The following is a 57,671-nucleotide window of genomic DNA, read 5'->3' on the forward strand; positions in this document are numbered from 1 at the left end:
CTTAGGCCGTCCTCTTTTATCTCCTTCTTGTTTACCTAAACTTTGATTAAAATCAGCTTTTTCAAGATATTTTATTACTGTTCTGTAATTATGCCCAGTAACTTTAACAATTTCATTTACTTTTTTCCCTTTACTATAGTACAGCTTTTTGATATTCTTAACTTGAGTCATTGTTAACATTCCTTTCTACCCCCTTTAGCCTCATCAACTAAAGGGTAGTTTATTTTGAGGATGTTGGCAATGACTTTTTTCCATTTTTTTATTTGTATTTTATTTCTGCAACTCTTTGTATTTATATTTTACACTAAACATTTATATAGACCAAAACGGAAATATAACAAGCAGGATTATTCCTCCAGAGGATTCATACCCTGTATTTGATGAAATGGGTAATATGATAGCATTTATTGAATTTTATATTGTTGATGGTATATCTTATTATATTTTGTATACTGATAATGAAGTTATACAATATACAGATGATAGCGGAGAATTACACATTACAGGAAAATATAAGAACATATCGGGATTACCAATTCAATATAAAACTATAAATGAAACGGATTCTTGTAGAGGTAAAAGCAGTTTAGAAGATTATATGAGTATTTTAGATTCCTTAGAAGATTTAATAAGTAAATACCATGATGGACTTTATAAATATATAGCAGGAATACCCGTACTAAAAGGAACAGGACTAACAACTAAAGATAATAAAGGTACAATAGACCCAAATGCAGTAGGATTTATGTTACAGATAGATGATACAGCAGATTTTAGTATTATCCAGAATAAAATGGATTCAGCAAGTTTTAAAGCATTATATGATATTCTAATGACACAATTATTAAATATATCTCAAACACCTGCAATAGCCATGAACTCAGTAGAAATATCTAACCTATCAGAAACATCTATAAGAATGATGTATTCCTTAGCAAGTGTAAAAGCAAGATTAAATGAAGATAGTTTACTTGATGGATTTATACAAAGATGGGACAAGATAAGAAGATTACTACAACTAAAGGGAATACAAACAACAGGTAATATTAGTTGTACCTTTGAATATGACATACCACAAAACGCAGCAGAGACAATCAGCAACATTACTACACTAAAGCAAAATGGACTTATATCACTTGAAACAGCACTATCAAGAACACCATATGTTTATGATGTTTCAACAGAGATGCAGAAAATACAAAATGATACTACATATAGTAGAAATGAAAATTAATAATACAACATATTGTGTTAATTGGATATTCTATATTTATTAGTATTATTTGTTTGTAGTATTTTTGAGTAGGTAAAAGGGGATTGAGAGGAACATGGAAGTATTGAAAATAGTGGATTGGAGAGGAGAGGGAAATGTTCACTCATTCCCGCCTTGTTATTATGTGTATAATTATACAATAAAATGTATAATTATAAATATATACAATGGTGATTTTTCTTTATCTAAAACCTTTGCCAACATAGTATTATCAAGGGTTACACAATCATAAAACATTATGAGAAATTCGCATTTAGCATAATGTTTTTTGTGTATAAATAATACAAATGTAGCAGTATCAAGGGATTTAGTGTACTTATATATAAGCAAATATGATATTAAATAAAACAAAAATTTTATTAAATGTAAATAAACAATTTTTGAAATGTAGTATTATCAAGGGTTTTAAGGTATTCACTATATAATAACAATTATGTAGGAAGTTGATACCCCCTTTTTGAATTTTGCGTCCTTAGCTAACCACTTTCTCACCGTTTAAAAAAATATAAAATAGTCCACCCCACCCCACCCCTTAAAATGCTTATCCTATTGTATCACAAAAAACATTGATATAACTTGTTTAGAGCATATCAATTAAAGGCAATTATTGAATAAAGGTATACCTCATTTTATACCTTAGGGTATAATGCAAGGTTTACTATTGATATATTTAATATTTATTATAAAAATAAAATAAAATAAAATATTCTTCCTCTTATTTACGAAAATCTTTTAGAAACATAGTATTTTCAATGGTTGTAGAAGTCGTTTAGCGAACTATACTTCGCTAAACTTCTGGGAAGCCACTATTTTCAAGGGCTCTCGGAAAAAATTAATACAGGTATGCATTTGAAGGCATTTTTAAATAATCCTTAAAATCAATTACAGGAGGTTTTATTATGACTTATTTAGAAAGAATTAAACTTGAATTACAAGACATTTCCTTTAGTGATACCGAATTAACCGTACTTGCACAGGAAAACGGTATAACTAATCCTACTTTGGATTATAACCCTACAAGTAACACAGCCAAAAGAGCAATATATTCTACTGTTTTAAGTGTACTTGAAGCAATTGCAAATAATCCAAACCTTATGAAGAATTATAAGAATGAGGATATATCAATAATGGACTTTGCTGATAGTATACAAAATAGAATATCCCAGTTAGAAAGAAAAATAAGGTTACTTCCAGCAGATGAAACAGCAGATAATATTGCAGATGGTGCAAATTGGACTTATATATTTAGAGAATAGGGTATTCACATTGTGAGTATCCTTTTATTTATGATTTAGAAACAAATAAGGAGGAAACAGTATGCAAAACGAAAATAAAATTGATATGATTCTTGAAGCAGTTACTAATATGAAAAAATCTATCGACATTCTATCAACAAAAGTTGATAGGTTGGAAAAATATATAATACCTAAAAGAAATTGGCAAATAGCAACAATAAGTATTATTGCTGGTTTAGTGGCTATGTTGGTAACATATTTATTATAAACGATATATTCATAAATTAATTTGTGAATAAAAGGGGTAGTAAAGTTAACTACCCCTTAAAAGATGATGTCGACAATGTCGATGTCATAGAGTATTTCCAATTTGGGAACACCTTTTTTATTTCCTTTTAGGAACTAATAACACAGGAGGAAACAATATGCAGATTACAACAGATATAAAACAGGCAAATAAAATAAAGGAATTGATTAAAAAAGAATGTGCTAATTATGATAATGGACAATGTATTCTTTTAGAAATAGATTGTCCGCAAATGAATTGTATGTATAGTGTACTTTGCAAATACTTTATAAATTCAATTTTACCTTTAGATAAAGAATTATATAAACAATTACTTCCAGATGCAGAGGAAACAAAGGAACTTTATAATAAAGTATGTCAATCATGCAATAAACAATTTACAACAGATAAAAAGAATGGGCAGTATTGCCCTAAATGTAAAGATAAAATTAAAAAAGAAAAGACAAGATTAAGAGTACAAAAACATAGGGATAAATGTAACGCTTTTTAAATTGTAGAATGTAGTATTTTCAAGGGTTGTAGGGCTTATGATATAGGGGGGTAATACAATTGTACTACTACCCCCTTTTATTAAGTTTTAGAAAATGCCTTCCAACATAGATATATCAAGCATTTCAACCATTTTATGTTACGCTTTTTACTTTGTCCAAACTATCCGACAAAAAAGTCGGACAGCATATTAAAAAGGGTATAAATTAAGTTTACATTCTAATAAAATGAAATGGAGTTGATAAAGTGAATATATTTGATTTTCCACAAAATGATTATTTTTATGCACTTATTATGGCAGGAGATAATATTTATATAAATAATGACACAACATCAACAAAAGCATTGATAAGTAATCTTCCAGTTAATAGACAAGCAGATATTAGGATTGTATCCACAACAGCAGAGATTAAAAGAGGGGATTTAATCAATTGGCTAAATGAGAAATGGCTTATTATTAGTGATATAGGGCATAAAAGGTATAGTTACTATAAAGGTATAATCCAGAAATGTAACTATAATATAAAGTTTAACTTTCAAGGCATTGTAAAACAATTCCCTTGTATAATTGATTCAAAGGTTTTTGATATAGAAACAAACCAATATTTAAGTATTCCAGCAGGTAAAATTGTTGTAACTATGCAGGATAATGCAGATAGTACAAACATCATTATAGGACAAAGATTTATAAAAATGAAGCAAGCATGGAAGGTTACGGGAATAGATAGAACTAAAAACGGTTTATTAATACTTTATTGTGATTTAGATAGTATTATATCAAGTGATGATTTAATAAATGAAATTGCCAATGCAGGAGATTATATTTATACTTTAGAAATAACAAACGGAGAAACAGCAAGTATACAAGCAGAAAGCACTTTACAGTTAAATACACAGGTTAAATTAAACGGAAATGTTGTAACTGATAAAACAGTTACCTTTAGTTGTGATAATACTTCTATTGCAACAGTTGATTCAAACGGACTTATTACAGCCATAGAAGCAGGAGAATGTATTATTACCGCTTACTTAACGGATAATCCGAATGTATATGACACAATATCTATTTTAGTTACTGCTTTACCACAGCATAATTACAGTGTTTCTATTAGTGGCAATACTTCAATAGTCAAAGATAAAACAGCAACATATACTGCAACATTTACCGATAATGGACAGCCAATTACTGAAACATCAGAATTTTACCTTACTGGTGATGATGGGGTTAATCCTACTACACTTGCAACAATACAGAGTCAAGATGCTAATGCTAACACTTGTATAGTAAAAGCAAATAGTACAAATATAGGTTATGTGAAATTATGGGTTAAAAATACAGCAGGTACTATTATATCTGAACCGTTTAGAATACAGATAAAGAATATTTTCTAAAGGTGTGTTAAATTTGACGCACTTTTTATTAGGTACAACTTCTATGTTGTACCTTTTTTATTTAATAAACATATTCAAAGGAGTGATTATTATTTATCAGTTAGTTAAAATTGAAAATAATAATAATATTTATAAAGAAACTTTTAATAATTTAGATAATAAAAGTAGAATAAGGACTATAACTTATACATATAAAGGGAATGAAGATAATTTAAACGATTTCCTTTATAAGATAATATTTGATTATGCAAAAGAAAATAAAATAATTGATTGAGTTTGTTTAATAGTGTATAATGTTCACAGAATAGACATTGTAATAAAATATTCTGTGAATTTTTTATACATAGGAGGGGAAACATGAATAAGGAACGTGTTTATGGATATGTAAGATTATCCAGAGATGAAGATGATGAGAAAAACTCACTCACAAACCAAAAACAAATTTTGTATGATTATGCTAAATCTAAAAACTACAAAATAATTGAAATATTTGAAGATGATAATATTTCAGGAATGACATTTGACAGAGAAGGGTTAAATAAATTAAAAGAAGTAGTTGAATTAAAAAAAGCAGATATTATACTTGTAAAAGATTTAAGCAGAATAGGGCGACATAAGGCATATTCGGCTTTATTTTTAGAATATTTAAGAGAAAACAATGTAAAACTTATTTCCGTAACTGAAAATATTGATAGCTTAAATGAAAATGACGATATTCTAATAGGATTTAAACAAATTCTTAATGAACAATATGCTAAAGATATAAGCCGTAAAATAAGAGCAGGATTTAAACAAAAACAAAAAGATGGGTTTGTTATTATTCCACCTTTTGGTTATATAAAAAATACAACTACAAAACAAATCGAAATATTTGAAGAATGTGCAGACATAGTAAGATTAATTTATAAATTATATATTGATGGATATGGCAGTAAAAAAATAGCACAATATTTGAATGAACGTCAATATCATACCCCTGCATGGTATCATAAGAAATTATATAATAAAATATATCACCCCGGAAAAGAATGGATTGGTGGAGAAGTATGGAGCGACAGGACAATACAAAGAATAATAAGTAATGATGCTTATATAGGGGTACTACGTTGTGGTGTTTCAACACGTTCTGTAATATATAAATTTAAAAAAGATTTACCAGAAGAAGAACATATTATCCATGAAAATTTTTATCCTCCTATAATAAATAAGGAAACATGGGTGTTAGCACAAAAAATAAGAGAAAACAGGACGAATAATAACGTTAGAGCATCGTGTAATAGTAAAATCCATAGATATGCAGGTTTATTAAAATGTAAAAATTGTGGAGCAAGTTTTGTTGCAAAAAAAAGAGATGGTTATGTTGAATATGTTTGTAATGGGTATCATAGATTCGGTAAAAATGTATGTTCTTCTCATAGAATAAATGAAATAGAATTAGATGATATGATTTATCAATATTTAATTAGATTAAAAGAAGTTGCTGAGGATAATCTTAGTAAAATAGATGTTTTTATTAAAGAATGGAATTACAAAAAAAGAGATTATTCAAGAAAAATTGAAGAATTAAAACTTAATATTATAGAATTAAAAAATGAAGCAAAAGAATATGCAAAGCAATTAGCAAAAAAAATAATCAATGAAGAGTTGTTTATGGAATTAATTAAAGATAATGAAAAAGAGATTGAATTACTGAATGAACAAATTAAAACTCTGCAAGAAATGAAACAAATAAATGATAATGCAAAGTTAGGTATACAGCATAGTATAGATATGCTAAACAACATAATAAATGATAAAAAACTTTCAAATGCACACCTGCAAATGTTGATAAGTAAAATCTTAATAGCAGAAGATGAAAATGGTATGTTAGATATAGAAATTATATTAAATATGCCATTTAAGCACCATTTGTTGTTAAATAATACTTTCACACAAGAGTCAGACACTTGAGGGGCGTGTGCTTATGGCGTACGGGTTCAAGTCCCGTCTCTCGCACCAAAAAAGCCTTGAGAAATCAAGGCTTTTATTTTTTTACCTTGAATACAAAAAGATATTATACTTTTGAAATAAATCTTTTTAAGAAAAAGAAATAAAAAAGGAATTTAAAATATTATATAGAATAAAACATATAGGAATATTTAAATTTTGATTTCCTAAAAAGAGCGTTAGGAGCTGAGAAATATTGATTCCGATTAAGATAATTAAAAATGATTACGTAATCAGAAATATAAAATTGGAGGAACTGAATGAAGCCCTTAATTGTATCAATCGTTCGGAAGAAAGTTATAAGACCCTTGGGAGAGATAATTATCTTACTTTTGATGACATAATGCAAAGATATCTTGAAACACTAACTAATTCTTTAGAATTTTTTTGCGGAGTATATATTGAAGAAAAACTTATTGGGATAATTAAAGGTAGAATTGAAAACAATATTCAAAAAGAACTTTGGCTAATGTCGATAATAGTATTAGAAAAATATAGAATGAAAGGATTTGGAACGAGCATAATAAAAGATATAGAAGAATTTTTTATTAAAAACTATTCAGTAAAAGTTTTCTGCGCTCTTGTAGTGGATGATAATATATCTGGAAAATATTTTTGGAATAAAAATGATTATAAGATGGTTAGAACTATTAAAGGCATGATATCAAATGATAAGAATATGACAATATATAAAAAACAAATTGAATAACAATAATTTCCTTTTAGAATTATCAATAATAGAGATTGAAAAAAATTTATTTTTGATTTATGATATATATGAATAATTTAATGCCGAATCTCTAATTGAGTACGGAGGAACCAAGGTAGGGGTGAATCTGGCTTTAGCCGGTAGGGAATCCTTCTCCCAAACCCGTCAGCTAACTTCGGAGGCAGGAAGGAGAATATTGATGAAAAAGAGTAGTTTTTTACTAATTCTAACTTTAGTTTTATTTTTAATTATTCCAATAACTGATTTAAAAGTTTCAGCAAAAGCATCAACCTCTTCTAAATCTAATCAGAAAAAGACATCAGTTAAAACCTCAAACAGTAATAAAACTTCTAAAAAAACAACAAAAAGTTCTTCAAAGAAGAAAACAACAAAACGAACTACTTCAAAAAGAGGGGCAGCTTATTCTAGAGGCTCTGGAGCTGTACTAGGAGAAGGAGATGTTCAAAGAATCGTAAATTATGCTAAAAAATATGAAAATGTTAAGTATGTTTATGGTTCTTCTTCACCTAAAGCATTTGACTGTTCAGGATTTACTATGTATGTTTACAAAGCTGCAGGGATTAATCTTCCACACTCAGCATCAGAACAATCCAAAATTGGACTTGCAGTTTCTAAAGACAATTTAAAAATGGGAGATCTTGTGTTCTTTGAAACCGGCGGAGCAGGTATATCCCATGTTGGTATCTATATTGGAAATAACGTGTTTATTCATGCTTCCTCTGGAGCAGGCCGTGTTGTTACAACAAGCTTATCTGATAATTATTATGCCTCAAGATATAGAGGTGCAACCCGAATTGTTAATTAAAAAAGATACCTTTGAACTGGTATCTTTTTTAATAAAATTAACAAAATGAACAAAATGAACTTTTTTTAAATAAAAAAACTTTCAATATATTTAATATTCTGTTATAATTAATGTGGGCTTTAAGAGTATTAGGGCGGTGTTGTTATGAATTTAATGTATAGGCAAATTTTAAGTAAAGTTAAGAGCTCTAAAAAAATTAAAGCAATTTTAATGTTTACTGTTGTATTACCAATAGCTGCAATTGTTTTTGGAAGTATTCTTGCGAAATGTTTTATTATTCCAATTACAAAAAAAGAACCTAAACAAGAAAAAGAAACAGTTGTTTCTGCAAATACAAATAACCATATCTATAATATATATTATTTTCAATCTGGAGTATTTACAAGCAAAGCTAATGCAGAAATGCTAAAAAAAGTTTTAAAAGAAGTTAATGTAGATTGTGCAGTTGTTAAGGATAAGGACATTTATAGAGTTATTGCAGGTATATCAGATAACAATGATTTTGAAGATTTAAAGAATAAATTTAAAAATTTGAAGTACGATTATGTAGTAAAAGAAATTCCTTTAAATTTAGCAGAAAATAGTGATGATGCAGAATTAATAGAATATATTAAAAGCGTAAAAAGTATTATTGAATGCCAAATAAAATTAAGTTACATAAATAATTATAATTCAGATACAGATAATTTATTAGCAGAGATTAATAAAGAAAATGAGATTTTGAAAGAGCTGTCTATTAAGATTATGAATTCTGATTTAGATAAAAAAACTATAGATTATTTTAAAGCAACTAATGATATAATAATTCAGAATATAGATAAATATTTAATTTTTATGAAAAAAAATCAAAAGGAATCCGTGCTTGAAAATCTGGCTAATGAAATATTTTCAATAAAATCCCTATATGATTTTATTGGCCAGAATAACATATAATATTTTTTGCATAAAATTGTTTATTAATTAACAAACGAAAGGAGAGGTATTCATGCCAAATGAGCAAAAATGCTGCTGCAATTGTGGATGCAATGAAAAAGATGACAGATTAGAAAAGGCTTTAGAAATAATAAACAGCTACAAGGACGTTAAGGGTGGCTTAATGCCTGTTCTGCAACAAATACAGAACATTTATGGTTATCTTCCAGAGGATGTACTTAAAAAAGTTTCTGATGAGCTTAATATTCCTATGTCTGAGATTTATGGTGTTGCAACATTCTACTCATTTTTCTCTTTAAAACCAAAGGGAGAACATATAATAAGAGTTTGCCTTGGTACAGCATGTTATGTAAAGGGAGCACAGCAGATTATTGATAAAATATCTGAAGAGCTTAATGTTGAAGTTAATGATACAACAAAAGATGGAAAATTCACCCTCGAAGCTACAAGATGTCTTGGTGCATGTGGACTCGCACCTGTTATGATGATTGACAGCAAAGTTTATGGAAGGTTAACTCCAGATGATGTTCCAGGTATATTAAAAGAATACGAGCAGGAATAAATATGAGAGAATTATCTCTTCACATTATGGATATAATTGAAAACTCTATTAGTGCGAAGGCAACTCTAATATGCCTCGAAATTATAGAAGATAAAAATAGTGATATATTAAAAATAATTATAAAGGATAATGGATGCGGCATTGATGAGAAAGATATAGAAAAAGTAAAGGATCCATTTGTGACTTCACGTAAAACAAGAAAAGTTGGTCTTGGAATTCCGCTGTTTGAAGCAGCTTGTTTAAGATGTGAAGGCAGGTTAGATATAAAATCTGCAAAGGATAAAGGTACAGAAATTGAAGCTGTAATGAAATATAGTCATATAGACAGAGCTCCATTAGGAAGAATTGAGGATACTATTATGAGCGTATTGCTTTATCCTCAGGTGGATATTTTATATAAACATATTGTAAATGAAAAGGAATTTAATTTTGACAGCAGAGAGATAAAAAAGGTGATAGGTGAGGATTTGACATTACCAGACATACTTCAATGGATTAAACAATATATAAAAGAAGGTATTGATGAAATCGGTGGAGGTGTATATTAATGAAGACAATAAAGGAACTTGAAGAAATAAGAAAAAAGACCCTCGATGTTGTAAATCAAAGAAAAGATAGGACTACAACAAGAATAGTAGTTGGAATGGCAACTTGTGGAATAGCAGCTGGTGCAAGACCTGTACTTTTAGCTATTATGGATGAAGTAAGCAAACTCGGATTATCGGATGTTATAGTTGCACAGACTGGATGTATTGGACTTTGCAGACTCGAGCCTATTGTTGAAGTTATAAGACCAGGTGAAGAAAAGGTAACATATATAAAGATGACTCCTGACAAAGCAAGAAGAATCGTAAAAGAACATGTAGTTGAAGGTAAAGTTGTTGATGAATATGTTATGCATGTTGTTGATGGAAAAGTACTGAACGATTATTCAGTACAAAACGATTGATGGGAGGGTAAGATATGGCGTTTTATCGTTCACAGGTATTAGTATGTGGTGGTACAGGATGTACATCATCTGAATCAATGGTTATTTTACAGAACTTAAAAAATGAAATAAAAAAACATGGTATTGAAAATGAAATTGAAGTTGTTAGAACTGGTTGTTTTGGACTTTGTGAATTAGGTCCTATAGTTATTGTGTATCCTGAAGGAGCATTTTACAGCAAGGTAAAGCCGGAAGACGTTCCTGAACTTGTAGAAGAACACCTTGTAAAAGGTAGAATATTGAAAAGACTTGTTTACCATGAAGCTATGGAAGATGATAGAATAAAATCATTGAACAATTTTGGATTCTATAAGAAACAATTCAGAATAGCACTTAGAAACTGCGGTGTTATTGACCCTGAAAATATAGACGAATATATTGCATTTGATGGATACAAGGCCCTCGAAAAGGTTTTAACTGAAATGACTCCTGAACAAGTTGTAAAAGTTGTAAAAGAATCAGGATTAAGAGGTAGAGGAGGCGGAGGCTTCCCAACAGGAATAAAGTGGGAATTAACTGCAAAGGAAAAAGCAGATCAAAAATATATAATATGCAATGCAGATGAAGGCGACCCAGGAGCATTTATGGATCGTTCTGTTCTTGAAGGAGATCCGCATTCTGTACTTGAAGCTATGGCAATAGGCGGATATGCCATAGGAGCAAGCAAGGGATTTATATATGTTAGAGCAGAATATCCTATAGCAGTTCAAAGGCTTGAAGTTGCAATAAAGCAGGCAAGGGAATATGGACTTTTAGGTGACGATATACTTGGGACAGGCTTTAGCTTTGATATTGAATTAAGGTTAGGTTCTGGAGCGTTTGTATGCGGAGAAGAAACAGCTCTAATGCAGTCAATTGAAGGAAGACGTGGTATGCCTGTACCAAAACCGCCTTTCCCAGCACAATCAGGATTGTGGAAAAAGCCAACTGTAATAAATAACGTAGAAACTTACGCTAATATACCAGCTATTATATTAAATGGAGCACAATGGTTTAGAAGTATTGGTACTGAAAAGAGCCCAGGAACAAAGGTATTTGCACTTGGAGGAAAAATTACAAATACAGGACTTGTTGAGATACCAATGGGAACTACATTAAGGGAAATAATATTTGAAATTGGAGGAGGAATTCCAAAGGGTAAAAAGTTTAAGGCTGTCCAAACAGGAGGACCATCTGGAGGATGTATAACTTCTGAGCACCTTGATACACCTATTGAATATGATACGCTTACAGCCCTTGGCTCAATGATGGGTTCTGGCGGAATGATAGTTATGGATGAAGACAACTGTATGGTAGACGTTGCGAGATTCTTCCTCGACTTTACAAGGGACGAGTCCTGCGGAAAATGTACACCTTGCAGAATAGGAACTAAGAGAATGCTTGAAATACTTGAAAAAATAACTCAGGGTAAGGGAACATTAGAAGATATTGATAAACTTGAAGAGTTAGCAAAAGAAATCAAAGCATCTGCATTGTGCGGCCTTGGACAGACAGCACCAAACCCTGTGCTTTCAACATTAAAATATTTCAGAGATGAATATATAGCTCATGTTGTTGATAAGAAGTGTCCTGCTGGAGTTTGTAAAGCTCTTATGAAATACACAATAGTAGATGATATATGCAAAAAGTGCGGTATTTGTGCTAAGGCCTGCCCTGTTGGAGCTATAACAGGAAAAGTTAAAGAGCATTTTGAGATTAATCAGGACAAGTGCGTAAAATGCGGAGCTTGTATGGAAAAATGTCCTTTCAAAGCAATAGTTAAGAAATAATGAAGCAAATGAGAGGTGAATGTTATGGAAATGGTTAAGTTTAAAATAGATGGTATAGAACTTGAAGTCCCAAAGGGCACAACCGTACTTGAGGCTGCAAGGAAAATAGGTATTGAAATACCAACTCTCTGCTACCTTAAGGATGTTAATAATCCTGCTTCCTGCCGTGCCTGCCTCGTTGAAGTAGGACCAAGACTTATAGCATCCTGTGCACTTGTTGCTGAAAACAATATGGATGTTAAGACTAACACTCAAAAAGTAAGAGATGCAAGAAAAACAGTTGTTGAACTTTTACTTTCAAATCATAAAAGAGAGTGTACAACATGCATTAGAAGTGAAAACTGTGAACTTCAAAAGTTAGCAAAGGAATTAAATATTAGAGACATAAAGTATGAGGGAGAGAGAACAAAAGGTATTATAGATGATTCTTCAACATCAGTTGTAAGGGATCAGGAAAAATGTATACTCTGTGGAAGATGTATAAGTACCTGCGGAAACGTTCAAACAGTTCATGCTATTGGATGGGCAAGAAGAGGTTTTGCCACAAATGTTACTCCCGCATATGACAGAGCATTATCAGAAACTGTTTGTGTAAATTGCGGACAATGTATAATAGCATGTCCAGTTGGAGCACTGCATGAAAAGGAAAACATAAAAGATGTGTGGAAAGCCCTAAATGACAAGGAAAAATATGTTGTTGTACAAACAGCTCCAGCAGTCAGAGTAGCAATTGGTGAAGAGTTTGGACTTCCAATGGGAACAAGAGTAACTGGTAAGATGGCAGCGGCACTTAGAAAGCTTGGCTTTGACAAGGTATTCGATACTGACTTTGCGGCAGATTTAACTATAATGGAAGAAGGTACAGAGCTTTTAAAGAGATTAAATACAGGCAAAAACCTTCCTCTTATGACTTCCTGCTGTCCTGGATGGGTAAAATTCGTAGAACACCAATATCCTGATATGACCGATAATCTTTCAACATGTAAGTCTCCTCATCAGATGGAAGGAGCACTAATAAAGAGCTATTTTGCACAAAAGATGGGTATAGATGCTAAGAATATAGTTGTTGTATCAATAATGCCTTGTGTTGCAAAGAAGTTTGAAGAAAATAGGGAAGAATTATCCTGCGATGGTCTTGCTGATGTAGATTACGTTTTAACAACAAGAGAACTTGCACAGATGATAAAAGAAGCTGGAATTGATTTTATAAATCTATCCGATGAAGAATTTGACAATCCATTTGGAGAATCAACCGGAGCTGGCGTTATATTTGGTGCAACTGGAGGCGTTGCAGAAGCAGCTTTAAGAACAATATTTGAACTTCTATCAGGCAAAGAGCTTGAAACAGTTGATTATACAGCTGTTCGTGGTGTTGAAGATATTAAGGAAGCAGTTATTGAACTTCCAGATGGAAGAAAAATCAATGCAGCTGTTGCCCATGGACTTTCTAACGCAAGAAAAGTTCTTGAAATGGTTAGAAGCGGTGAAAAGCATTTTGACTTCATTGAAGTTATGGCGTGTCCAGGCGGTTGTGTAAATGGAGGAGGACAGCCTATAGTAAATGCTAAAGTAAAAGAAAAAGTAGATGTAAGGTTAGAGAGAGCAAAGGGAATATATAGCGAGGATAAAGACCTTCCATTAAGAAAATCTCACAAGAATCCATATATTAAGAAGTTATATGATGAATTCTTAAAAGAACCTAACAGCGAAGTAAGCCATAAGTATCTCCATACTCATTATGTAAAGAGAGATAGATTTTAACTAATCAGAGACAGAAGCCGATAACATTTATAAGTAGACAGCTTGCAAAATCTGCCAGGGAAGTAATTTCCCTGGCTTTGTTTATTTTTTAATAATATATTAAACTTTATACATTAACTTTTAAACGACTTGTGCTTGCTTGTGTAAAATGTTAAACTAATATAAGTAGAAAAATAAAAAATCTGTTTAAAAATGCTTTATTTAATCAATAATTATAAGAGAGGATTGTCAATGAGTGGCAAAATGGTTAGGGGATATAGGTATCTTATACTTATAGTTTTGTTGTGTGGACTTGCAGGAGGTGCATTAGGTGAGGCAATAGGTCAAAATTTTAAAAATCTTGCTTTTTTAAAGCATTATACTGCTATTGGGATGAATAACCCAGTAACGTTAAATTTAAAATTGATATCCTTAACTTTTGGCATCAATTTTAATATAAATATCTTATCGATTTTTGGCATGATTTTTGGATATTTTATTTATAAAAAAATGTAGGTGGTATTGTGAAAAGAGTTATACTAGCATCTAATTCTCCAAGAAGAATTGAAATATTAAATACCTTCAATATTAAATTTGATGTAATTCCATCGGAGTATAATGAAAAGATGCTGAATTTTTTATCACCCTACGAACTTGTATGTGAACTTTCAGAAAGAAAGGCTTCTAATGTAGCTCAAAAAGTAGGAGAAGATTGCATAATAATAGGAGCAGATACTGTTGTTTATAAAGACGGGGATATACTTGGAAAGCCTTCAGATGAAAAGGATGCATTTAATATGCTTTCAAAGCTTAGTGGGGATTGTCATAAAGTTATTACTGGAATTTGTATAATTGATAAGAAAGAGAAGAATATATATAAAAGTTATGAAGAAACTCTCGTATATTTTAAAAATTTAACTGAAAATGAAATTATGGATTATATAAAAACGAAGGAGCCCTTCGATAAAGCTGGTGCCTATGGCATACAAGGTTTTGGAGGTCTTTTCGTTGAAAAAATTGAGGGGTGTTACTTTAATGTAGTAGGTTTTCCAGTTAACAAATTATATACTGCTTTAGGGAATATGGGGGTAAATCTTTTGACAGGAGAAATTTGATATGGAGAAAAGAGAATTAACAATAAAAGATATACCTGTACAAGATAGACCAAGAGAAAGGCTTATTAAATTCGGACCTGAAGCATTGTCTAATTCTGAACTTTTAGCTATCATTATAAGAACAGGCACAAAATCTGAAAATGCACTTAGCATATCTAATAGGCTGATAGCACAAAATAAAGGATTAGAGTTTTTATCAAGCTGTACTATACAGGAATTAAGTCAGATTAAGGGCATTGGAAATGCAAAGGCTGCACAGCTTAAAGCAGCGATTGAACTTGGGAAAAGACTTAGAAATTACCGTAATGATAAAATAATAAGCATCAATAGTCCAAAAGATGCAGCAGAGATTGTTATGGAAGATATGAGATACTTTAAGAAGGAACATTTTAGAGTTATATTTTTAAATACTAAAAATATAGTAATAGATGTTAAAGATTTATCTATTGGAAATCTTAATTCATCTATAGTTCATCCAAGAGAAGTATACAGCGAAGCAATAAAAAAGAGCAGTGCTTCAATAATTGTACTTCATAATCATCCTTCTGGTGATCCAACGCCAAGCCAGGAAGATGTTAATATTACAAGAAGGCTTATTGAAGCAGGAAAGATTATAGGAATAGATTTGCTCGACCATATAATTATTGGTGATGGAAGCTTTATAAGTTTGAAAGAAAAAGGTATAATATAAATATTTATGATAGATTCAATATGATTAATCTTAGAATGAAGGGAGAAATAAGATGGCTTTATTTGGATTTTCAAAGGATATGGGAATAGATTTAGGTACAGCTAATACTTTAGTATATGTTAAGGGAAAGGGTATAATACTTAGAGAACCTTCAGTTGTTGCAATAAAAAATGATAATACAAAGGCAGTTCTTGCAGTTGGAAATGAAGCAAAGGAAATGATAGGAAGAACCCCTGGGAATATAGTTGCTATTCGTCCTTTAAAGGATGGTGTAATAGCTGATTTTGATATAACCCAGACGATGCTGAAGATGTTTATTAAAAAGGTTACAAATAACAGTTCCTTCGTAAGGCCAAGGATTGTTGTATGTTTTCCATCAGGTGTTACTGAGGTAGAAAAAAGAGCTATTGAAGAGGCTACGAAGCAGGCTGGGGCCAGCGAAGTGTACCTTATGGAGGAGCCTATGGCAGCTGCTATAGGTGCGGGACTTCCAGTAAGCGAACCAACAGGAAGCATGGTTGTTGACATAGGCGGAGGTACCACTGAGGTTGCGGTTATATCCCTTGGAGGTATAGTTACGAGCAAGTCATTAAGAATTGCTGGAGACGAACTTGATCAGTCGGTAGTAACATATATTAAAAAAGAATACAATCTTATGATAGGTGAGAGAACTGCTGAGCAGATTAAGATAACAATTGGTTCTGCGTTTCCAAGGGAAGAAGAAAAGACAATGGAAATAAAGGGAAGAGATTTGATAACAGGACTTCCAAAGATAATTACTATAACTTCACAAGAGATAAGGGAAGCGATTAAAGAACCTGTTTCTGCAATAATTGACTCGATAAAATCAACCCTCGAGAAAACACCTCCAGAGCTTGCTGCAGATATTATGGATAAGGGTATAATGATAACTGGCGGTGGAGCGCTTCTCCAAGGTCTTGATGAGCTTATAAACAAAGAGACTCATATGCCTGTTCGTATTGCTGACAGTCCTCTCGATTGCGTTGCTCTCGGAGCAGGAAAGTCTCTTGAACATATAGATAAATTTGGAAGAGCCTATGCATCGTCACGAAAATCGAGGTAGAAAGAGGGATATAGATGGACTTTTTAAAGAACAAGTTACTTACTATAGTACTTGTTCTTTGCCTTGCTTTTACTATTTTTGTTGGAATAACTGCAAATAAAAAAGATAATACGGGTATAATTCAGGGTGCAATAACTTCTACAATTACTCCTGTTCAAAAATATATTTATATTGCAGGGCAAAGGATAAATAATATGGTTTATTATATATCATCTATTACTTCTTTAAGAAAGGAAAATCTTCGCCTTAACTTAGAAATACAAAGTTTAAACAAAAAACTTATTGAATATGAAAGATATAAAAGGGAAAACGAAGAATTAATGAGCCTTTTAAATCTTAAAAACACCCATCAAAATACTAAATTCACATCTGCTAATGTGATAGGAAAAGTTGGGGAAAACTGGTTTGATATTATAATTATAGATGTAGGAGAAGACGATGGCATAAAAAAAGGTCAATATGTATTGGCGAGTCAGGGACTTGTTGGACAAGTAATTGAGGTTAATAAGAATACATCAAAGGTGCTTACGATACTTGATGAAAAGTCCAATATTCCAGGAAAAGTTTCTTCTACTGGAGAAGATGGTATGGTTGTAGGAGAAGGTAATTCACTTAAGGAAAAAATGTGTAAAATAGATTATCTTCCTCTTGAAACTAAGGCAAAGCCTGGAGATTTAATCGTGACTTCAAATATAATTAACAATGAAGATATACTTATACCTTCAGACATTCAAATAGGTACAATAATAAAAATAGAAGAAGAGTCAAATCTCATGAATACTGCTTATATAAAACCTTCTGTAGATTTTTCAAAGCTTCAAAAGGTTATGGTTGTAATTAAATGAGGAGATTTTTATGAAAAAATATACTTATATTATATTTATATCTTTATTAATAATCGCTTTACAGCAGGCACTGATTTCGCAAATAAATTTTTTTGGAGCTGCAGTGGATATAGTTTTTGTGTTTATTATTTCTTTTGCTCTATTACGAAATGAAATAGAAAGTGTATTTTTTGCATTATTTTGCGGTGTTATTAGAGACTGTTTTTTCCCATTTTTGTTTGGAATTAATTCAATTGTCTATGTTGTTTCTGCATACATTTTAAGTCAAGTACAGAAGCGAATATTTAAAGATTCTCTAATAATACCTGCTTTTTTTACCTTTATATTTACTATTTTAAAAATAGTTTTTTACTTTTCATATTTTTATATTGCATCTATAAAATTTGAATTTAGGCATCATGTTTTTCAGCTTCTTATCTTAGAGCCACTTTATAATTCAATAGTAAGTTTATTTTTATACGGATTTACAAAGAATATATGCTTAAAAGATATAATGAGTGATGAATGGAAATTTTAGGAATGGTGATATGATGAAAAAAAAACCTGATAGAGTTACTGCATATATGATAATTGTTGCAGTAATATTTACACTGCTGATATCAAGACTAATATATCTTCAGATTATTAAAGGAGATTATTATAGAAGTGTAGCAGAGAATATGGGTGGAAAGGAAATAAATGAACTTGCGTCAAGGGGAGAGCTATTAGACAGGAATGGTTTAAAGCTTGCTACAAATAAACAGAGTTTTAATATTACCTATGCTAATATAAACCCAAAACAGAAAAATGAAGAAATTAATAGCACTCTTATAAAGGTTATTAGGATAATAATTAAAAATGGCGATGCAGATAAGATTAACACCCAAAATTTACCTATAAAAATAGAGGAAAATAATTATAGTTTTCAATTCAATACAACTAGTGAAAAATTAAAAATTACATTAGAAAAGAATTTTAAGAAAAAATACAAAATAGACGAAAATTTAGATGCTAAAAGTACCTTTTTAACCCTATCAGATAATTTTGGACTAACAGAAAAGGATGACAATGGGAATATCGTTTTAAAAAACGATTTAAATATGGACGAAATACAAAAATTAATTTCTTTAAGATTAACAATTAAAGAAGTTGGTTATTCTCAATACAAAACTGTTTATATAGCTAAAAATGTAAGTAAAAAAACAGCTTTTTCAATTCAAAGTAAAAGTGAAGAACTTCCAAGTATCATTTGTAAAGTCGATCCTATGAGATATTACCCTAATAATGAAGTGGGTTCTGCATTTCTTGGATATCTTGGAAAAATCGACGAGAGCGAGTCAGAGCTTTATAAAAGTCTTGGTTATGATATAAGCAGAGAATTGGTTGGCAAGCTTGGACTGGAAAAAACTCTCGAGAACAATAAAGATTTAAACATTGCATTAAGAGGAGAGCCTGGAGTAAGATATGTTCAGGTTGATAAATATGGAAGAATCATAAAGGAAATAGCATCTCTTGATCCTATTCCTGGAGATACTGTAAAAACGACAATTGATTTAAAACTTCAAAAGGTTGCAGAACAAGCTCTTCAGGATACTATGAGAAAAATTTCTACAGGGGAGATTAAAACTGATGAACCATATCCTAATGCTAACAGAGGTGCGGCAGTTGTAGTAGATGTAAATACAGGGGAAATACTTGCCCTTGCAAGTACGACACTAAAAAGCAGTCCTGATGATCCTTCATATGATCCTAATTTATTTGTTGAAACCGGTTCTATTAAAGATCCTGTTATTGTAAAAAAGTTATTTGGTGATCCAAATGTTAAAGATATATATGATTTAAACCCTAAACCTATGTTTAACTATGCTACTATGGGTTCAGGTCCTCCAGGTTCAACGTTTAAACCTTTAACAGCTCTTGCCGCTCTTGAAGAGAATGTAATAAATTCTTCAACGATTATTGATTGTAAGGGGAAATATGACCAGTATAGAGCCTGCTGGATATGGAATGAACAGCATAGAGGCCATGGACCTGTGGATGTATCAAAAGCTCTTCAGGTATCATGCAACTATTTCTTTTTTGAAACTGCGAGCAGATTAGGATATGAAAGATTTGCAAACTGGGCTTGGAAATTTGGACTTTCTTCAAACCCCCAAACTGGTGAAGCTCCTTATACTGGAATTGAAATAGATGAAAAACCTGGAGATGTCAGCAATCCTTTCAAGTATAAAATTAAATATATAAACAGCGCTATGAATGAAATAGTAAAAACGTTATCAGAAACGAAATATGGTTCAATAGCGATAACAAAGGGTACTCAGGAATATAAAATAATTGAACAAATGCTTCTTAATGGAGAGTTTGATGAAAAGCAGCTTCAAAAACTTCAAATTGACAGCAATACTTCTCAGGGGAAAAAAGCAGTTGACTATATTAAAAGAAAAATTAATTCCTTTGAATCTCAAGCTAACAGCAGGGGAGAACTTTTAAATGCAGCTATAGGTCAGGGTTCAACGCTTTTGACTCCTCTTCAAATGGCAAGCTATATTTCAACTCTTGCAAATGGAGGTACTAGATATAAACTTCATCTTATAAAACAGGTTCTAAATTCTGACGGTTCTGTAAAGATGGATATACAGCCTGAAGTTATAAATAAGATAGATATTGATCCTCAAAATCTATCATTAATAAAATCTGGAATGGCAAAAGTTACTGAAGAAGGAGGTACTGCTGCATCAGCATTTCAAAATTATTCATTGCCAACTGCAGGAAAAACAGGAAGTGCGTCTGTAAGTGAAGGCCAAAAAAATCATGGAAGGGCTGCTTATGGATGGTATGTAGGTTTTGCACCTGTTGATAATCCTAAAATAGCTGTAGCAGTTGTTATTTATGATGCAGGGCACGGAGGATATGTTGCAGGTATAGCAAGATCAATATATGATGCATATTTCGGACTGAATGAAAACTCAGCTCAAAAACCAAATAAATAAAATATAATATCATTGTATAAAATAGAGCCTGTATTACTATATAATTATTATTGTAGTAATATGGGCTTTTTTTACAGCAAAATATTTAAATTTACCTATTTTGTCGAATAATAATGATTATTATATTTTTTTATAAAGATTTGTATGATAAAATAGTAGACATAAAGAATACAAAAAAGAAGGAAAAAAAAATATTTTGAAGAATATAAAAATATATAGCCTCTGGAGGTTTGCAATGGACAATATTACGATAAAAGGCAATAAAAATGGAATTATAGCCTATATTAATTCAGGTACCTTTGATGAAGTTAAAAAAGAACTGCAAAATAAAATTGAAAATGCAAAAGACTTTTTTAGCGGATGTGATATGTACATAGTAGATAAGAGTATGAATATAAAAGATGAAGATTATATTAAGCTCAAAAATGAATTTAAAAATATTTTTAATATAAACATTTTAGGATATAATTCCGATAAAATAATTGAAGGAAATGAAAAAATTTTTACTGGAATATATGAAGGAAGAACTAAATTTTATAGGTCAACAATTAGATCAGGACAAAATGTAAATTACAATGGAAATATTGTAATTATAGGTGATGTAAATTCAGGCGCAGAAGTTACAGCATCTGGTAATATTATAGTTCTTGGAGTGCTTAGAGGAATTGCTCATGCAGGATTAAATGGCAACAAAAGAGCAATTGTTGCTGCATATAAGTTATTGCCATCACAGCTTAGAATAGCGGATTTAATAGCAAGATCTCCAGATAGTTACGATGAGAAACCAAAAATACCTGAAATAGCAAGAATAAAGGATGGCGCTATAATTATTGAACCATATTTGCCTAATAAACACATTTGGTAATGGAGGGATTTAAATGGGAATATCAATTGTTGTTACGTCCGGAAAGGGCGGAGTTGGGAAAACTACAACAACTGCAAATATCAGCACAGGGCTTGCAATGCTTGGAAAAAAGGTAGTTGCAATCGATGCTGATACAGGGCTTAGAAATTTGGATTTGCATCTTGGACTTGAAAATAGAATAGTTTATAATCTTGTGGACGTTGTTGAGGGAGTATGCAGATTAAAGCAGGCTTTAATTAAAGATAAACGCTATGAAAATCTTTATCTTCTTCCAACAGCACAGACAAGAGATAAAACAGCTGTAAAACCTGAACAGATGGAAAAATTAGTTAATGAACTTAAAGAAGAATTTGACTATATAGTTATTGATTGTCCTGCTGGAATTGAGCATGGGTTTGAAAATGCTGTAGCAGGAGCAGACATGGCTGTTGTAGTTACGACTCCTGAAGTATCAGCTGTTAGAGATGCAGACAGAATAATTGGGAAATTAGAGGCAAAGGGGCTTGACAATCATCAGCTAATAATAAATAGAATTAAATATGAGATGACAAAAAAAGGAGAAATGCTAAATATCGATGATATGACGGACATACTTGCTATTAAGCTTCTTGGAATTGTACCTGAGGACGAGAAAATAGTAATCTCTACTAATAGAGGGGAGCCGGTTATAACTGATGAAGGAGCTAAAGCAGGACAAGCATATAAAAATATTGTAAGAAGAATAACAGGTGAGGAAGTTCCTTTTATAGATTTTGAGGATGAAAATACAGGATTTTTTTCAGCGCTTAAAAAATTCTTTTTTAAGAAGTAAGGAGGGGTAATTATGGATTTGTTAAAAATGTTTGGTAAAGAACCTCCGTCAAAGGACATTGCAAAGGAAAGGCTTAAGCTTATTCTGATACATGACAGGGCAAATGTTTCTCCTCAGTTTCTTGAACTTGTAAAGGGAGATATTATTAAGATTATATCGGATTATGCTGAAATCGATGAGAAGGGGCTTGAAATTAAATTTACAAAATCGGGAGAAAAAGGCTGTGAAGTACCAGCTCTTGTTGCTAATATTCCAATAAAGAAGATGAAAGAAATAAGCAAATACTGATTGTAAGTATTTTACAGATAAGAATAAAAATATTCTTATCTTTTTTTAATACTCTGTTAAATTTTTATTTGTTTTAAAAAAATAAAAATTATGCTATAATCAATCTGACTATTATTAAGAGGAGTATTTCATATGATAATCAATAAAAAGTTATTTAAAAATATAGATTATAGTATAATTTTCAGCATGATATGTATAACGGTTTTAGGCATTATTACTATTGGTAGCGCTACTCTTGCTATCACATCTGATGGCATAAGCATGAGCGTTTTAAAAACTACAGTTTTTCAAATAGTATATTTTATCGTTTCTCTTATTATTGGTTTTTTTATATTAATGGTGGATTATAATACAATTGGAAGTTATTACAAAATTCTATACGCCGGAAGTATATTTTTGCTTATAGTTGTATTGGCAGTTGGTTCCGTAAGAAACAATGCAAAGTCTTGGCTTGGAATTGGTCCCTTTGGAATACAGCCTTCAGAGTTTGCAAAGATTACAACTATAATAACCCTATCTAAGCTTATGGAGGATATGGATAATATTAATAAGCCTAAAAATTTGATAAAACTTATCATTGTATCAATAATTCCTATGGGCCTTATACAGCTGCAGCCTGATACAGGAACAAATCTTATATTTTTTGTTACGATTATAGGAATGCTTTTTATGGCAGGCCTCGATTTAAAATTTATATATGGAGGAGCAATTGCAGCAATAATATCTGTTGTAGGAATATGGAAACTTAATATTTTAAAACCTTATCAAAAGGATAGAATCCTTGTATTCTTCAGGCCGGAAATGGATAAACTTGGAAAAGGATATAATGCATTGCTTGCAAAAACTGCTATTGCATCGGGAAAATTTTTTGGAACAGGCTGGGCTGGGGGATTAACTAATGGTAAATTCATCCCTGAATCCCATACAGATTTTATATTTTGTGTTTTTGCAGAAAAATGGGGATTTCTTGGAGCAATGCTTTTGTTTGCTCTCTATTTAAATATAATCTACAAGAGTATACGAATTGCTAATACTTCAAAGGATAAATTTGGTTTTTACATGATAATGGGAATAATAACGATGTTTTTATTTCAAATACTACAAAACATTGGAATGGATATAGGGCTTATGCCTATAACAGGAATAACCCTTCCTCTTGTAAGCTATGGTGGAAGTTCATTATTAACAAGCATAATATCAATAGCACTTATTTTAAATGTTGGTATGAGAAGACAAAAAATAAACTTTTAAGGGGGAATTTAATTGAAAATAGCACTTATTGCTCATGATAAAAAGAAAAATGAAATGGTTGAATTTGCAAAGGAGTTTAAGGATGTTTTAATAAAGCATGAACTTTATGCAACTGGTACAACTGGAAAAATAATAAATGAAGAAACTGGTCTTGAAGTAAATAGATTTTTATCCGGGCCATTAGGAGGAGATCAGCAAATAGGTGCTATGGTTGCCTGCGGAGAAATGAATCTTGTTATTTTTTTAAGGGATCCATTAACAGCACAGCCTCATGAACCAGATATAACAGCTCTTCTTAGAATTTGTGATGTTCATAATGTACCTCTTGCTACAAATCTTGGAACCGCAAAAATGCTAATTAATACTATTTAAAAGGATTTAAATTGTGCTATAAAATAAAAAAATATTGAGTAAAGCCCATAATAAGAAGCCAAAATGAAAGATTGGCTGTTCACTATTATGGGCTTTAATTATGTTATAAATTTAAAATAAGTTTTAGTTTCTTTTTTGTAATTTAATTTTACTCATATAAATATATATTAAATGAATAAAGAACTTTAGTATAAATTGGGAGGTAAAAATATGAATTATCAAGGACCCTACTATAAAAATAGAAACGATAATACATACATGAAAAAACTTTCAACTCAGCTCTTAGCTGTATTGATAATAATGCTTTTACTTTTAATATTGAAATTTGTCAATAATGATATTACTTCTAAATTAAGCAGTAAAGTTAAGGAGAGTTTTTATAAAGATTATACTAAGGAAACAGTTGAAATATTTAATAATTTTGCTCCAAATACTAAAGAAGTCTTTAATAAACTGATTTCTAAAAAAAGTGAATTTATGATTGACAGTATGCCAGTTTATGGCAGTATAATTAACTCTACAGATAAAGATAATAGTTATTCAATTAAAATAAAAACGACAGAAAAAGCAGAAGTCAAAGCTGTCTATGATGGGAGAGTTGAAAGAGTTGAGAATGATGAGGAAACAGGGATATCAATTATAATAAATCATGGGAATGGCTTTGAATCGAGATATGGATTTTTATCGGATATAAAAGTAAGTGAAGGTGAAGATGTTACCAAAGGAAGTATTATAGGACTTTCGGGTAAAGATAAAAATTCAGAGAATTGTATCATATTTGCATTATTAAAAAACGGCGAGCCTGTAAATGTAGAAGAATATTTAAAGAAATAACAAACAAATTTGAATGCTATAGTTTTTGGATGTATAATAAGACTATAAATTGAGAAAAAATATATAGCAGCTTTATAGTGATATTGAAGTTTTTATAATATAAACTACAGGAGGAATTCAGATGATATACATAGGAGATGAAATACTTAGCAGAGTAACAAAACCTGCAAGGTATACAGGAGGAGAATTTAATCAGGTAAAAAAGGATTTAAAAGATGTTAAAGTAAGATTTGCGATGTGCTTTCCAGATGTTTATGAAGTTGGTATGTCACATCTTGGAATTAAAATACTATATCATAAAATAAATGAAAGAGAAGACTGCTATTGCGAAAGAGCTTTTGCACCTTGGACTGACATGGAAGAATTGATGAGAAAAAATAATATTCCTTTATTTTCTCTTGAGACTAAAACTCCATTAAAGGAGTTTAATTTTGTTGGCTTTACTCTTCAATATGAAATGAGCTATACAAATATTATTAATATGCTCGATTTAAGCAACATACCATTTCTAACAAAGGATAGGAAGAGGGAAGATCCTTTTGTAATCTTTGGCGGGTCATGTGCTTATAATCCTGAACCCCTGTCGGATATTGCTGATTTTTTTGTATTAGGGGAAGCAGAAGAAGTGATAGATGAAGTATTAGACATATATATTAAGTGGAAGCAGTCTAAAAAAAATAGAGAGGAATTTTTATTAGAGGCAGCATCCATTGAAGGGGTATATGTGCCTTCTTTTTATGATATTGAATATAACGATGATGGTACTATAAAAAGAAGGATAGCCTTAAAGGAAAATATTCCAGATGTAATAAGAAAAAGATATATAAAGGATTTAAATGAATCATATTTTCCAGAAAAAATCATCGTTCCTTTAACAGAAATAGTTCATGATAGAATAATGCTTGAAACCTTTAGAGGATGTACAAGAGGGTGCAGATTTTGTCAGGCAGGAATGATATATAGACCTGTTAGAGAGAAGAAAACAGATAAGCTTATGGAACTTGCTGAAAAATTATTAAAAAGCACAGGTTATGAGGAAATTTCTTTGACATCACTTAGTATATGCGATTATTCAGATATTAAAAATCTTGTTCATAGTCTTGTTGAAAAATATGAGAAAGATAGAGTTTCATTGTCTTTGCCATCTTTAAGAATAGATTCTTTTTCTGTAGATCTTATAAATGAAATACAGAAGGTAAGAAAAACGGGGCTTACCTTTGCACCGGAAGCAGGAACTCAAAGGATGAGGGATATCATAAATAAAGGAGTTACTGAAGAAGATTTGATAAAGTCTGTTAAAAGCGCTTTTGAATCAGGATGGAGCACTATTAAGCTTTATTTTATGATTGGACTCCCCTTTGAAACATTAGAAGATGTTGAAGGAATTGCAGCTTTAGGTCAAAAGGTTGTTGATACCTATTTTTCAATACCAAAGGATAAAAGAAATAAAGGTCTTAATGTTACACTTAGTACATCTTCCTTTGTTCCAAAGCCTTTTACTCCTTTTCAGTGGGAAAGTCAGGATACAATGAAGAGCCTATCGGAAAAACAAAAATATTTAAAAGAAAAAATAAAAAGCAGATATATAACATATAATTGGCACGAGACACCTATAAGTTTTCTTGAGGCAGTTTTTTCAAGGGGGGACAGGAAACTTACAAAGGTTTTAATTAAAGCATGGGAAAAAGGTTGTAAATTCGATGGATGGCAGGAATTATTTAAATTTGAATCATGGATGGAAGCATTTTCTGAGTGCAATGTCGACCCCTACTTTTATGCATTAAGAAAAAGAGAACTTGATGAAATACTTCCTTGGGATTTTATAGATATAGGTGTTAGTAAGGAATACCTGAAAAAAGAATTAAAAAAGGCTAAAGAGGGGCAGCTTACTAAAGACTGCAGGATTGCATGTACTGGCTGCGGCATAACTCAATTTTCAAAGGAGGGAAATTGCTTTAATGGAGCGTTATTTAATAAAATTCAGTAAGAAGGATTCAGCAAAATATATATCTCATCTGGATACTATGCGCACTCTACATAGGGCAGTTAGAAGGGCGCATCTTCCGATAGCTTATTCAAAGGGGTTTAATCCCCATGCAAGCATATCTGTCGCATCTCCTCTATCCCTTGGTATTGAGAGCAGCTGCGAATATGCTGATATAGAATTCGAAGGAGTTTTAGAGGAAAAGGAGATTGTAGAATCTCTTAATTCAGTTCTTCCAGAGGGAATAAAAATAATAGATGCTTTGCATATTAAAGAAAAAATGAAACCTTCAATGTCATTAGTTGAGGGGGCAAAGTATATTGTCATACTTAAATGTGATGAAGGAGTTGAACTTGTTGAGAATACAATAAATTTAATATTAAAGGATGAAACTATTGAAAAAATCAAAAAGACAAAATCAGGGGAAAAGCTTGAAAACATAAGACCATATATAAAGGATATAGTTATAAAAAAATATGAAGGAAACAGCTATGAATTAGAACTCCTATTATCATGTGGCAGCAGAGGAAATCTATCGCCTAATACTGTTGTAGAGTTATTGTATGAAAAGTCAGATGGTAAAATTTATGGCCATCCAGATATAAAAAGGAATGAATTATATTGCATAAAAAATGATAAATGGATTGATTTGCTGTCTTATTTTAAGGGGAAGTGATTGATTGAAAGAGGTATATATTGACAGAGGGATAACTCAAAGCAGAATTGCAGTCTTTGAAGATAATAAAATTAAAGATTTGTATGTTGAAAACTATGACAATATAAATATAACGGGCAATATCTATATAGGCAGAGTAGAAAATATTGTTCCTTCTCTTGGAGCAGCCTTTGTCAATATAGGCATTGGCAAAAACGGAATACTTCATATAAAAGAAATGGAAAATGCAGATAAGATAAAATGCAATCAAGAGGTTATAGTACAAGTAATAAGAGAGGATACTAAAGATAAGGGGCCTAAATTGACACAGAAAATAAGCATACCAGGGAAATTTATGGTACTTCTTGTTGGCAGTGATTATATAGGAATTTCAAAAAAAATAATTGAAAATGAAGATAGAAAAAAACTCAAAGAAAAAGCGAAGAGGGTTTATGTTGATAATTATGGTTTTATATTGAGAACAGAGGCTCAATTTGTGCAGGAAGACGATATATTAAAAGAGTATTTATTTTTAATAAGTTTATGGGAAAAAAATATAAATAAAGCTGTATATATAAAACCTCCGCGATTGCTCTTTGATGTAAGAGATTTTTTTGGTTTCGCAATCAGAGAATATATAAAAGGTGATGTTGAAAAGATATATGTTAACAGAAAAAATGATGTTGAAATGATTCAAAACATGATTTCTCAACATCTGCATAAAAAATGTGAAGTGATTAGTGATGAAAAAATTTTTATTAAAGCATCAGCTATAGAAAAACAAATTACTGAAATACTTGAAAGGAAGAAACTTCTTCCTTCAGGTGGTAATATTATTGTTGATAAGACTGAAGCATTGACAGTAATAGATGTAAACTCTGGGAGCATAAAAACAAAGGATTGTAAAAAACAATATATTCTTAATACAAATATTGAAGCTTGTAAAGTTATTTCAGAGGCAATAAGACTTGGCAACATATCAGGTATAATTATAATCGACTTCATAGATATGACTGATGAACAGGAAAGGCAGATTATTATTGAAACATTAACTGAAAACCTGTCTAATGATAAAGTTAAGATTAAAATTTATGGCTTTACTCAGCTTGGACTTTTGGAAATGGCAAGAGCTAAAAAAGGTAAGAGCCTTTACGAGCTTATATTAAAACAGAATTCAATAAATACATATACAACAGCCTATGTCTTAAAATTAATTGAAAATCAATGTTTAAAAGTGCTAACTCATTATAAAAAATCAAGAATACCCATAAAAATTAATGCAGATATTTTATCTGAAGTAAAAAGCAGATTTTCTTATTTTATTTCAGATATGAAGGACATATATGGTATTGAAATCCATTTTAATCCATCAGAAACAACTGAATATTTTGAAGTGATTAAAAAAAAGGTTGAAGAATAGCAAATATAAAGTTTTAGATTGACAAGGATATATGTTTATGTTAGAATGGCATTTGTAGACCGCTCATGAAAGGCCTGTAAATGCAATATGCTGCCTTGTCGTGGCGAGACTGGATAGAGGAGGTGCAGGTATGTACGCAGTTATATTAACTGGAGGAAAACAGTACAGAGTTCAGGAAGGCGATATAATATTCGTTGAAAAAATCGCTGCTGATGTAGACTCTACTGTTGAAATCAACGATGTTCTTGTAGTATCAAAGGATGGAAAGCTTGTTGTTGGAAAACCAACTGTAGAAGGAGCTAAGGTTACAGCAAAGGTTTTAAAGCAAGGAAAAGCTAAGAAGATTATAGTGTTCAAGTTTAAGCACAAAAAAGACTACAAGAAAAAGCAAGGTCATCGTCAACCTTATACTCAATTAAAGATTGAAAAGATAGAAGCATAACTACTTATATAGAACCTTTTCGGAGGAGGTGGAATTAATGGCTCATAAAAAAGGAGTGGGTAGCTCTAGAAACGGTAGAGATAGTGAGTCCAAACGACTTGGAGTCAAGAGAGCAGATGGACAGTTTGTTCTTGCAGGAAACATACTCGTTAGACAAAGAGGAACTAAGATACATCCAGGAGAAAACGTTGGAATCGGCAAGGATGATACATTATTTGCATTAAAAGATGGAATCGTTAGATTTGAAAGATATAAGAAAGACGGCAAGAAGGTTAGCGTTTATCCACAGGAAATTGCTCAGTAAAATAGCACCCGTATGGGTGCTTTTTATTATAACAGGAAAAATGCATACCATAGATTGTTATTTGAAAAAATAATATAGAATAAATATATGAATATAAAAGTAGGTGAAACTATGTTCGTTGATGTTGCCAAGATTTTTGTTAAATCTGGAGACGGAGGAAATGGAGCCATATCATTCAGACGTGAAAAATATGTACCCTTTGGAGGCCCTGACGGAGGAGATGGGGGAGATGGGGGAGATGTAGTTATTAAAGTTGATAGCAATATGAGAACTCTTCTCGATTTTAAATATAAGAAAAAATATGAAGCAGAACGGGGAGAAAACGGCGGAAAGAGCAACATGTATGGTAAAGACGGTAATGACCTTATAATAAAAGTTCCAGCAGGAACAGTTATAAGGGATGCCAATACAAATAAAATTATAGCCGATTTGGTTGAGGATGAGCAAAGCGTTGTTGTTGCAAAGGGAGGCAGAGGAGGAAGAGGCAATGCTAAATTTGCAACACCTACAAGGCAGGCACCAGATTTTGCTGAACCTGGAATGCCTGGGGAAGAAAAATGGATTAATCTCGAGTTAAAGCTAATAGCTGATGTAGGTCTTATAGGATTTCCTAATGTAGGTAAATCAACCATCCTTTCTATGACAACAGGTGCAAAACCTAAAATTGCAAATTATCATTTCACTACTTTAACTCCAAACCTTGGTGTTGTTGACCTTCCAGGAATAAATAGTTTTGTAATGGCAGACATCCCGGGATTAATCGAAGGAGCTCATGAAGGAACAGGTCTTGGAATAGATTTTCTAAGACATATAGAAAGGACGAGGCTTTTAATACATGTAATAGATGTTTCAGGGATAGAAGGAAGAGATCCTATTGAGGATTTTGAAAAAATTAATGAAGAATTAAAACTTTATAGTGAAAAACTTGCATCGAAGCCACAAATCGTTGCAGCAAATAAAACAGATTTGGGAAATGAGGAGAATTATGAAAAGCTTAAGGCTGAAATGGATAAAAGAAATATAAAAATATTTAAGATTTCAGCTGCTGCAAACCAAGGATTAAAAGAACTTATGCTTTATGCTGCACAGATGCTGCAGACTCTTCCGGTTGAAAAGGAAGAGATTGATGATATATATGTGGCTGAGGAAAAAAGATTTACATATGATATTGAAAGAGCTGATGATGGAGCCTTTGTAATAAGTGGTTCCTTTGTCGACAGACTTTTGCAGAGCGTAAATATATATGACAGCGAATCTTTAAAGTATTTCCACAAAGTTTTGGAAAAGAGGGGTGTAATTCAGCAGCTTAGGGATATGGGAATTGAAGAAGGCGACATCGTAAGAATGAATGATTTTGAATTTGAATTCATTGAATAGAGGTGCTAATATGCTTACTGGGAAACAGAGAAGTTATTTAAGATCCCTTGGAAACAACATCGATTCAATATTTCATGTTGGTAAAAATGGAATAGACGATGCATTTTTAAAACAGATAGATGAGGCATTAGAAGCGAGGGAGATAATTAAATGCAATGTATTAAAAAATTCTATTTTAACATCAAGGGAAGCATGCGATATTATCTGTGAAGCGATAAATGCAGAGCCTGTGCAGGTCATAGGAAATAGATTCATAATTTACAGGCAGTCAAAGGAAAAACCATCTATTAAGCTTCCATAATAATCTGGCTGGATTAATAATCCGGCCTTTATTTAAATATATAAATTTATTTGTTATAATATATAAAGTTAATAAATAAAAAAGGAAGAAAAACTATGCTCAGTATAGGTATTTATGGAGGAACATTTAACCCGATACATATAGGACATCTTATTGCAGCAGATGAAGTACTTAATTTGTTTCAACTTGATAAAATAATTTTTATTCCAGTTGGAATTCCACCCCATAAGGATAATAATATTGCACCTGCAAAGAACAGATATGAAATGATTAAACTTGCAATAAACGGAAATCGCAAATTTGAAGTCAGCGATATTGAAATTAAAAGAGAAGGATATACTTATACCTATGATACTTTGATGGAACTTAAGAGTATATATTCAAAGGATAAGCTGCATTTTATTATAGGGTATGATGCATTTAAAGAGTCTGATACATGGAAGATGGCTGATAAAGTATATGAAATGGTATCTTTTATTGTAGTTAACAGAGGAGGCTTTGATATAAAAATGCATGAGGACATTGAATATAAAAAAAGAAAGTATAATGCAGATGTAAAGTACGTTAAAATACCAGATATTGAAATATCTTCTACAGACATTAGATTAAGAATATCAAAGGGTTTGAATTATAGATATATGCTTCCTGAGGCTGTATTTAATTATATAATTAAAAATGAGCTCTATAGAGGTGAAAAACTTGAAGGAATATGATTATATAAAAAGAGAAATAAAAAATCTTCTCGATGCTGACAGATACATTCATTCCCTTGGTGTTGAAAAGGAAGCAGTAAAGCTTGGAGAAAGATATGGAGTAGATATAGAAAAATGTAAGACTGCTGCCTTAATCCATGACTGCCAGAAGAATTTAAAGGATAAGGATTTAATTGAAAAGGCATTATTTTATCGTATAAATATTGATAAGATACAGATAAAATCTCCACAGCTTTTGCATGGTCCTGTTGGGGCTTTATATAGCAAAGAGAAGTTTGAAATCGATGATGAAGATATACTAAATGCAGTTTATTATCATACAACTGGCAGAGATAATATGTCTATGCTTGAAAAAATAATTTATATTGCCGATATTATTGAGGAAAACAGGAATTATTTTAAAGGACTTGATGAAATAAGGAATCAGGCCTATATAGATATTAATAAAGCACTGATAATGTCGGCTGATAGCACGATTACATATATTTTGCAAAGGAAAAACCTTATACATCCTCTTACGATAGAATTTAGAAATAGTTTAATTTTAGAGGTTGAAAGCTATGAAAAAAAAGAAAAGAAAAGTTTTTAAAATATTTATCTTTATTTGTATTGTATTTATTGTAACTACAGCAGCAGCTTTAGGATATTTGATGTCCCTTAAAAACAATATAACATCATCAGAATTACCAGCAAAGGAGGTTGAAGCAAATAAACCTGTAAACATACTAATGCTTGGAGTTGATGCAGGGGATTATGATAATAAAAAGGGTAACAGCCCTAAAAGAACTGATACTATGATTTTGGCAAGTTTTTACCCTAAAGAAGGCAAAATTTATATGCTATCTATTCCAAGGGATACAAGAGTTAAAATAAACGGACACTATGAAAAAATAAATGCTGCCCATGCCATGGGAGGAGTACCTCTTACTGTAAAAACTATAGAAAAGATGTTAGAAATAGAAATTAACTATTATATTAAAATTGATTATGAAGCCTTTAAAAAGTGTATTGATGCTATTGGAGGAGTTGATGTTGTAGTACCCTTTGATATGAATTATGATGCCTATGATATTAAAATACACTTTAATAAAGGCGATAAGGTGCATCTTAATGGTGAGGAAGCAGAAAAATTTGTAAGATGGAGAAAAAACAACGACGGCAGCGGATATGCCATGGGGGATTTAGGAAGAATTTCTACGCAGCAGGAATTTATTATAAATGTATTTAAAAAATTAAAAACACCATCAGGAATGGTTAAAATACCTAAGCTAATTGATACATTATCAAAAAATGTAAAGACAAATATGGATTCTAAGACTATGGTAAGCTATTTATTTAAGTTAAAAAATATTAAAGAATCATCCATTGAGAAAAAAATACTTCAGGGTGAACCTAAATATATTGGAGGTATATCATATTTTATATATGATAAAGAAAAAAATACTAATTATTTATCACATTTTAGACTCAATAATACAGAAAGCTCTAAAAAGAAAAATATTAAGGTTATTATTTTAAATTCAACGGGAAAAAATGGACTTGCATCTGAATATAAAAATAAACTTATATCTCTCGGGTATGATGTAGTTGAAATAGGGAATTATAGTAAAAAATTAAATACAACTGTTATAAATTACTATAATCAAGAAGTATATGGGAATGATGTTTATGAAGATATAGGATTAGGGAAAATAAGTGCAGCTAACAAAAATAATGATAAAGCTGATGTGGTTGTAATTTTAGGCAGTGATGCTATAAAATAATTATTGTCCTATTCTTTCAAACAGCATATAAATATATTAAGAAGAAAAGTGAGGAGGTTATGCTTTTGAAAAGTTCAGCGGGTATTGCTTATTATATCAGCTCTGCAGCAGCAAATAAAAAAGCCTTGGACATTAAGATTTTAAATGTAACCGATTTATCTCCTATTGCTGACTACTTTGTAATATGCAGCGGCAATTCATCTGTTCAGGTTAGAGCGATTGCAGATGAAATTGAGGAGAAGATGAGTGAAAAAGGCTATACTTTAAGCCATAGAGAGGGATATAATGGAGCAGGCTGGATACTTTTGGATTACGGAAATGTAATAGCCCATGTATTTCATAAGGATGAAAGAGAATTTTATAATATTGAAAGACTTTGGGCTGATGCGATTGCAGTAAATGTATAAAAAATAGAACCTCCAAAAGGAGGTTCTATTTTACTATTTTATAACGATATTATAAATCTTGTTTGGAACATAGATTTCTTTTATTATAGTTTTTCCCTCGAGTATTTCCTTTATCTTATCGATGCTCATTACCTTTTCTTTTACAGATTCTTTTTCTTCGTTAAGGGAAATGAGAGCAGTTCCTCTTAACTTTCCATTTATCTGTATAGCAATTTCAATAGTATCTTCAACAGTTTTTTCTTCATCCCATACAGGCCATTTCTGATTATATATTCTTCCTTCAAACTTTAAAAGCTGCCACATCTCTTCTGTGATATGAGGAGCAACTGGATTTAAAAGTATAAGAAAGGTCTTGATTTCTCCCTTTGTAACTTTTCCATTGCTGTAAAAGTCATTTATTAGAGACATCATAGCCGCTATTGCTGTATTGAATTTCATCTGTTCAAAATCTAAGCTGACCTTTTTAATAGTCTGATGCATTTTAACTTCAAGTTCCTTTGAAAAACTATCGCCATCAACGATTATATCCTGTACTTTCCATACTCTGTCGAGGAATCTTCTGCATCCTTTAACTCCCTGCTGTGACCATGCTGCGCTCTGGTCAAAAGCGCCTATGAACATCTCGTAGGTTCTTAAAGTATCTGCACCGAATTCATTAACTATATCGTCTGGATTTACAACGTTTCCTCTCGATTTGGACATTTTTTCATTGTTTTCTCCAAGTATCATTCCGTGAGATGTTCTCTTTTGATAGGGTTCAGGAGTTGAAACATAGCCTAAATCGTAAAGGAATTTGTGCCAGAATCTTGAATAAAGAAGATGAAGAGTAGTATGTTCCATACCTCCATTATACCAATCAACTGGGAGCCAGTAATCTAAGTCTTCTTTTGATGCAAAAGCTTTATCGTTATGAGGATCGGTATATCTTAAAAAATACCATGAAGATCCTGCCCACTGAGGCATAGTATCGGTTTCTCTTTCTGCATGGCCGCCACATTTAGGACAAGTTGTTTCAACCCAATCCCTTATATTTGCAAGAGGGGATTCTCCAGTTTCAGTTGGAACGTAATTTTCAACCTCAGGCAGTGTAAGTGGAAGCTCTTCTTCTGGTATTGGAACCCAGCCGCATTTTTCACAGTATACAAGAGGAATAGGCTCGCCCCAGTACCTTTGCCTTGAAAATACCCAGTCTCTAAGTTTATAATTTACTTTTCTTTTACCTATTTTCTTTTCTTCGAGCCAGTTTATTATTTTTCCCTTTGCATCTTTAACTTCTAAACCGTTTAAAAATCCTGAATTAACAAGTATACCTGTTTCAGTATCAGTATAAGCGGCTTCTTCTACATTACCTCCCTTAACAACTTCAATTATTGGAAGGCTAAATTTCTTTGCAAATTCAAAGTCTCTTTCATCATGGGCTGGTACTGCCATTATAGCACCTGTTCCATAGGTCATAAGAACATAATCGGATATCCAGACTGGTATATTGTTTCCGTTTACAGGGTTTACAGCGCTTATACCTTTAAGTGGTACGCCAGTTTTTTCTTTTGAAAGCTCAGTTCTTTCAAAGTCAGATTTTTTGCTTGCAATTTCTCTATATTCTAAAACTTCATCATAGTTTGTAATTTTTTCTTTGTATTTATCTATAAGAGGATGTTCAGGAGATAGAACCATATAAGTAGCGCCGAATAATGTATCAGGTCTTGTAGTAAATATTCTTATGAAATCATCGGTATCTTTTATATTAAAATCAACTTCAGCACCTTCGGAACGTCCTATCCAGTTCTTTTGAGATATTTTAACTTTTTCAATATAATCAACTAAATCTAAGTCATTAAGTAGCTTTTCTGCATATTCAGTAATCTTGAGCATCCACTGGCTCTTAACCTTTCTTACAACTTCTCCTCCGCATCTTTCACAAACGCCGTTTACAACCTCTTCATTTGCAAGACCGACTTTACATTGAGTACACCAGTTTATAGGCATTTCTGTTTTATATGCAAGACCTTTTTCAAAGAGCTTTAGAAATATCCACTGTGTCCATTTGTAGTATTCAGGATCAGTTGTGTTTATTTCCCTTGACCAATCGAAGGAATATCCAAGGGATTTTAGCTGATTTTTAAATCTTGATACATTGTTTTCGGTAACAATTCTTGGATGGATTTTGTTTTTTATTGCAAAGTTTTCAGTTGGAAGACCAAAAGCATCCCAGCCCATAGGGAATAAAACATTATATCCTTCCATCCTTCTTTTTCTTGATATTATGTCGAGGGCGGTATAAGGTCTTGGATGACCTACATGAAGACCTTGTCCGGATGGATATGGAAATTCAACGAGGGCATAATATTTTGGCTTAGATCTATCTGTGCTTGTTTTAAAAGCCTCTTCTTCATCCCAGATATCCTGCCATTTTTTTTCAATTTCTTTTGGATTATACTCAAAATTTGCCATAATTCTTCCTCCTTATTTATATGTATAAATAAAAAAATTCTTTCGTTTTAGAGACGAAAGAATTTCCGCGGTGCCACTCTAATTGATAGTATTATACTATCCACTTAAATTTATAACGGAAAAATCCGGCCTGGATTACTAATTTTCATCCAGACAGCTCCAAGACGAGTTCAGATATATCAAGTACTGCTTTTCACCACACAGCAGCTCTCTTAAACTTTTTATATCTTACTGCTTCTTTTCACAGCCTTTATTGATTTATAATGTATTTTAGCAAATTGTACTATAAAAATCAATGGTGTATAATATAATTAATATGAATTTAAGGAGGTTTCTAAATGGAAAAAGTAGTAATAAGCACAAAAAATGCTCCTGCAGCAATAGGACCTTATTCACAGGCTATTAAAGCAGGAAATTTTGTGTTCACTTCAGGACAAGTTCCAATAAATCCTGAAAACGGAGAACTTGTAACAAGCGATATAAAATCTGCAGCAAAACAATCCCTTGAAAATGTAAAGGCAGTCCTTGAAGCAGCAGGAACAGGACTTGAAAATGTTGTTAAAACAACAGTATTTTTAAAGGACATGAATGACTTTGCAGCAGTTAATGAGGTTTATGCTACATATTTTACAGATAAAATGCCTGCAAGATCAGCAGTTCAGGTAGCAAAGCTTCCTAAGGATGCTATGGTTGAAATTGAGGCTGTTGCAGTAATTAAAGAAAATTAAAGGTCAGATTTTTCTGACCTTCTTTTTATATTTAATATAAAAACCTCTCGATAGAAAAAGCCCTATAAATGTGAATACAGGAATATAGATATATTTTTTAGGTATAACTTTTTTATAATCTCCATTTTTATTTGACTGAATTTGATACATTCCTCCATCATAATCCTTTTCAGCTATAAGATTTATTTTATCTTTATTATTGTTATAGGATAATTCAACATATCCAACTACTTGTCCTTTCTTAATTGATTTAAAAGAACTATCCAATACAACATTTTTATCTACATTAATATTTTCTGAATTTTTATAAGTAACATAATAGTCTTTTTCACAAAAAACAGGTATTGAAGTATTGCTGTCGATATTGATTTGCGAGAAAGGTTCATCTTTACTAAGTATTTTTTTTGTAGTGTAATTTTTAAAACCATAATCGAATAGCTTTTTTGAGTCAGCATAATAGTTTTTATCGCTGTTTAAAAACACTGTAAGAAGATGCATATTGTTTTTAGTCGCTGAGCCTACAAAAGTATGATTTGCTTTTATAGTATAACCTGTTTTTACTCCATCTGCACCTTCATATTTATATCCTCGGGTTGTTAAAAGTTTATTATGATTGTGTAAGTATCTAATCTGTGGCTGCTTATTTGTTGGAGGTATTTGATAGGATTTTGTTGCAACTATTTTTTTGAAAATAGGATTTTCCATAGCATATCTTGCAATAATTGCAAGATCTTCAGCACAGGTATAATGATTATCATCATAAAGACCGTTTGGATTAACGAAATTAGTATTTTTACAGCCAAGCTCTATTGCTTTTTGATTCATAAGCTGAGCAAAATTTTCTTTTGAACCAGAAATATACTCTGCAAGGCATAGAGCTGCATCGTTAGCGGATTCTAACATCATTGCATAAAGAAGCTGCTCTATTGTAAGTTCTTCTCCTTCAAGCAGATATATTTTGCTCCCCTCTTCATAGGGAGGTTTTTTTCCAACAACGACTTTTTCATCAAGATTGCATTTTTCAAGAGTAATAATGGCAGTCATGATTTTTGTTGTACTTGCAGGGGCAAACCTTTGATTTATATTTTTACTGTAAAGAATTTTTCCTGAGTCTAAATCCATAAGCAAACATCCCCTTGCAGAAACATCTAAATTATCCGCATAAGATTTTAGGGGATAAAAAAGTATTAAAAAAATAATCATAAATGAAATTAATTTTTTAAACATGTAAAGCCTCCTTTTTATTGTGCTTTTTTTATTATATCAAAAAAAATCATCAATATACAGTTTTATGGGTTTAAAAACTTATATATATGTAAAAAATTCTATATGGTGATATTTATGGATTTAACAAGGCGAGAAAAAATAGGGATTTTAGTATTTAGTTTAATTTTAATATTTACTTTATCTTTTTCATATTTCAAAAATAAAAACGCTTCAAAAATTGAAGTTATGAATGAAAAAGCTATAAGCAAAGAAGAAAATATTGAGAAAATGGATGATATAAAGGTTTATATTACGGGTGAGGTTAAAAAACCCGGAGTATATTCCCTTAAAAATGGAGATAGAGCGGAAAAGGCTGTTGAACTTGCAGGGGGATTTACAGAAAGGGCAGATAAAAATTCAATTAATCTTGCGATGAAACTTAAGGATGAAGACTATATAAAAGTTGAAAGTACTCAGTCTTCATCATCTTCGATTCAAACTAATATTCAAATTAATTTATCAAATAAAATAAATATAAATACTGCAGATAAAGAACAGTTAAAAACTCTTCCAAGAATAGGTGATTCTCTTGCTGAAAGAATTATAGATTTTAGAAATAAAAATGGACCATTTAAAAGAATTGAGGATATTAAAAAGGTAAGTGGAATTGGGGATAAGATGTTTGAAAATATAAAAGATAAAATATCCGTTTATTGATATTGAAGAATCTATCCAAGTCATATAAAATAAGCTTGTAAGTTTATTTATAATAAGAGGTGATTTTATGATAGACGGTGTAAGACTTACTCAGATGACAGAAGCCTCAGGATGAGCAGCTAAAATAGGGCCAGATGCCCTTGCACAGGTTCTGTGCAATTTACCTAAAACTTTTGATGAAAAACTAATGGTTGGAATAGATACATCAGATGATGCTGCTGTTTATAAAATCGATGATAACACAGCGATTATTCAAACTATTGACTTTTTTACTCCAATAGTTGATGATCCATATATGTTTGGCCAGATAGCCGCTACTAACTCCTTAAGCGATGTTTATGCAATGGGAGGGAAACCTGTGCTTGTAATGAACGTTGTATGTTTTCCTTCCTGCATGGATATGAAAATTCTTGGCGAAATTTTAAAAGGAGGAGCAGACAAGGTTATTGAGGCTGGAGCAGTAATTGCAGGAGGACATACTATAGATGATAAAGTTCCTAAATATGGTTTATCAGTAATGGGTATTGTGCATCCAAATAAGGTTTTGCCTAATGCCAATTCAAAACCGGGGGATATACTTATTCTAACAAAACCCTTGGGAACTGGAATTATTAATACTGCAATCAAAGGGGAACTTGCAAGTAAAAATGAAATCGATGAAGCTATAAAAATTATGTCTACATTAAATAAATATGCAGCAGAGGTTGCATCGAAATACGATATTAATGCATGTACAGATATAACAGGCTTTGGACTTTTAGGCCATGCTCTCGAGATGGCAGAGGGAAGCGATGTTTCTATACACATTATCAGTGAGAATATATCATATATAACTGGTACAAAGGATTATGCAATGATGGGAATTATTCCAGGAGGAGCCTATAGAAACAAAAAGCATATTGAAAAGGAATTAAAAGTTTTAATAGATGAAGAATACATTATAGACATTTTGGTGGATCCACAAACTTCAGGAGGACTTTTATACTCGCTTCCAGAGAAAGATGGATTAAAACTATTAGACGAGCTGAAAAATTCAGGAATAAATGCTTTTGTTGCTGGATATGTAAAAGAGTATAAAGAAAAAAGAATATACGTTGAGTAAACTTAAGGAAGGAGCAATATTTAATGGAAAGTAGAGAATTACTTTCATATTTGCCAAAGGTTGATGTACTATTAAATGATATAAATATTATTTCTATAAAGGATGTTTCAAGAAATATTGTTTTAGAATCGGTAAGAGAAACGATTGATGAATATAGAAAAAAAATATTAAGTGGAGAATTGAAAAGTTTTGAATATGAGGACATCGTTAATGATGTTTTAATAAAAGTAAAGAAAAAAAGTTCCATGCATCTTAAAAGGGTAATAAATGCAACAGGTACTGTTTTGCATACAAATCTTGGCAGAGCAGTTCTATCAAAATCAGCGATTGATGCGGTTATAAATGCTGCTTCGAGATACAGCAATCTGGAGTTTGACCTTGAAAAGGGTGTAAGGGGTTCAAGATACAGCCACGTGGAAGAACTTATATGTAAAATAACTGGTGCCGAAGCTGCAATGGTAGTAAACAATAACGCTGCAGCGGTTATGCTTGTCCTTTCAACGCTCTCAAAAGGTAAGGAGGCAATAGTTTCAAGGGGGCAGCTCGTTGAAATAGGAGGATCTTTCAGAGTTCCTGCTGTTATGGAACAAAGCGGTGCGAGATTAGTTGAGGTTGGAACTACTAACAGAACACATCTTTATGACTATGAAAATGCGATAAACGATAATACAGGAGTAATATTAAAAGTTCATCAGAGCAATTATAAAATACTTGGTTTTACTGAGGAAGTTTCAATTGAGGATTTAATGCAACTTGGGAAAAAATATGATATACCTGTTGTTGAGGATATAGGAAGCGGCGTTTTTATAGATATGGTTAAATATGGTCTGACCTATGAACCCACTGTTCAGGAGAGCATTAAAAAAGGAATAGATGTTGTAACCTTCAGTGGTGATAAAATGCTTGGAGGACCTCAGGCAGGAATTATAGCTGGAAAGAAAAAGTATATAGATAAAATGAAAAAAAATCAGCTTACTCGCGCACTTAGAATAGATAAAATGACTCTTGCAGCCCTTGAAGCGACATTAAGACTTTATTTGGATGAAAGCACTGCAATAAATGAAATAATAGTGCTTAGAATGTTAACCCTCGATATTGAAACTTTAAGAAAAAGCGCCCAGAAACTATCAAAGATGCTCAAATCAAGATTGAAAGATTTTTGTGAAGTTGAAATAATAAAGGAATTTTCGCAGGTTGGAGGCGGAGCAATGCCTCTTGAGAACCTTGAGACCTATGTTGTTGCAATAAAACCATTGAATATGTCATTGGAAAAAATGGATTACCTATTAAGAAGTCTCGATGTGCCAATAATTGGAAGAATCTACAAAGACAGAATGTTGTTCGATGTTAGAACGTTATTTGAAGAAGAATATAAAATTATAGCAGATTCATTATATAAGATTTCTCAGGAGTGATATTATGCAGCATATCGTAATTGGTACCGCAGGTCATATAGACCATGGTAAGACTACGCTTATAAAAGCTTTAACTGGAAGGGATACAGATACGCTAAGGGAAGAAAAAGAGAGAGGAATATCTATTAACCTCGGATTTACATATTTTGATTTGCCTTCAGGTAAAAGGGCAGGTATAGTAGATGTCCCTGGGCATGAAAGATTTATAAAAAACATGCTTGCTGGTGTTGGAGGCATTGATGTTGTTCTGCTTGTTATTGCAGCAGATGAAGGAGTAATGCCTCAGACAGTAGAGCATGTAAATATACTCGAACTTTTAGACATTAAAAAAGGTATTGTTGTTATTACTAAAAAGGATATGGTTGATGATGAATGGCTTAAAATGATAGCTGACGATATTAAAAAATACTTAGGCTCAACATTTTTAAAGGAGGCTCCAATTATTCCTGTCTCATCGATAAATGGTGATGGACTTGACATATTAACGAAAACAATAGATGAAATGACACAGGAAATTGAAGATAGGGATGTTGTGACTGATTTTAGGCTTCCAATAGACAGAGTATTTACAATAAGCGGATTTGGTACTGTTGTTACGGGTACGCTTATTTCAGGTACGATTAAAGAGGGAGACTTGTGTGAAATATATACCAAGGGAATAAAAACAAAAATAAGAAGTATACAAGTTCATGAAGAATCAGTAAAGGAAGCTGGTGCAGGGCAAAGAGTAGCAGTAAATCTATCCGGGGTAAAAACTGATGAAGTACAAAGAGGAGATGTACTATCAAAGGTTGGAGCTATGGAAAGTTCCTTGATTATAGATTGCAGATTAAAATATTTAAAGGATGCTGAAAAGCCTTTAAAAAACAGAGATAGAATAAGACTATATCATGGAACCTCCGAGATATTAGGAAGGGTTATAATACTCGATAAAGAAATTGTAAACCCTGGTGATACTGCTCTAATTCAGATAAGGCTTGAGGGAAGCATTGCAGCAAGGAGGGGAGATAAATACGTTATAAGAAGTTACTCTCCAATGCATACGATTGGAGGAGGGACAATACTTGAACCTAATGCTGCAAAGCATAAAATAAATGATAAAAAAGTAATTGAAGAGCTGCTTTTAAAAGAAAAAGGAAATCCATCAGAAGTAGTAGAAAAAACTATAGAAAAATTCAGCAACGTTTTCCCAAAAAAAGAAGATATCATAAAACTTTCTGGTAAAGGAGTATTAAATGCCGAAGATATTATAAGTGATTTGATAAATAAAGGTAAAATATTCGAAATTAAAAGCGGAGACGGAAATGTATATATACATATAAAATATATAGAACATCAAAAGGAAAATGCGTCAAAACTTCTTAAAGATTATCATGGTTTAAATCCTTTAAAAGCAGGAATGCCTAAAGAAGAGTTTAAAGTTAAATTATTTGGGAAAAATATCAAACAGAGATTATACGATGAATTGCTGCTTTTATTAAAGGAAGATACTATCGATTTAAGTGAAAATTATATTTGGCTGAAGGGATTTGAGATAAAATTTGATGATAAACAAGAGAAGATAAAAGAGGAAATTATAAAAAAATTTGAGGAAGCACATTTTCAACCTCCAAAGGCCGAAGATATGCTTAAGGGTTTTGGAAAAGAAGAAAAATCAGCTAAAATGGTTTTTGCATCCTTAGTAGATATGGATAAAATCATAAAAATAAATGAAGAAATGTATTTGACTAAAGAGAATTATGAAGAAGCAAAAAATTTAATTCGCAATATTATTGAAAATAATGGATTTATTACCCTCGGAGAATTTAGAGATAAAATAGGCAGTAGCAGAAAATATGCAGTTGCATTATTGGAACATTTTGATACAGTAAAATTTACAAAAAGATTAGAAGATAAAAGAGTTTTATATTAAAAAAAATAATAAGTTCCAAATAATGTATTTGATAATATAATAATTATATGATAGAATATATATCGTCATCTTTGGGAGTAGATAGGTGCTGGTGTGCCTGCCGGTCTTCAAAACCGTGTTGCCGTGCTGAGACCACGACGGGTGGGTTCGATTCCCACATACTCCCGCCAAAAATAATCAAAATCAAAGAATTCAATTGTTATAAAAGCAATTGCAATTCTTTTTTTGTATTTATATAAAAAAGACCTTAAATATAAAAGAAAAATAGTCCTTTCTCATACTTCTCTTAAATGGTATAATAAATTTACTGGAGGAGATAAGATGGATAATGAAAAATTATTTGAATTAATGGAAAAGATGTATGCTGATTTAAAAGGCAGTCAAGAAAAGATGTATTCTGATATTGCAGGACGATTTGAAGCTTTACATATAGAAATGAGGCAGAGCTTTTTAAAATTAGAAAATGAGTTAAATGAAACTAAGAAAACATTATACGATGGTTATGCTCAAAATACAGAAAGTATTAAAAGAATTGAAATGAAATTAGATGAAATTAGATGAAATATCAGACAAAGTTGATAGACATGATATTAAGATACAGGTAATTGAAGGCGGTAGAAAGGCTTTATAAGAGTAAAGAAGGGTTAGGAGAAATTTGTTCTTTTAATTTTACTTTTAAGATGCAGAAATGGAATTTGAAAAACCTTTCAAAGAAAAATGCAGAACATTTGAGGTTATAAATACTTTAATTTAAGTATTTATAGCCTTTTTTATTTACTATTACTGCATATTTAGATTAAAAATAAAATTTAAAAAATATTTTATTATATATTTATGATTATTATAGATTAATTATTTTATAAATAAACAAAAATATATGTTTTTTAATGATGATTATGGTAGCTTTTGTTTTTTATTTTGAAACAGAAGAAGAATAATGAAAGTAATAACGTTAATACATATATATATATAAATAAAAACGCATAAATATAACACAATATTCATGCTAAGTTAATAAATTAACATTGTTGCAAAGTTGTAAAGAATAATATAAAATAATTAAGTATGGTCGAGTAATGTCAGTAATAAAAATTTATATGACACAATATGGACTTCATTTCATAAATAGAATGGAGGTTAAATTATGAGCATTCTAACATTTAAAAAAGGTGTACATCCACCTCATAGGAAACACCTTACAGAGCATAAGCCAATTGAATATTTATTACCAAAACAGATTCTTGTTTATCCAATGATACAGCATATTGGTGCACCCTGTGAACCTATTGTTAAAAAAGGAGATAGAGTATTACTTGGACAAAAAATAGGTGAAGCTAAGGGATTTGTTTCAGCTCCAATACACAGCAGTGTATCAGGAACTGTTAAAGATGTTGCACCTGTACTTCATCCTAATGGTTCAAAGATACTTTCAGTTATAGTTGAAAACGATGGACTTTACGAAAAAGCTGAAGGTATGGAAAAAAGAGAGGATTATAAAAACCTTTCTAAAGATGAGCTTATAAAGATAATTCAAGAAGCAGGAATTGTTGGAATGGGTGGAGCTGGATTCCCAACTCATGTAAAGCTGTCCCCTCCCCCTGATAAGAAAATTGATTCTATTATTGTTAACGCAGCAGAATGTGAGCCATTTTTAACGTCCGACCATAGGGTTTTACTTGAAGAAACTCAAAGGGTTGTTGATGGATTAAAGATTGTTCTTCATATGTTCCCAGAGGCAAAGGGATATATAGGTATAGAAGACAATAAAATGGATGCTGTTGAGGCTGTTAAGAAAGTTGTTAAAGATGAAAAAAATATAGAAGTTAAGGTACTAAAAACTAAATATCCTCAAGGAGCAGAAAAGCAGCTTATCTATGCAATAACAAAGAGGGAAGTTCCATCCGGAAAGCTTCCAGCAGATGTTGGTTGTATAGTTCAAAACGTTGAAACTATGGTTGCAATAGAAAGAGCTGTATTAAGAGGAAGACCTCTTATGAGAAGAATTGTAACTGTAACTGGTGGGGCTATAACTGAGCCTAAAAATCTAAATGTAAGGCTCGGAATGTCCTTTAGAGAACTTATAGAAGCTTGTGGAGGATTTAAAAAGGAACCTGCAAAGATAATAGCAGGAGGTCCTATGATGGGAATCGCAGTTTTCTCAATCGATATACCTGTTGTTAAAGGTACTTCTGCAATACTTTGTTTAACAGAAGAAGAAGCTGCAATACCAGAAGAATCTAATTGTATTAGATGCGGAAAATGTGTTGAAGCCTGCCCAATGAATTTACTTCCGGCAGCATTAAATTCCTTTGCCTTAAGAAATGATTTAGAGCAGTTTGAAAAACTTCATGGTATGGACTGCATAGAGTGCGGAAGCTGTTCATTTGTATGTCCGGCAAAGAGACATCTTGTTCAATCTTTCCGAACTGCTAAGAGAACAGTAATTGCAAATAGAAAGAAAAGCTAAAATAGGAGGGATATTATGGCTGAAATGAAATTTACGGTCTCATCTTCCCCTCATATTCGCTCAAACGATACTGTTAAGGGGATTATGAGAGATGTTGTAATAGCGCTGCTTCCAGCTGCAGCTGCAGGTGTTTATTTCTTTAAAATTCAAGCATTGCTTGTAATGATTGCATCTGTTGCATCATGTGTTCTTTCAGAATATGTATGGCAAAAACTAACAAAACAAAAGGTGACTATAGGAGACTACAGCGCTGCTGTAACGGGACTTTTACTTGCATTTAACCTTCCACCTACAGTTCCGCTTTGGATTCCAGTAGTTGGTGGTATATTTGCAATAATTATAGTTAAACAGTTTTTCGGAGGTCTTGGACAAAACTTCATGAACCCAGCTCTTGCTGCAAGAGCATTTTTACTCGCATCATGGCCAGTACAGATGACTTCATGGGCTGTTGATGGAGTATCAAGCGCAACACCTCTCGGAATATTAAAAGAAGGAGGCACAGCACTTCCATCATTATTTGATGTTTTTATAGGTCACGTTGGAGGATGTATTGGAGAAACTTCAGCTCTTGCTCTTATTATTGGAGGATTATATCTTCTATATAAGAGAGTAATATCATGGAGAATACCAGTTACCTATATCGGAACAGTATTTGTATTAATGGGAATATTGGGAAGACATGGATTCATGTCAGGAAATCCTGTATATGAAGTATTTGCAGGTGGACTTATGCTTGGGGCTATATTTATGGCAACTGATTACTCTACATCACCTATAACTCCATTAGGACAAATAATAATGGGAATAGGATGCGGACTTTTAACATCAATAATTCGTATATATGGCGGTTATCCAGAAGGAGTTTCCTATTCAATAATTATTATGAACTTATTCGTGCCGATTATAGACAAGTATACGGCTCCAAAGGTATTTGGGGAGGTGAAGTAAATGAAGGAAAATTTAAAACCTGGTGCTATACTTTTAATAGTTACAGCGATAGCTGGATGCCTTCTTGGATGGGCTTACTCAATTACTAAAGAACCAATTGCACAGCAGGCAATAAAAGCAAATAATGAAGCTATGAGAGAAATACTCCCAATGGCAGATCAGTTTAATAAATTAGATGCAGCAATACCTGATGGAAGCATAGTTAAAGAAGTTAATGAAGGCAAAAAAGGAAATGATGTTGTAGGATATGCAATTAAAGTAACACCAAAGGGCTATGGCGGAATGATAGAAATGATGGTTGGAATATCAACTGACGGAAAAGTAAGCGGTATAAAAATATTATCTCATTCAGAAACTCCAGGACTTGGAGCAAATGCACCAAGCAAAGAGTTTTCAGGACAATATAAGGATAAGGCAATAAATCCTCCTTTGGAAGTAGTTAAAGGTACTGCATCAAAACCAAATCAGATACAGGCTATCACAGGCGCTACTATTACTTCTAAAGCAGTAACAAAAGGCGTAAATGAGGCAATTAATTTTTATACCTCTAATTTGAAAGGAGGAAGCAAGTGATGAAGGTGGCTTTAGAAAGATTAAAAAATGGTATTTTTAAAGAAAATCCAATATTTGTACAGGTTCTTGCAATGTGCCCAACACTTGCTGTTACTACGAGTGCAACAAACGGGATAGGAATGGGACTTGCTACAACTGCAGTTCTTGTAGCTTCTAATATAGCAATTTCTATTATTAGAAAACTTATTCCTTCAAAAATAAGAATACCTGCTTATATAGTCGTTATTGCTTCCTTTGTTACACTTATTCAGTTTTTACTTCAGGGATTTGTACCAGGGCTTTATAAGTCTCTTGGTATATTCATACCTCTTATAGTTGTTAACTGTGTAATTCTTGGAAGAGCGGAAGCATATGCATCAAAGAATGGAGTTTTTGCTTCAATGTTTGATGGACTTGGAATGGGACTCGGATTTGCTTTATCACTTACTATTCTTGGTACAATAAGAGAACTTCTTGGTACAGGAAAAGTATTTGGATTCCAAGTTATGCCTATGTCATATAAACCAGCCATAATTATGATACTTGCACCTGGTGCATTCTTTACTCTTGGAATATTAATGGCGCTTATAAATTTATATAGAATTAAAAATGCAAAGGATGGAGAGGCGCCAAAGCTTGTTGAACCAGGATGTGCAGGCTGCGGACTTTGCGGAAAATGTGATTCAAAATAAAGGAATAAGCAAAGTGAGGATGGTGAGAAAAAATGAGAATATTTATTATACTTTTTAGTGCAATTCTCATAAATAATTTCGTTCTTTCAAGATTCCTTGGAATATGTTCATTTCTCGGAGTATCTAAAAAGACAGAAACAGCCTTTGGTATGGGACTTGCAGTTACATTTGTTATGGCTTTAGCATCAATAATATCATATGTTGTATATCACTTTATATTAGTGCCATTAGACATAAAATATCTGTATACAGTTGCTTTTATATTAGTTATTGCAGCACTTGTTCAGTTTGTTGAAATGGTAATCCAAAAGACAAGTCCAGCATTATATAAAGCTCTTGGAATATATCTTCCTCTTATAACAACAAACTGTGCTGTTCTTGCGGTTGCGGTTATTAACATGAATGAAAATTATAATTTCATAGAATCTATAGCAAACGGTGTAGGGGCGGCCCTCGGATATTTTCTTGCTATAGTTCTTCTTGCAGGTATTAGAGAGAGAATAGACAACAACGAAAGTATGCCTCTTGCACTAAAAGGATTTCCTATATCACTAATTACAGCAGGATTAATGTCAATAGCGTTCCTTGGATTCCAAGGACTTATAAAATAGGGGGTGATTAAATGAGCTTAAATAATATTTTATTTCCTATGATTAGTTTAGGAGGGCTCGGAATAGTTTTTGGCTCCCTTTTAGGATATGCTTCAAAGAAATTTGCAGTAGAGGTTGACCCGCGTGTTCCTGTAATAAGGGACATTCTTCCAGGAGCAAACTGCGGAGGTTGTGGATATGCGGGATGTGATGCCTGTGCAAAGGCTATGGTTGAAGGTGAAGCTGCACCAAATGCATGTCCTGTAGGAGGTTCGGAGACTGCAAAAAAAATAGGTGAGGTTCTTGGACTTAAAGTGGATGCATCAGTTAGAAAAGCTGCCTTTGTTAAATGTAATGGAACATGCAGCAATGCAAAGAATAAATATGAATACACAGGTATAGCTGACTGTAGAGATGCAGCTCTACTTTCAGGGGGAGGCTATAAGGGATGTTCCTATGGATGCCTTGGTCTTGGAAGCTGTGTAAAGGTATGTGAATTTGGAGCATTAAGCATTGTTAATGGTGTTGCAGTTATTGATGAAAACAAATGTACAAGTTGTGGTAAATGTGTAAAGACCTGCCCTAAGGGACTTATTGAAATAGTTCCTGTAGACAATAAAGTAAGAGTTATGTGTAATTCAAAGGACAAAGGAAAAGATGTTAAGGATAATTGTGCTGTAGGATGTATTGGCTGTAGGATGTGTGAAAGAGCATGTCAGTTTGGAGCAATAATATTTGAGAACAATCTTGCTAAAATTGATTATGAAAAATGCACTCAGTGTAATGCCTGTGCATTAAAATGTCCTACAAAGGCAATTAAAGGTCTATTAGTTAATAAAGAATCAATAGAAGTTGTAAGCTAAATAAAAAAAGTCTCCTGATTTCAAAATCAGGAGACTTTTATAACTTTTTAGTATTGATTATTTAGGAAAATATTGCTAAAATTAAAATTGGAGTGTAAAGATGAAAAGAAAAATATTTATAATTATACTATTTATATTTTTTTTATCTAATATTAAAGCGTTTGCGCAGGAGCAGATAGATTTAAATTCAAAAGCTGCTGTATTAATGGAATATAGTACGGGCAGGATACTTTATGATAAAAACAAAGATAGGATTTTAAATGAGGCATCTATTACCAAAATAATGACATATTATGTTTTAATGGATTTGCTAAAAGAAAAGGGAATTAAAGTAAGTGAAATCATTACTGCAAACAGCTATGCCATTCCATCAGATGCTACAAGAGCAGGATTTAGAAAAGGGGAAAGAATAACTATAAATGAACTCATTAATTCAATGCTCATTCATTCAGCAAACGATAGTGCCCTTCAGTTAGGGGAATTTTATAAGAATCTTACAGGAAAAGATATCTCGGATGCTATGAATGAAAAGGCTAAAGAAATAGGCCTTAAAAATACTTTTTATATAAATCCTACCGGCCTTAAAGAAAAGGATAAAAAAATAACTGAGAATTATACAACAGCAATGGAAACAGCAATATTAGCAAGAAACCTTTTAAAGGAATACCCAGAAATTATAGAGATTACATCTAAAAAAGAATGGGTTTACAAAAATACTAAATATAAAAATACTAATAAATTACTAAATATAAAAAAAGAAGTTGATGGCATAAAAACTGGTCATACAGATAAAGCGGGGTATTGTCTTTTATCAACAGAAAAAGTAAATTCAAAGGATAAAAATCATAAAGATTTTAGGATAATTGCAGTAGTTTTAGGAGCAGACACAGAAGCTGATAGAATAAAAGATAGTAAAAAAATTTTAGAATATGGTGAAAAAAATTATGAATTTATAAAAACAATAGATAAAAATGAAATTTTTAAATTTAGAAGTGAAATGTATAAGAATGGATATGTGGAAGGAAGAACTGATAACGATAAGTTTATTTTAAAAAAAAATGGTGAAGTTATAGAAAAAAATGCAGTTTTAAATAACAACATGACAAAGAAAATAAGGAAGGGGGATGAGATAGGAAAGGTTGTTGTTAAAAATACAACTACAGGAGAAATTTACGAATATAAATTATATTCAACTGAGGACTTTAAACCCATCTCCTTTTTTAGAAGAATATTATTATTTATAAAAAAGAAAATAAAAATTATAAGCTGGTGATAATATGAATAATAAACAACAGCTTGCTGAACTTATTCAGTTTTTTTTAAATTATGCTGATGAATTACTAAAAAAAGGTGCTATCGATCCTTTAACTTATGAACAAATTACTGAAAATAAAAGAAGTTTTTTGAAAGAATTAAATGACTATTAAATATAAAGATATGGAAGGACTTTAAATGGAAGATAATAAAATTAATTATAGAAAAATTATAACATTAATTACTTTTATTATTATAGTAGTAGTTGTTGTTGTATATTTTAAACTATATGATATATCAAATGTAGAAAGAATTGTTGAGTCCTATGGAAAACTTGCACCAATTATTTTTTTATTGCTCTGTATAATAAGACCTATTATTTTATTGCCTATAGGATTATTTTCTGTGCTTGGCGGACTGCTTTTTGGTTCTCTTAAAGGGACAATTTATACGGTAGTTGGAAGCACTATAGGTTCAATTATAGCATATTATTTGGCACGATATTGGGGAAGAAAGTGGGTTGAAAGCTTATTAAATGGGAAGTTCAAGAAAATAGATAGCAAATTTCGTGAAAAAGGATTTACAGTTACATTCCTTATGAGAGTAATACCGATTCTTCCCTGTGATGTTGTAAGCTATATATGCGGACTTTCTGATATTGATATTTTAAAATATAGTGCGGGCACAATAATAGGTATAATTCCAGGAACATTTGTGTATAGCAATTTTGGCAGTTCCCTTCATAACATTTATTCGAGTCAGTTTATTTTATCTATTGTGTTTTTGATTTTACTATCTATTTTACCATTAATAATAAAGAAGTTTTATAAAAAAGATTTGAAGGAAGAAGTAGGAATTGAATTTGAAGATAACAAAACTGAAGATAATAAAAATTTATAATAAGAAATCTTAATTAATAAGACCTTTATCCAACATAAATGGATAAAGGTTTTTTCCATTTGAATATAAATAAGACCATAAAAAAGTATTGACAAAACCCTAAAAATGATTATTATTTATTTGAAGATTAGATATAAACAATGTATCGATACAATAAGGGGGAATAAAAAATGGTAAATGAAAAAAGCAAAATAAAAAATATTGTCTATACAGCAATGGCTATAGCGCTGGTTACAGTAGCTACGATGATAATAAGGATACCATCCCCGAAGATGGGTTATATCAATTTTGGAGATATTATGATTTTTATTACTGCAGCAATTCTTGGAAGAAAAATAGGTTTTGCCGCAGGAGGACTGGGTTCTGCCTTTGCTGATATTTTAGGCGGCTATTTTATATATGCACCTGCTACTTTTATAATTAAAGGTATTGAAGGATTAATACTTGCTATGTTAGTTAAAAAGGATAAAGAGGGCAATTTAAAATCCCAGTCTATTGTCGTTGCCTCAATCCTTTCTGCACTATGGATGGTGCTGGGCTATTTTATTTATGAATATTTTATGTTTGGAGTCGGTACAGCTTATCCCAACGTTCCTGCAAATTTAATACAGGGAGGAGTCAGCGCAGCAGTTGCTATTCCAATATTGCTTGCTGCTGAAAAATCAGGAATTATGTTTAAGTTAAAAATAAATAGATAGACCTATATATTATACTGCCGTGTAAATGGCAGTTTTTTTTATTGTTATGATTTAATGATTAAAAATATGGAAAAAATAATAAAGAGGTGATTGTGTGTATAATAATGTACTAGAAAAAAGGATTAAAAAAAATGATATCTATGAAATAACAATTCAAATCCCTGAAGATGATTATTTCAATTCCTATGAAAGTTTGACGAGAGATTCTGCAGCTGAAATACTTCAAAACTATTTAAAATATCATCATGATGATGGAAAACCTGATGATATAGAAATTCATCATAATAAAAATGCTCATATAGTAAATATAAATGCTAATTTACACTATTTAGATAATAATCATAGAGAGATGTAATATATTAAGGGTGTTTTAAATGAAAAGACTTGCTCTTTATTTATATCCATTTTTTATTTTAGGAATTTTATTTTATAGTAGCAGAAACTTTTTTTATTTAGGTGCAGTATTATCTGCACTGTTTTTTATGATATATAAAAAGAAAAAATGGCTTGGAATTTTTATTGCTGCTTTTTTTATAATTGGTATTACAGCAGCATATGTTCATGGAAATATTTATAATAATAAATATAAAATTATAAAATCCTTAAATATTTTAGAAGGTTTCGTTGTTGAGAAAAACAGAGAAAGCTATATAGTAAAAAATTTTGATTGCAATTATAGAATTCAGCTTAAAGTATATGGAAAGAAAGATATTAATGCTGGAGATTATATAAAGTTTACGGGAGAGATAAAAAATAAACCATATTATAAAAATCTAATAATGAATGCATATAGCATAAATGCTTATGTTAATTGTTATAATTATGAGATTCAGAAAACAAAAAGAAATAACATTATAACTATACCTATTAGAGTCAAATATAGAATTATTGATAAACTTTTAAGTATGGACAATGTTGGAGGATCATTTATTTGCGGCCTTATATTTGGGTATGATGATGATATGAGTTATGAAGACAGAGAAAATTTTAATCAGCTTGGAATATCTCATATACTTGCCGTATCGGGTTTTAATATAGGCATAATATTTTATTTTATAAAGTTTATTTTAAGAAATGCTCCGTCTAAGCTTAGGTATTCTATAAGCATTATATTTTGTTTAATTTATACATTTCTTTCAGGCTTTCAGCCATCTATTATACGAGCCTTTTTATTAATTGTTTTGGTTACAACTTCTAAAATTTTAAATAGAATGAATGATTCTTTAAGTATACTGACAATCGCTGGATATATAATGCTTATTTTTAATAGTTACTTTATATATAACGCAGGTTTTTTACTTTCATTCTCTGCTACTTACGGAATTATTGTGTTAGATGGGAAAATCAAAGATATAATTCCTGAAAAATTAAAATTATTTAAAGATGAGATTTCGGTTGCATTGTCTGCTTTTTTAGCAACTTTTCCTATTGTTATCTGGTATAATGGATATATATCATTAATATCAGTTGTAGTAAATATTTTGATATCTCCCTTTATTGCGTTGCTTACAGTATTCAGCTTTATTACCACAATAATTTATGTTATTATTAAAGTCGATTTTATTTTTTATCCAGTTTTATATTTAGGCGGTTTATTTATAAATATTGTAAAAATTTTAACTAAAATAAACTTAATATGGACAACAGGAAGACCCAGTTTAACATTTATAATACTTTATTATGCTTTTATTATTCTTACTTTCAAACTTGTAAAAATAAAGATAAAAAATATATATTTAAATTTAATAAAGTATTTATTTGCATTTTGTATAATTTTTAGTTTGTTTTATCATCCTCCATTATTAAAAATTCATTTCCTAAACGTGGGACAGGGAGACAGTATATTTATTGAAACTCCTGAAAGATACTCTATATTAATAGATACAGGACCAGCTTTTATGGATTATTGTGCTGCGAAAGATGTAGTAGTACCATATATAAAAAGATGCGGATATAATAAAATTAATCTTTTGATTTTAACCCATATGCATTCAGACCATGCAGGAGGGCTTGAATATATTATTAAAAATTTTAATGTTGATAGTCTCTTAACATATAAAAATCCTGAGGATAATAAATATGATTTTGTTGAATTGTCATCAGGTGATAGAATAAAAATAAAGGATTTAATAATAGATATACTTTATCCTGATGCAGAAAAAGATAATACTTTAAATGGCAACGAAACCTGTCTTGTTATGAATGTAAAATATAAAAAATATTCAATGCTTTTAACTGCCGATGCACAAAGGGATGTTATGGATAATATTTTGGGACAGTTCGATGTCGTAAAGATACCTCATCATGGTTCAGCAGAATCCTTAAGTTATAAGATGCTTGACAACAGTAAAATATCCACTGCAATTATTAGCGTTGGTAAAAATAACTTTAATCATCCATCACAAAAGGTAATAAAAGCTTTAACAGAAAGAGGAATAAAAGTTTTTAGAACCGATGAATACGGGAATATAACTATTGAAACCCTTGGAGAAGGCTATAAAATTTATTTTAGGTGAAAATTATAATTTTTAAGGTGATGAATATGATAATAAATACTTATAAAGATTTTATAAAGTGTATTTCTGAAAATAAAAAAGGCGTATATGTTATTTGTGGACAAGAAAAAAATTTAATCAGAAAAAGCATCAAAAATATGTACGATTTAATATCGTCTTTTCCTGAAATGAATTTGGTAACTTTATCAGGTGAAGGAATTAATTCTGATTCTATATTAAACTCTTGTGAGACTCTTCCGTTTTTTTCTGATAGAAAATTGATTCATATAAAAAATCCTGATTTTTTTAAGAAAAGCAAAAAAGATAATAGTTTAGACAAAGCGAGTACTGAATCAAATTATAAAGATAATGATGACGTAATAGACAAAGCGTTATATAGGGATACATATTCATTTTTAAACAATTATATTTTAAATCTGCCAGAAAATATAATACTTCTTATATCCTATGAGGATGATGTTGATTTAAATAATAAATTTATTACTTCTGTAAAAAACATAGGATATCTTGTACAATATAAACTATTAAAATCTAAAGAACTTGAAGAAGTTGCATATGATATGTTTAAAGAGAGAGGAAAAGAAATTAAAAAAGCTGAAATCGCATATTTAACATCTGATATTTCATCAATAGATGAACTTGAAGTAGAAGTGGATAAGATTTGTGCATATGCATTAGAGGTTAAAGTTATAACAAAGGAGCATATCGATGCTGTAACTTCAAAGAGTATAGAGAGCAATATTTTTAAATTAATAGATGCTATTATAAAGAAAAATGCTGATATAGCTGAAAATATATTAAATTCGTTATTGTTTCAAGGAGAAAATCATCTTATAATACTTTCTATGATAATAAGGCAATATAGATTGATTTATAACGTTAAAAGATACCTGCTCCTTGGGAAAAATCACTCCGAAATAAAAAATATATTAAAAATTAAAAATGATATTGTTTTTAAAAATCTAATAAATCAGTCAAACAGCATAAATTTTAAAATATTAAAAAAAGCATTTGATATATGTCTTGAAACAGATTTTAATATAAAGAATGGAAAGCTTTCACCAAATCTTGCACTTGAAATGCTGATAGTTGAATTATGCAAATAAAAAACACCCAAAAGGGTGTTTTTATTTGCAGATTAATTATTGATTTGCAGCTGTTTTATTAAGCTTTATAGCAAGTCTTGATTTCTTTCTTGCTGCATTGTTCTTATGGATAACTCCTTTAGCAGCAGCCTTATCTATTAAATGAGAAGCTTGAGATAAAAGAGCTTTTGCTTCATCATAATTTCCCTTTTCAACAGCAGCTTCGAATTTCTTTATTGCTGTCTTTATTGAAGACTTAACCATTTTATTTCTTTCTGTTCTTATTTTTGTAATTTGTATTCTTTTTATTGCGGATTTAATATTTGCCATCTATTTCCCTCCTTTTCAAAATTAATATATAAGGGCAGATTGTGGGGAATCTGCGTACGAGTTTCTTCATTAACAAGGGATATTATAACACTAATATTTACTTAGTTCAAGTAAAATATGGATTAAATATTATATTTATTGGTTTAGTAATAAAATAATTTGGAAAAAATATTTTTAATAGATAAAAAAGGAGGAATGTTATGTTTAGTATAAGGACGGATCTTGCAGTTGAAGCTAGAGAAATATATAAAAAATCTAATAAAAGAGAAGTTCCTGGAGTTAAGGTTGATGTTGAAGAGGAGAAAGATAGCATTAAAATTACGACGGTGGAAATAGAAAATGAAGTTGGGGCTAAAATAATAGGAAAACCTGTTGGAACTTATATTACTATGGAAGTACCTAAGATTAGACATTATGATGCAGATTTTCATGATGAGTTAAGCAAGTCCTTAGCAAAACAGTTATGCAAAATAGTACAATTAAAAGAAAATCAGACAGCTTTAATAGTGGGACTGGGAAATTGGAACGTTACCCCAGACTCCCTC

At 31.3% G+C, this 57,671-nt stretch carries 61 protein-coding genes, 1 tRNA gene, 1 pseudogene, 1 riboswitch and 1 other annotated feature (1 of these 65 running past the window's edge); of the genes and pseudogenes, 59 read left to right on the forward strand and 4 right to left on the reverse strand.

Annotated elements, in window-relative coordinates:
* Nucleotides 1–180 (reverse strand): annotated as a pseudogene (locus B5D15_RS10350) (IS21 family transposase); the annotation flags it as partial.
* A gap of 106 nt (nt 181–286) precedes the next feature.
* Here B5D15_RS10350 and B5D15_RS10355 point away from each other — a divergent pair.
* The 38 genes from B5D15_RS10355 to rsfS all read left to right on the forward strand — a co-directional run bounded on the left by B5D15_RS10355 (nt 287) and on the right by rsfS (nt 34,700).
* Complete coding sequence (locus B5D15_RS10355; protein WP_242948734.1) at nt 287–1,234, forward strand: phage portal protein; 948 nt, start codon at nt 287–289, stop codon at nt 1,232–1,234.
* A 938-nt stretch (nt 1,235–2,172) separates the two neighbouring features.
* Nucleotides 2,173–2,529, forward strand: a complete 357-nt coding sequence (locus B5D15_RS10360; RefSeq protein WP_078697055.1) for a hypothetical protein — start codon at nt 2,173–2,175, stop codon at nt 2,527–2,529.
* Between the two features lie 61 nt (nt 2,530–2,590).
* Nucleotides 2,591–2,776, forward strand: coding sequence for a hypothetical protein (locus B5D15_RS10365; protein WP_078697056.1), 186 nt, complete (start codon nt 2,591–2,593; stop codon nt 2,774–2,776).
* A gap of 157 nt (nt 2,777–2,933) precedes the next feature.
* Nucleotides 2,934–3,305 carry a cysteine-rich VLP protein gene (locus tag B5D15_RS10370; RefSeq protein ID WP_078697057.1) on the forward strand — a complete coding sequence of 124 codons (372 nt, stop codon included), beginning with the start codon at nt 2,934–2,936 and terminating at the stop codon, nt 3,303–3,305.
* 245 nt (nt 3,306–3,550) lie between these two features.
* Complete coding sequence (locus tag B5D15_RS10375; protein ID WP_078697058.1) at nt 3,551–4,696, forward strand: Ig-like domain-containing protein; 1,146 nt, start codon at nt 3,551–3,553, stop codon at nt 4,694–4,696.
* Between the two features lie 357 nt (nt 4,697–5,053).
* A complete protein-coding gene (locus B5D15_RS10385; RefSeq protein ID WP_078697060.1) occupies nt 5,054–6,646 on the forward strand; it encodes a recombinase family protein in 1,593 nt (530 codons plus the stop codon).
* Nucleotides 6,647–6,878: 232 nt separating this feature from the next.
* Complete coding sequence (locus B5D15_RS10390; RefSeq protein ID WP_179122265.1) at nt 6,879–7,391, forward strand: GNAT family N-acetyltransferase; 513 nt, start codon at nt 6,879–6,881, stop codon at nt 7,389–7,391.
* Nucleotides 7,392–7,462: 71 nt separating this feature from the next.
* A riboswitch (cyclic di-AMP (ydaO/yuaA leader) is annotated at nt 7,463–7,590 on the forward strand.
* Nucleotides 7,591–8,217: a C40 family peptidase gene (locus B5D15_RS10395; protein ID WP_078697062.1), complete on the forward strand. Its 627-nt coding sequence runs from the start codon at nt 7,591–7,593 to the stop codon at nt 8,215–8,217.
* A gap of 144 nt (nt 8,218–8,361) precedes the next feature.
* On the forward strand, nt 8,362–9,150 hold the full coding sequence (locus tag B5D15_RS10400) for an SPOR domain-containing protein (protein WP_078697063.1): 789 nt from the start codon (nt 8,362–8,364) through the stop codon (nt 9,148–9,150).
* 52 nt (nt 9,151–9,202) lie between these two features.
* A complete protein-coding gene (nuoE, locus tag B5D15_RS10405; RefSeq protein ID WP_078697064.1) occupies nt 9,203–9,712 on the forward strand; it encodes an NADH-quinone oxidoreductase subunit NuoE in 510 nt (169 codons plus the stop codon).
* A gap of 2 nt (nt 9,713–9,714) precedes the next feature.
* Entirely contained in the window at nt 9,715–10,260 is a 546-nt protein-coding gene (locus tag B5D15_RS10410) for an ATP-binding protein (protein ID WP_078697065.1), read from the forward strand.
* Nucleotides 10,260–10,661 carry a (2Fe-2S) ferredoxin domain-containing protein gene (locus B5D15_RS10415; protein WP_078697066.1) on the forward strand — a complete coding sequence of 134 codons (402 nt, stop codon included), beginning with the start codon at nt 10,260–10,262 and terminating at the stop codon, nt 10,659–10,661. Before B5D15_RS10410 ends, B5D15_RS10415 begins: the two co-directional genes overlap by 1 nt.
* A 14-nt stretch (nt 10,662–10,675) precedes the next feature.
* Entirely contained in the window at nt 10,676–12,469 is a 1,794-nt protein-coding gene (locus B5D15_RS10420) for an NADH-quinone oxidoreductase subunit NuoF (protein WP_078697067.1), read from the forward strand.
* Nucleotides 12,470–12,493: 24 nt separating this feature from the next.
* Nucleotides 12,494–14,230: an NADH-dependent [FeFe] hydrogenase, group A6 gene (locus B5D15_RS10425; protein WP_078697068.1), complete on the forward strand. Its 1,737-nt coding sequence runs from the start codon at nt 12,494–12,496 to the stop codon at nt 14,228–14,230.
* A gap of 231 nt (nt 14,231–14,461) precedes the next feature.
* Nucleotides 14,462–14,725: a DUF4321 domain-containing protein gene (locus B5D15_RS10430; RefSeq protein ID WP_179122266.1), complete on the forward strand. Its 264-nt coding sequence runs from the start codon at nt 14,462–14,464 to the stop codon at nt 14,723–14,725.
* Nucleotides 14,726–14,733: 8 nt separating this feature from the next.
* Nucleotides 14,734–15,324, forward strand: a complete 591-nt coding sequence (locus B5D15_RS10435; RefSeq protein ID WP_078697070.1) for a Maf family protein — start codon at nt 14,734–14,736, stop codon at nt 15,322–15,324.
* Between the two features lies 1 nt (nt 15,325).
* Nucleotides 15,326–16,015, forward strand: coding sequence for a RadC family protein (gene radC / locus B5D15_RS10440; protein WP_078697071.1), 690 nt, complete (start codon nt 15,326–15,328; stop codon nt 16,013–16,015).
* Between the two features lie 52 nt (nt 16,016–16,067).
* Complete coding sequence (locus tag B5D15_RS10445; RefSeq protein WP_078697072.1) at nt 16,068–17,099, forward strand: rod shape-determining protein; 1,032 nt, start codon at nt 16,068–16,070, stop codon at nt 17,097–17,099.
* 14 nt (nt 17,100–17,113) lie between these two features.
* On the forward strand, nt 17,114–17,944 hold the full coding sequence (mreC, locus tag B5D15_RS10450; RefSeq protein ID WP_078697073.1) for a rod shape-determining protein MreC: 831 nt from the start codon (nt 17,114–17,116) through the stop codon (nt 17,942–17,944).
* Nucleotides 17,945–17,954: 10 nt separating this feature from the next.
* The gene (gene mreD / locus B5D15_RS10455; RefSeq protein ID WP_078697074.1) at nt 17,955–18,461 is read left to right on the forward strand and encodes a rod shape-determining protein MreD; all 507 of its coding nucleotides are present in this window, start codon (nt 17,955–17,957) and stop codon (nt 18,459–18,461) included.
* Nucleotides 18,462–18,471: 10 nt separating this feature from the next.
* A complete protein-coding gene (locus tag B5D15_RS10460) occupies nt 18,472–20,913 on the forward strand; it encodes a penicillin-binding transpeptidase domain-containing protein (protein WP_179122267.1) in 2,442 nt (813 codons plus the stop codon).
* 235 nt (nt 20,914–21,148) lie between these two features.
* Nucleotides 21,149–21,778 carry a septum site-determining protein MinC gene (gene minC, locus B5D15_RS10465; RefSeq protein ID WP_078697076.1) on the forward strand — a complete coding sequence of 210 codons (630 nt, stop codon included), beginning with the start codon at nt 21,149–21,151 and terminating at the stop codon, nt 21,776–21,778.
* Between the two features lie 13 nt (nt 21,779–21,791).
* Nucleotides 21,792–22,589 (forward strand): septum site-determining protein MinD, encoded by a 798-nt coding sequence (minD, locus tag B5D15_RS10470; protein ID WP_078697077.1) that lies wholly within the window; start codon nt 21,792–21,794, stop codon nt 22,587–22,589.
* A 12-nt stretch (nt 22,590–22,601) separates the two neighbouring features.
* Nucleotides 22,602–22,877 carry a cell division topological specificity factor MinE gene (gene minE / locus B5D15_RS10475; RefSeq protein ID WP_078697078.1) on the forward strand — a complete coding sequence of 92 codons (276 nt, stop codon included), beginning with the start codon at nt 22,602–22,604 and terminating at the stop codon, nt 22,875–22,877.
* A gap of 132 nt (nt 22,878–23,009) precedes the next feature.
* Nucleotides 23,010–24,128, forward strand: coding sequence for a rod shape-determining protein RodA (rodA, locus tag B5D15_RS10480; RefSeq protein WP_078697079.1), 1,119 nt, complete (start codon nt 23,010–23,012; stop codon nt 24,126–24,128).
* Between the two features lie 12 nt (nt 24,129–24,140).
* Nucleotides 24,141–24,500 (forward strand): methylglyoxal synthase, encoded by a 360-nt coding sequence (mgsA, locus tag B5D15_RS10485; RefSeq protein WP_078697080.1) that lies wholly within the window; start codon nt 24,141–24,143, stop codon nt 24,498–24,500.
* A gap of 210 nt (nt 24,501–24,710) precedes the next feature.
* On the forward strand, nt 24,711–25,334 hold the full coding sequence (locus B5D15_RS10490) for a M23 family metallopeptidase (RefSeq protein ID WP_078697081.1): 624 nt from the start codon (nt 24,711–24,713) through the stop codon (nt 25,332–25,334).
* Nucleotides 25,335–25,455: 121 nt separating this feature from the next.
* On the forward strand, nt 25,456–27,321 hold the full coding sequence (locus B5D15_RS10495; RefSeq protein ID WP_078697082.1) for a TIGR03960 family B12-binding radical SAM protein: 1,866 nt from the start codon (nt 25,456–25,458) through the stop codon (nt 27,319–27,321).
* On the forward strand, nt 27,293–27,994 hold the full coding sequence (locus tag B5D15_RS10500) for a TIGR03936 family radical SAM-associated protein (protein ID WP_078697083.1): 702 nt from the start codon (nt 27,293–27,295) through the stop codon (nt 27,992–27,994). Before B5D15_RS10495 ends, B5D15_RS10500 begins: the two co-directional genes overlap by 29 nt.
* 4 nt (nt 27,995–27,998) lie before the next feature.
* Nucleotides 27,999–29,393 carry a ribonuclease E/G gene (locus tag B5D15_RS10505; RefSeq protein ID WP_078697084.1) on the forward strand — a complete coding sequence of 465 codons (1,395 nt, stop codon included), beginning with the start codon at nt 27,999–28,001 and terminating at the stop codon, nt 29,391–29,393.
* 130 nt (nt 29,394–29,523) lie between these two features.
* Nucleotides 29,524–29,835, forward strand: coding sequence for a 50S ribosomal protein L21 (gene rplU / locus B5D15_RS10510; RefSeq protein ID WP_078697085.1), 312 nt, complete (start codon nt 29,524–29,526; stop codon nt 29,833–29,835).
* A 37-nt stretch (nt 29,836–29,872) separates the two neighbouring features.
* On the forward strand, nt 29,873–30,139 hold the full coding sequence (gene rpmA / locus B5D15_RS10515; protein ID WP_078697086.1) for a 50S ribosomal protein L27: 267 nt from the start codon (nt 29,873–29,875) through the stop codon (nt 30,137–30,139).
* 111 nt (nt 30,140–30,250) lie between these two features.
* Nucleotides 30,251–31,516: a GTPase ObgE gene (obgE, locus tag B5D15_RS10520; protein ID WP_078697087.1), complete on the forward strand. Its 1,266-nt coding sequence runs from the start codon at nt 30,251–30,253 to the stop codon at nt 31,514–31,516.
* 10 nt (nt 31,517–31,526) lie between these two features.
* Nucleotides 31,527–31,817, forward strand: a complete 291-nt coding sequence (gene yhbY / locus B5D15_RS10525; protein WP_078697088.1) for a ribosome assembly RNA-binding protein YhbY — start codon at nt 31,527–31,529, stop codon at nt 31,815–31,817.
* Between the two features lie 95 nt (nt 31,818–31,912).
* Nucleotides 31,913–32,530, forward strand: a complete 618-nt coding sequence (nadD, locus tag B5D15_RS10530) for a nicotinate-nucleotide adenylyltransferase (RefSeq protein ID WP_078697089.1) — start codon at nt 31,913–31,915, stop codon at nt 32,528–32,530.
* A complete protein-coding gene (gene yqeK / locus B5D15_RS10535; protein WP_242948735.1) occupies nt 32,517–33,119 on the forward strand; it encodes a bis(5'-nucleosyl)-tetraphosphatase (symmetrical) YqeK in 603 nt (200 codons plus the stop codon). The genes nadD and yqeK overlap by 14 nt, the downstream gene beginning before the upstream one ends.
* Nucleotides 33,091–34,293: an LCP family protein gene (locus B5D15_RS10540; protein ID WP_078697091.1), complete on the forward strand. Its 1,203-nt coding sequence runs from the start codon at nt 33,091–33,093 to the stop codon at nt 34,291–34,293. The genes yqeK and B5D15_RS10540 overlap by 29 nt, the downstream gene beginning before the upstream one ends.
* Nucleotides 34,294–34,352: 59 nt before the next feature.
* On the forward strand, nt 34,353–34,700 hold the full coding sequence (gene rsfS / locus B5D15_RS10545; RefSeq protein ID WP_078697092.1) for a ribosome silencing factor: 348 nt from the start codon (nt 34,353–34,355) through the stop codon (nt 34,698–34,700).
* A gap of 33 nt (nt 34,701–34,733) precedes the next feature.
* Here the strand turns inward: rsfS and leuS are convergent, their stop codons facing one another.
* Entirely contained in the window at nt 34,734–37,151 is a 2,418-nt protein-coding gene (gene leuS, locus B5D15_RS10550) for a leucine--tRNA ligase (protein ID WP_078697093.1), read from the reverse strand.
* 46 nt (nt 37,152–37,197) lie between these two features.
* Nucleotides 37,198–37,405 (reverse strand) — a binding site (T-box leader).
* 84 nt (nt 37,406–37,489) lie between these two features.
* Between leuS and B5D15_RS10555 the strand changes: the two genes are divergently transcribed.
* On the forward strand, nt 37,490–37,879 hold the full coding sequence (locus B5D15_RS10555; protein ID WP_078697094.1) for a RidA family protein: 390 nt from the start codon (nt 37,490–37,492) through the stop codon (nt 37,877–37,879).
* A 3-nt stretch (nt 37,880–37,882) separates the two neighbouring features.
* On the opposite strand, the gene B5D15_RS10560 is transcribed toward B5D15_RS10555, so the two are convergent.
* Nucleotides 37,883–39,106 carry a D-alanyl-D-alanine carboxypeptidase family protein gene (locus B5D15_RS10560; protein ID WP_078697095.1) on the reverse strand — a complete coding sequence of 408 codons (1,224 nt, stop codon included), beginning with the start codon at nt 39,104–39,106 and terminating at the stop codon, nt 37,883–37,885.
* A gap of 114 nt (nt 39,107–39,220) precedes the next feature.
* Between B5D15_RS10560 and B5D15_RS10565 the strand changes: the two genes are divergently transcribed.
* From B5D15_RS10565 to holA, 19 genes are all read left to right on the forward strand, one after another.
* Nucleotides 39,221–39,802 (forward strand): ComEA family DNA-binding protein, encoded by a 582-nt coding sequence (locus B5D15_RS10565; RefSeq protein WP_143287288.1) that lies wholly within the window; start codon nt 39,221–39,223, stop codon nt 39,800–39,802.
* A gap of 67 nt (nt 39,803–39,869) precedes the next feature.
* The gene (gene selD / locus B5D15_RS10570; protein ID WP_078697097.1) at nt 39,870–40,904 is read left to right on the forward strand and encodes a selenide, water dikinase SelD; all 1,035 of its coding nucleotides are present in this window, start codon (nt 39,870–39,872) and stop codon (nt 40,902–40,904) included.
* Nucleotides 40,905–40,927: 23 nt separating this feature from the next.
* Nucleotides 40,928–42,319 carry an L-seryl-tRNA(Sec) selenium transferase gene (gene selA, locus B5D15_RS10575; RefSeq protein ID WP_078697098.1) on the forward strand — a complete coding sequence of 464 codons (1,392 nt, stop codon included), beginning with the start codon at nt 40,928–40,930 and terminating at the stop codon, nt 42,317–42,319.
* Between the two features lie 4 nt (nt 42,320–42,323).
* Entirely contained in the window at nt 42,324–44,231 is a 1,908-nt protein-coding gene (selB, locus tag B5D15_RS10580; RefSeq protein ID WP_078697099.1) for a selenocysteine-specific translation elongation factor, read from the forward strand.
* Nucleotides 44,232–44,304: 73 nt separating this feature from the next.
* Nucleotides 44,305–44,401: transfer RNA gene (locus B5D15_RS15460), tRNA-Sec, on the forward strand.
* 151 nt (nt 44,402–44,552) lie between these two features.
* Nucleotides 44,553–44,792, forward strand: a complete 240-nt coding sequence (locus B5D15_RS10585) for a hypothetical protein (RefSeq protein WP_078697100.1) — start codon at nt 44,553–44,555, stop codon at nt 44,790–44,792.
* A gap of 583 nt (nt 44,793–45,375) precedes the next feature.
* The gene (gene rsxC / locus B5D15_RS10590) at nt 45,376–46,698 is read left to right on the forward strand and encodes an electron transport complex subunit RsxC (protein ID WP_078697101.1); all 1,323 of its coding nucleotides are present in this window, start codon (nt 45,376–45,378) and stop codon (nt 46,696–46,698) included.
* A 15-nt stretch (nt 46,699–46,713) separates the two neighbouring features.
* Nucleotides 46,714–47,646: an RnfABCDGE type electron transport complex subunit D gene (locus B5D15_RS10595; RefSeq protein ID WP_078697102.1), complete on the forward strand. Its 933-nt coding sequence runs from the start codon at nt 46,714–46,716 to the stop codon at nt 47,644–47,646.
* Entirely contained in the window at nt 47,647–48,219 is a 573-nt protein-coding gene (locus B5D15_RS10600) for an RnfABCDGE type electron transport complex subunit G (protein ID WP_078697103.1), read from the forward strand.
* The gene (gene rsxE, locus B5D15_RS10605; protein ID WP_078697104.1) at nt 48,219–48,890 is read left to right on the forward strand and encodes an electron transport complex subunit RsxE; all 672 of its coding nucleotides are present in this window, start codon (nt 48,219–48,221) and stop codon (nt 48,888–48,890) included. Before B5D15_RS10600 ends, rsxE begins: the two co-directional genes overlap by 1 nt.
* Before the next feature lie 32 nt (nt 48,891–48,922).
* Complete coding sequence (gene rsxA, locus B5D15_RS10610) at nt 48,923–49,501, forward strand: electron transport complex subunit RsxA (protein WP_078697105.1); 579 nt, start codon at nt 48,923–48,925, stop codon at nt 49,499–49,501.
* A gap of 11 nt (nt 49,502–49,512) precedes the next feature.
* Nucleotides 49,513–50,343 (forward strand): RnfABCDGE type electron transport complex subunit B, encoded by an 831-nt coding sequence (locus B5D15_RS10615; protein WP_078697106.1) that lies wholly within the window; start codon nt 49,513–49,515, stop codon nt 50,341–50,343.
* A 100-nt stretch (nt 50,344–50,443) separates the two neighbouring features.
* Nucleotides 50,444–51,616, forward strand: coding sequence for a D-alanyl-D-alanine carboxypeptidase family protein (locus B5D15_RS10620; protein ID WP_078697107.1), 1,173 nt, complete (start codon nt 50,444–50,446; stop codon nt 51,614–51,616).
* Nucleotides 51,617–51,620: 4 nt separating this feature from the next.
* On the forward strand, nt 51,621–51,770 hold the full coding sequence (locus B5D15_RS15465; protein ID WP_179122268.1) for a hypothetical protein: 150 nt from the start codon (nt 51,621–51,623) through the stop codon (nt 51,768–51,770).
* Nucleotides 51,771–51,795: 25 nt separating this feature from the next.
* Nucleotides 51,796–52,497, forward strand: coding sequence for a TVP38/TMEM64 family protein (locus tag B5D15_RS10625; RefSeq protein WP_078697108.1), 702 nt, complete (start codon nt 51,796–51,798; stop codon nt 52,495–52,497).
* A gap of 170 nt (nt 52,498–52,667) precedes the next feature.
* Nucleotides 52,668–53,195 (forward strand): ECF transporter S component, encoded by a 528-nt coding sequence (locus tag B5D15_RS10630; protein ID WP_078697109.1) that lies wholly within the window; start codon nt 52,668–52,670, stop codon nt 53,193–53,195.
* Between the two features lie 94 nt (nt 53,196–53,289).
* Nucleotides 53,290–53,550, forward strand: coding sequence for a hypothetical protein (locus B5D15_RS10635; RefSeq protein ID WP_078697110.1), 261 nt, complete (start codon nt 53,290–53,292; stop codon nt 53,548–53,550).
* A gap of 19 nt (nt 53,551–53,569) precedes the next feature.
* Nucleotides 53,570–55,711: a DNA internalization-related competence protein ComEC/Rec2 gene (locus B5D15_RS10640; RefSeq protein ID WP_078697111.1), complete on the forward strand. Its 2,142-nt coding sequence runs from the start codon at nt 53,570–53,572 to the stop codon at nt 55,709–55,711.
* Nucleotides 55,712–55,737: 26 nt separating this feature from the next.
* Nucleotides 55,738–56,817, forward strand: coding sequence for a DNA polymerase III subunit delta (gene holA / locus B5D15_RS10645; protein ID WP_179122269.1), 1,080 nt, complete (start codon nt 55,738–55,740; stop codon nt 56,815–56,817).
* A 36-nt stretch (nt 56,818–56,853) separates the two neighbouring features.
* Here the strand turns inward: holA and rpsT are convergent, their stop codons facing one another.
* On the reverse strand, nt 56,854–57,126 hold the full coding sequence (gene rpsT / locus B5D15_RS10650) for a 30S ribosomal protein S20 (RefSeq protein ID WP_078697113.1): 273 nt from the start codon (nt 57,124–57,126) through the stop codon (nt 56,854–56,856).
* Between the two features lie 200 nt (nt 57,127–57,326).
* On the opposite strand from rpsT, the gene gpr reads away from it, so the two are divergent.
* On the forward strand, nt 57,327–57,671 hold the start of the coding sequence (gene gpr, locus B5D15_RS10655; protein WP_078697114.1) for a GPR endopeptidase. The gene runs 633 nt beyond the window's last position; 345 of the gene's 978 nt are visible here — the first part of the coding sequence; it begins with the start codon at nt 57,327–57,329; its stop codon lies off the right edge, out of view.

Source organism: Caloramator quimbayensis (assembly GCF_900167605.1).
Taxonomy (GTDB): domain Bacteria; phylum Bacillota; class Clostridia; order Clostridiales; family Caloramatoraceae; genus Caloramator_B; species Caloramator_B quimbayensis.

Bases quoted from the DNA above. Each gene is read 5' to 3' on its own strand.
- rsxC (WP_078697101.1), top strand. From the start codon at position 45,376: ATGAGCATTCTAACATTTAAAAAAGGTGTACATCCACCTCATAGGAAA.
- rpmA (WP_078697086.1), top strand. From the start codon at position 29,873: ATGGCTCATAAAAAAGGAGTGGGTAGCTCTAGAAACGGTAGAGATAGT.
- minC (WP_078697076.1), top strand. From the start codon at position 21,149: ATGGACAATATTACGATAAAAGGCAATAAAAATGGAATTATAGCCTAT.
- B5D15_RS10595 (WP_078697102.1), top strand. From the start codon at position 46,714: ATGGCTGAAATGAAATTTACGGTCTCATCTTCCCCTCATATTCGCTCA.
- rodA (WP_078697079.1), top strand. From the start codon at position 23,010: ATGATAATCAATAAAAAGTTATTTAAAAATATAGATTATAGTATAATT.
- B5D15_RS10640 (WP_078697111.1), top strand. From the start codon at position 53,570: ATGAAAAGACTTGCTCTTTATTTATATCCATTTTTTATTTTAGGAATT.
- minE (WP_078697078.1), top strand. From the start codon at position 22,602: ATGGATTTGTTAAAAATGTTTGGTAAAGAACCTCCGTCAAAGGACATT.
- nuoE (WP_078697064.1), top strand. From the start codon at position 9,203: ATGCCAAATGAGCAAAAATGCTGCTGCAATTGTGGATGCAATGAAAAA.
- B5D15_RS10620 (WP_078697107.1), top strand. From the start codon at position 50,444: ATGAAAAGAAAAATATTTATAATTATACTATTTATATTTTTTTTATCT.
- yhbY (WP_078697088.1), top strand. From the start codon at position 31,527: ATGCTTACTGGGAAACAGAGAAGTTATTTAAGATCCCTTGGAAACAAC.
- B5D15_RS10460 (WP_179122267.1), top strand. From the start codon at position 18,472: ATGATGAAAAAAAAACCTGATAGAGTTACTGCATATATGATAATTGTT.
- rpsT (WP_078697113.1), bottom strand. From the start codon at position 57,126: ATGGCAAATATTAAATCCGCAATAAAAAGAATACAAATTACAAAAATA.
- leuS (WP_078697093.1), bottom strand. From the start codon at position 37,151: ATGGCAAATTTTGAGTATAATCCAAAAGAAATTGAAAAAAAATGGCAG.
- B5D15_RS15465 (WP_179122268.1), top strand. From the start codon at position 51,621: ATGAATAATAAACAACAGCTTGCTGAACTTATTCAGTTTTTTTTAAAT.
- B5D15_RS10365 (WP_078697056.1), top strand. From the start codon at position 2,591: ATGCAAAACGAAAATAAAATTGATATGATTCTTGAAGCAGTTACTAAT.
- selB (WP_078697099.1), top strand. From the start codon at position 42,324: ATGCAGCATATCGTAATTGGTACCGCAGGTCATATAGACCATGGTAAG.
- B5D15_RS10490 (WP_078697081.1), top strand. From the start codon at position 24,711: ATGAATTATCAAGGACCCTACTATAAAAATAGAAACGATAATACATAC.
- nadD (WP_078697089.1), top strand. From the start codon at position 31,913: ATGCTCAGTATAGGTATTTATGGAGGAACATTTAACCCGATACATATA.
- holA (WP_179122269.1), top strand. From the start codon at position 55,738: ATGATAATAAATACTTATAAAGATTTTATAAAGTGTATTTCTGAAAAT.
- B5D15_RS10370 (WP_078697057.1), top strand. From the start codon at position 2,934: ATGCAGATTACAACAGATATAAAACAGGCAAATAAAATAAAGGAATTG.
- B5D15_RS10360 (WP_078697055.1), top strand. From the start codon at position 2,173: ATGACTTATTTAGAAAGAATTAAACTTGAATTACAAGACATTTCCTTT.
- rsfS (WP_078697092.1), top strand. From the start codon at position 34,353: ATGCTTTTGAAAAGTTCAGCGGGTATTGCTTATTATATCAGCTCTGCA.
- B5D15_RS10445 (WP_078697072.1), top strand. From the start codon at position 16,068: ATGGCTTTATTTGGATTTTCAAAGGATATGGGAATAGATTTAGGTACA.
- B5D15_RS10500 (WP_078697083.1), top strand. From the start codon at position 27,293: ATGGAGCGTTATTTAATAAAATTCAGTAAGAAGGATTCAGCAAAATAT.
- B5D15_RS10555 (WP_078697094.1), top strand. From the start codon at position 37,490: ATGGAAAAAGTAGTAATAAGCACAAAAAATGCTCCTGCAGCAATAGGA.
- B5D15_RS10395 (WP_078697062.1), top strand. From the start codon at position 7,591: ATGAAAAAGAGTAGTTTTTTACTAATTCTAACTTTAGTTTTATTTTTA.
- B5D15_RS10425 (WP_078697068.1), top strand. From the start codon at position 12,494: ATGGAAATGGTTAAGTTTAAAATAGATGGTATAGAACTTGAAGTCCCA.
- B5D15_RS10415 (WP_078697066.1), top strand. From the start codon at position 10,260: ATGAAGACAATAAAGGAACTTGAAGAAATAAGAAAAAAGACCCTCGAT.
- mreD (WP_078697074.1), top strand. From the start codon at position 17,955: ATGAAAAAATATACTTATATTATATTTATATCTTTATTAATAATCGCT.
- B5D15_RS10585 (WP_078697100.1), top strand. From the start codon at position 44,553: ATGGATAATGAAAAATTATTTGAATTAATGGAAAAGATGTATGCTGAT.
- B5D15_RS10615 (WP_078697106.1), top strand. From the start codon at position 49,513: ATGAGCTTAAATAATATTTTATTTCCTATGATTAGTTTAGGAGGGCTC.
- rplU (WP_078697085.1), top strand. From the start codon at position 29,524: ATGTACGCAGTTATATTAACTGGAGGAAAACAGTACAGAGTTCAGGAA.
- selA (WP_078697098.1), top strand. From the start codon at position 40,928: ATGGAAAGTAGAGAATTACTTTCATATTTGCCAAAGGTTGATGTACTA.
- minD (WP_078697077.1), top strand. From the start codon at position 21,792: ATGGGAATATCAATTGTTGTTACGTCCGGAAAGGGCGGAGTTGGGAAA.
- B5D15_RS10600 (WP_078697103.1), top strand. From the start codon at position 47,647: ATGAAGGAAAATTTAAAACCTGGTGCTATACTTTTAATAGTTACAGCG.
- B5D15_RS10420 (WP_078697067.1), top strand. From the start codon at position 10,676: ATGGCGTTTTATCGTTCACAGGTATTAGTATGTGGTGGTACAGGATGT.
- B5D15_RS10565 (WP_143287288.1), top strand. From the start codon at position 39,221: ATGGATTTAACAAGGCGAGAAAAAATAGGGATTTTAGTATTTAGTTTA.
- radC (WP_078697071.1), top strand. From the start codon at position 15,326: ATGGAGAAAAGAGAATTAACAATAAAAGATATACCTGTACAAGATAGA.
- B5D15_RS10430 (WP_179122266.1), top strand. From the start codon at position 14,462: ATGAGTGGCAAAATGGTTAGGGGATATAGGTATCTTATACTTATAGTT.
- mreC (WP_078697073.1), top strand. From the start codon at position 17,114: ATGGACTTTTTAAAGAACAAGTTACTTACTATAGTACTTGTTCTTTGC.
- B5D15_RS10630 (WP_078697109.1), top strand. From the start codon at position 52,668: ATGGTAAATGAAAAAAGCAAAATAAAAAATATTGTCTATACAGCAATG.
- rsxE (WP_078697104.1), top strand. From the start codon at position 48,219: ATGAAGGTGGCTTTAGAAAGATTAAAAAATGGTATTTTTAAAGAAAAT.
- obgE (WP_078697087.1), top strand. From the start codon at position 30,251: ATGTTCGTTGATGTTGCCAAGATTTTTGTTAAATCTGGAGACGGAGGA.
- B5D15_RS10560 (WP_078697095.1), bottom strand. From the start codon at position 39,106: ATGTTTAAAAAATTAATTTCATTTATGATTATTTTTTTAATACTTTTT.
- B5D15_RS10400 (WP_078697063.1), top strand. From the start codon at position 8,362: ATGAATTTAATGTATAGGCAAATTTTAAGTAAAGTTAAGAGCTCTAAA.
- B5D15_RS10495 (WP_078697082.1), top strand. From the start codon at position 25,456: ATGATATACATAGGAGATGAAATACTTAGCAGAGTAACAAAACCTGCA.
- B5D15_RS10385 (WP_078697060.1), top strand. From the start codon at position 5,054: ATGAATAAGGAACGTGTTTATGGATATGTAAGATTATCCAGAGATGAA.
- B5D15_RS10625 (WP_078697108.1), top strand. From the start codon at position 51,796: ATGGAAGATAATAAAATTAATTATAGAAAAATTATAACATTAATTACT.
- rsxA (WP_078697105.1), top strand. From the start codon at position 48,923: ATGAGAATATTTATTATACTTTTTAGTGCAATTCTCATAAATAATTTC.
- B5D15_RS10410 (WP_078697065.1), top strand. From the start codon at position 9,715: ATGAGAGAATTATCTCTTCACATTATGGATATAATTGAAAACTCTATT.
- B5D15_RS10540 (WP_078697091.1), top strand. From the start codon at position 33,091: ATGAAAAAAAAGAAAAGAAAAGTTTTTAAAATATTTATCTTTATTTGT.